Raw genomic sequence first — 57,671 nt, 5'->3', positions numbered from 1 at the left:
TCCAGGTCGGTAAACAGTGTCGGATGAAACCACTTGGCCAACTGCTGGATGGCCACGAACTGATACGGGCTGTTGTAGAACTGGTGCCAGATGGCATGGAACGCCTGGTCATCCTGGGCCTTGATCCCGGCATAGGCCGGGCGTTGGGTATACCAGGCCAGTTTGCGCCGGGCTTGGGCCATGTCGGCACCGGGACCCACCCCGACCCAGTGGCCACCGGGGGCAAAGGCTTCCCAGTTGGCACTGGTGACCACTACCTGTTCCGGGTTGGCGACGATCACTTGCTCGGGATTCAGCTGGCCAAAGGTGGTGGGAATAACGCCTCTGGCGACGTTATTGCCTCCCGCCATATCGACGAACAGACCGAAGTTTTCATTGCCGAAACTCAGGCAGCAATCGTCGGTGTAGCCACCGATACGCTCGATGAACACGTTGGGGCGCGGAGGGTGCTGCGCGTTGATCACGTCGGTGACGCGGCGGATCTGCTGATTGCGAAAGTCGATAAACGCTTCGGCACGCGCCTCTTTGCCGAACAACTGGCCGAACAGGCGCATGGTCGGTTCGGTGTTCTGCATCGGGTGGTTGCGAAAGTCGACGTACACCACTGGAATCCCCAGGGCATCGAGCTTTTCGATATAGCGGGCGTCCTCGGTCGCGTGCTGGGCCTCGATATTGAGGATGATCACGTCCGGGCGCTGGGAGATGGCCTGCTCGATATCGAAAGTGCCGTCTTCAAAACCGCCAAAGGTGGGGATTTTGGCGATAGCGGGAAATTTACGCAGGTAAGCGCCATAGGTGTCCGGGTCGGACTGGATCAGGTCCTTGCGCCAGCCGACGATTCGCTCGATGGGGTTTTGCGTATCCAGCGCGGCAACCAGGTACAACTGACGGCCTTCCCCGAGAATCACGCGCCGGACCGGCAGGTGCACCTTGACCTGGCGCCCGAGCAAATCGGTGACGGTGCTGCGTGGTGCCTGCGGCTCGGCGGCCGTTGACGGCAGCGCCCATCCCAGCAAACCCGCAAGCAGCAGCCCGGCGAAGGCGTGGCTGCGTCGAACAATGGTAACCATGGTTAAAGCCTTTGCAGTGGTCGGGCCGGGTGGCGGTGCAGCTTGCCGTGCCGGGCCGAAGGTTTCAGAAATCGACCGTGGTCGACAGTAGAAGGGTGCGTGGCGAGCCTTGAGAGAACGCACCGTAGGAGGCGACGCCCGACCAATATTCACGGTCGAACACGTTCTGTACCGTGGCGCGGAAGGTCGTCGGCCGCTGGGCGATGCGCGTGCTGTAGCGCACGCCCATGTCGAAGCGGGTCCAGGGGGCCAACTGCTGGGTGTTGGCCTGGTTCACATATTGGCTGCCGGTGTACAACGCCCCGCTGGTCAATGTCAGCCCCTCGACCCAGGGCACGTCCCACTCGGCCCAGAGGTTGGCTTGCACCTTCGGCACCCCCACCGGGGTATTGCCCCGGTTGGCCGCAACCGCGCTTTTGGTCAGTTGCGCATCCAGCAGCGTCACCCCGCCGAGCAGGCGTATGCCTTGGCCGGCCTCACCGGATACGTTGAGTTCGAGACCCCGGTTGCGCTGTTCGCCTTGTACCGCAAAGGTGGTGCCTGACAGCTCGCCACTGGGTTTGGTGATCTGGAACAGCGCGAGTGTGGACATGACCGTGCCGTAGTCGAGCTTGACCCCGACCTCATGCTGGCGTGAAACGTAGGGGGCAAAGATCTGGCCCGCGTTCGAGGCCGTGGCGGGAGCGATATCGCCTTTGCTCAAGCCTTCCAGGTAGTTGTAGTAAAACGACACATGCTCCCAGGGCCGGACAACTGCGCCGAACAGCGGCGTGGTCTTGCCGTTGTCGTAAGCCGTGGTCACCGCGCCTGCCGCGTTGTAGTTGTTGGAGCGGATGGTCTGTTTGCGCAGGCCGGCCGTCACCTGCAGGCGCTGCTCGAGCATCGAAAAGGTGTCGGCAACGGCGACGCCGGACAATTCGGTCGCCGAGACTTTCGGCGTGGCCGGCGTGGCAATGTCGGCCTGGGGTCGTGAGACAGGGTGGTAAATGTTCGACAGGATCGGCGGGCCGGAAATAATGCCGCGCGACAACTCATCGCGATAGCGCGTGACTTGCAGCGTGGTGCTGTGGCTGATCGGCCCGGTGTCGAAACGCAGTCGGGCACCGCTGTCGACCGTGTAGCGCCGTACTTTAAATTTGTAATAGCCGGGGATCGACGAGGTGTCGCCGGCGGTGTTAATGATGGTCGGGGTCTGGTCGGAAAGGCGTGCCACGTTCGACTTCCCACCGCCGGCATGGGCAAACAGGGTCAGTGCGTCGCTCACGTCATACTCGCCACCCAGCAATGCCGACTCGTCGCGGGTCTTGGACCAGCCCCACGCCTGGCTGACGTTGGTACGTCCGTTGGCGGCGTGGGGAATCGGCACGCCGGGCGCGATCAGGAAGGGCCGTGACGCCGCGTCGAATTGCTCTTGCTGGTTGATCAGGTCCAGGCTGGTGCGCAGGCGATCACCCTGGTAATCCAGGGCGATGGCACTGACCCCGACATCCCGCGATTGCTTGTCGATGACAGTGTCACCCTGCTGCACGCGGCCGTTGACGCGCATGCCGAATCGCCGGTCCTCGCCAAACCGCCGACTCAGATCGATATGGGTGCCCAGTTGTCGGTCCTGGGCATAGGTGGCCGTGACGCGGGTCAGGTCCTCGTCCAGGGCGCGCTTGGGGACCACGTTGATCACTCCACCGACGGCGCTGTTGGGGGACATGCCGTAGAGGAGGGCGCCAGGGCCTTTGACCACTTCGATGCGTTCGGCGTAGTCGGTGAATACCCGGTAATTGGAGGCCACGCCGTACACACCGTCGAACGCCAGTTCCCCGAGGTTGCCTTCGCCCACTGGAAAACCACGGATAAAGAATGAATCGACAATACCCCCCGTCTGGCCGGTGGAGCGGACCGAAGAGTCGCGCTCCAGCACGTCGCCCACGGTGGTCGCCTGCTGGTCTTTGATCAATGACGCGGTATAGGTGCTGATGCTGAACGGCGCGTCCATCACATCCGTATTGCCGAGCAGGCCGAGACGCCCGCCCTCGGCTACCTGGCCGCCCGGGTACACCGGCGGCAGGCTATCGGTGTGTTTTTGCGCCGCCTCCACCGTGGTCGCCGACAGCGTCAGCCGGCGCAGTACCAGGGTGTAGCTGCCATCGCTGCGCAACACCATCTCCAGGCCGCTGCCTTCGAGCAAACGCGTGACGGCTTCCTGCGTGGAGTAGGTGCCGTTCAGTTCGGGGCTGATCAGGCCCTCCGTGATCGAAGGCTGGAACGACAGGGCAATACCGGCGTCCACGGCAAAGCTCGAGAGCGTCGCGCCGAGCGGGCCGGGGGCGATGTGGTAGGCCTGCACAGCGACCGAATCCAATTGGGCCGGTGCCTCCGCCAATGCCACCGGGCATATGGCACCGGCCAGCAGCAGGCTGAGCACGACGCCGTGCACCATCGGTTTGAGAGGACGAGCCGGACGCAGGGGCCGTGCTACGAGCATGAAAGGATGATCCATGGACGAGAGGAAAAGGCTGTTCCTGTCTTTGCCAGTCGAGATCGAAAAAAGTATCACCCCGGCCGCCGTTTATTTTTGCGTGGGATCAGGCGGGCGACAGGGTGACCCAGTAACCGCGCAAATGACTGTTCGCCAGCACGGGATAAGTGTGCACCAGCATGCTCAAGGTGCGATCGGTATCACTGATCGGAAAGGCTCCGGAAATGCGCAAGTCGGCGATGGCCGGATCACAGCGCAGGAAACCTCGGCGGTAGCGCGTCAGTTCCGCGACGAAATCCGCCAGGCGCATCTTGTCGGCCATCAACATGCCCTGGGTCCATGAACCGATGTAGCGATCGGTCGGCGCCAGCTCACCAAAGGTCTGTGAGGAGAAGTCGGTGCGCTGTCCGGCGTTGACGATCAGCGGCGGGGTCTGGCGGTTATCGGCCAATATCACCCTCACCGCGCCGTCGATGACCGCAAGATGGGTGCGAGGGCTGACTTCACGGACGGTAAACCGTGTGCCCAGCGCCTGCATGCTTCCCTGGCGGGTGCTGATCAGGAACGGCCGGGGCAGGGGGGCGGTGTCCACGGCGGTCTGCACCAGGATTTCGCCTTCGCGCAGGTGAATAAGCCGTTGGCGGTCGTCGAATACGACGTCGATGGCGGTAGCGGTGTTCAGGGTGATGCGCGAGCCATCGGCCAGGGTCAGTTCGCGGCGCTGGCCAACGTCGGTGCGGTAGTCCGCTGACCATTGCTGCGATTGCGCCAGCTTCCAGCTCCCCCAACCCGCGGGCGCCAGCGCCAGCAGGATCGCCAGCTTGCCCAGTGCTGCACGACGTTCAGGGCTGTCTGGCCGGTCGAGCGCCGACATCGCCAGGGCGGGCGGCAGGCCGCCGAACTTGCTCTGCAGCAATTGCGCACGGGACCAGGCGCGATCTCGTTCCGGGCTGCTGACCTTCCAGCGCTCCCATTCGGCGCGCTCGTGCTCGCTCAGTTCGCGTTCGCTCAAGCGCATCAGCCACTCGGCGGCTTCTTCGAGTACCTGCGGGTCCAGCGGCGGCTCCTTGCGCAGACCGAGCATTCACTCCACCAGCATCAGGCACTGTACGAAGGCCTGTTTCATGTAGCGCTTGACGGTGATCAGCGATACACCCAGCTGCTCGGCGATGTCGTCGTACTTGAGGCCGTTGATCTGCGACAGCAGGAAGGCGCGCTTGACCAGGGGCGCAAGGGTATCGAGCATGGCGTCGATTTCGTGCAGGGTTTCCAGCACCATGAAGTGCGCCTCGGGCGACGGCGCTTCGTGGGTGGGCACGTTCGCCAGCGCATCCAGGTAGGCGCGTTCCAGTGCCTTGCGCTGGTACCAGTTGACCAGGATGCCCTTGGCCACGCAGCTCAAGTACGCCCGTGGCTGGTCAATCACCGTGACCTGTGAGGCGAGGATCCGAGTGAAGGTGTCCTGGGCCAGATCCGCCGCATCCATGGCGTTACCCAGTTTTCTCTTCAGCGTGGCATACAGCCAGCCGTGATGCCCGCTGTACAGGGCCTCGATGGCGCGCAGGTGATTGAGGTGATTCGCGGAAGAGGTTTCGCTCATGGCGGCCGATTTGTTTGTAATTGAGAAGTATTCCCAATGCTAGTTGACAAACCAGCTTGAGCGCAAGCGCCATCGTGTCCCGTGATCAGGCGTGTGACAGGCGTATCAAGGCGTCAATCAGCGAATCGATTTCAGCTTCGGTGTTGTAAGCGTGAACCGATGCACGGCTGACCTCAAGCAAGCCCCTATGCTGCATGTCGAGCAGGGTCGAGCCTGCTGTCGAAGTGCTCACGTTGATGCGTTTGGGTTGCGCTGCGAGCCACTGCTGCACCTGTGGGGCGCTGTGGTGGCGATGACTGAAGGTGACGATGCCGGACTTTACAGGGCCCAGGTCCTGCGAGGTGATACCCGCCACGTCGTTCAGTCGATGGCGTAAGTAACCCGCCAGGTGCTGGATGCGCTGCCATATCGGTTCGATACCCTGCGCCAACGCATACTCCGCTGCGGCCCCCAGGCCCAGCTTGGCCGCAACATTGCATTCCCAATTTTCAAAACGTCGCGCATCCGCACGAATTTCAAAGCTGTCTGCCGTGAGCAAGGACGCCGCATGCAGGTCCAGAAAAACCGGCTCCAGGCGTTGGCACAGGGATTGTTCTACGTACAGGAACCCCACGCCCCTCGGCCCACGCAGGTATTTTCGACTGGTGGCGGCGAGCATATGGCAGCCGATCTTTTGCACATCGATCGGCACCTGGCCCACTCCCTGGCAAGCGTCCAGCAGGAACAACACACCCGCCGCCCGGGCGAGGGCACCGATCTGCTCGACGGGTTGCACAGGCCCGCCGTTGGTGGCGATCATCGGCAGCGATACCAGGGCGACGCGCTCGTCTTCCAGCATGGCCGCCAAGGCTGCCAGGCACACCTGGCCGTGTCCATCGTTGGGGATGATCCGGATCTCGATCCCGCGCTGCTGCCTCAATTGCAGGTATGGGATGTAGTTGCCGGCGTATTCGGTCATGGAGGTCAGCACGGCGTCGCCGGGCTTGAGCGCCAGTGAATAGAAGGCCATGTCCCAGGCTCGGGTGGCGTTTTCGACCACTGCGATTTCAGTGGGGTGCGCATTGATCAGGCGCCCGATGGCGGTGTAGACATTATCCAGTTCAGGCGCGCATCGGGCGGCCGCTTCATACCCGCCGAGGCGGGCCTCCTGTTGCAGGTGCCCGGTCATGACCTGGACCACCGGCTCAGGCATCAGCGCCGCACCGGCATTATTGAAATGGATCAGATGCTCGACACCCGGTGTATCGGCACGCAGTTGTTCAATGTTCAAACCCTTACTCCTTGTTCAGTCGCTGCCTGCAACGCCATTGGAAGGCGCGGACACCGACCAGTACCGCAGCGCGACCATGGGAATCAGCGCCACTGCATAGGCCAGGCACACGAAAAGATAGGTGTATTGCAGGCCGTAGACCTGGCTCAGCAAGCCACCGATGGAGATGCCGGCAATCGAGGCGAACTGCGCAGTGCTTTGGGCAATACCCAGTACGTAGCCTTGTCGCGAGCTGTCGGCGGTTTTCGAGACCAGCGCCATCAGTACGGGGGTGGTCGCCCCCAGCAGCACCCCCCAAATGAAGTAGGCGACGATAAATACCACGGGGCTGCGCGTTACGCCCGCCACGGCGGTCAGGGCGATGCAGCCCATGACGACATATGTGATGCGTTGCAGGGTTTCTGCCTGGGAACGATGCTCGAAGTAGCGCGACCATGCCGTTGCCGACAGGATGAAGCCCAGCGCCAGCAACCCGTAGCACAAGCCGACGACGGAGTTGTTGACCTCGAACGTCGAGCTCACGTACAGCGAGAACGAGGTCTGCGGCAGCATGCGCGCGAGCAGCAGGATGCCCATGACGCACAGCAGCGACAGCAGCGGAGAGCTGCGCCATACGCTGTCGGTGCCGGCGACCGGCGTGCGGGTGGCCACCGTCGTTTTTTTGGGTACGGGAGGCACATCCGGCAAGGTCACGGCGGCGATGACGGTACAGAGTGCACAGAGCACCGAGGCGACGATGTTGATCCAGAAAAACGTCGCGTAATCGAGGATCAGGCCGCCTACGACCGCACCGAGCAGTGAGCCGACATTGGTCGATATCTGCAGGATCGCGAATAACCGCGCCCGCCGCGACGGCGCTTCGATACTGACCCCGTAAGCCTGCGCCGGGGCTATATAGCCGGCAAAGGCGCCCTGCAGAAAACGCAGGACCAGGATGACCCAGATGTCACTGAAAAAGGCCAGCCCGAGCTGGGTCAGGGACAACCCCGCGAGTGCGCGGATCATCATCAGTTTGTGGCCGTAGCGATCGCCGATACGGCCCCAGAATGCACTGGTCAGCATGATGCCCAGCATCGGCCCGACGTAAACGGCGATACTGGCGAAGCTGAATACCGACTCCGAGGACGCCAGCCCGCGCAGGTGCACGGGCCAGAACGGCCCGCTCATTTCCATCGCGCCCATGGAGACCAGCTGGATCGCGAACAGAAGATAAATGAGGATTCTTACACGCGAACCCTGGATGGCACCTGCTTGGGACATGAGACGGCCTCGGTGATTAAACGGCAGCTAGCGGGTTGGTCAGGGTGTGCTGCAAACGGTAGTTGGAATACTGCATCAAATGCATACGCAGTAACGAACGGGTAGGCCATGGGTCCTCGACAAAGGCCTGGCGCTCGACCTCCCACACCTGCGGCGAGACCCGCTCGCGTACGGCAGCAAAGGCATTTTCGGTTTCCTCGCGCAATATTGCCCACAAGCGTGTGTTGTCCATGCCGTACTCCTTGGTCAGCCACAGGGCCATTTCATGCAAGTGGGTGAGGAACGCGGCGTCCAGTACAAACATGCGCACCGGCTCGATATCGCCGCTAAATACCGTAGGCAGAATGCCAGGCTGCACATGCGGCTGTAACGTATAACCGCGTTCTTCCAGCAGGGGGGCGTAGGTTCTGCCATCGCCAAAATCGCGGATCAGCAGGCTGCGCGGCACGCCATCGGGTGAGAACAGCACCATGGTGTTCTGCTGGTGCGCTTCCAGCCCGATCCCGTACAGCAGATAGATTGCCACCACGGGGTGGGTGACGACCTTGGCATAGTGGCGAAACCACTGTTCTACGCTGGCGGCGTCGGCACGCACCCCGTCGCGTTCGATCAGGTCAGTAAACAGCGGCCGACCGCTGCCCGGTAAACGGGTGAACAACGAAGCCACCGTGATCGGCAGACGCTCATCGCTGCGTTCGAACGCTTGCCGGCTGGCACGAAACACCACGGACAGGTGTTTTCCCGGTACGTCGTCCTGGGTGATTGCGTGGCGGTAGCGCACGCCGATTTCTTCCGGGAAGATTTCCAGTTGCTGGTCGAAACCGTTTTCGGCTTCCAGGATTTGCGTGATCACCGTGCTGATGCGCGGCCCCATATGGATCGACTTGGCTTGCAGGCTGCGCAACTCGCTGGTCATCCACAACGCGATGGGCAATTTGATCAGCGGTGCAGCGTGGTCCAGGACCGGCATCATCGTGCGGTATGACATGGTCGGCAGCGTCTGAATATCCGGCCCCTCAGTGATCAGCAGGCCTTCTTCGATTTCCGCAGCAAACGTCTTGAGCACATAGGCCTGCAAGTGCCAGGCATGAATCGGCAGGGGCAGCCATTGCGTTTCATCCAGGCCTTTGGCGTTGAGCGCCGCTTTCCATTGCTCCCAGTGTGCCGGGAAATTGCTGGCGAACCAGGCGGGGTAGTTGGTCGCGTGAGGCATGCTTTCGCTTTTGGCCATGTCGGCACGCAAGGCGGCTATCCGCAGGGGCACCTGGGCGTTGAATTCCGGAGACAGTTGCTCGACCTCAGCGTCATTCAGCCCGGGGCGGGCTTTCCAGGTCGGGTAGTAGGGGTGGCCTTCCAGCGAGCCCCACTGATCCAGCAAGATCGCGGCGTCCTTGGTGCTCGCATGCCGACGCAGGTAATCGGTGAGGCTGCTGAGGCCCTGGCGTTGAGCGGCCTGCGCCAGGCGCGCGTTCCAGTGTTGGCGGAACTGACGGGCGTGGGCGTCGTTCAGCAGGCTGTTTTCCATATCCGACTTGAGACCGGCCACACCTTCGTCGCTGGGCTCGAAGTCGAAACTGTCGCGCAGTACATCCAGCAGGTCCTGATGGCGGGTGATCACCTGGCGCACGCCTTCGGCCGTCAGCAGCACCACGTCGCCGTCATTGACCAGCGTGTCGGCCGGGCCCAGCGCAATCTCGGAGAAAAACAGCTGCGCGCCTTTCTGCTTGAGCGGGTAGGTGGCCTGCTGGCCGTCATGGGTAAACGCCAGCGCCGAACGATCCAGGATATTTTCCGCAAACAAGCAACGAATCAGCCGGCGCAGGGCGTTCTTGCGGGAGTAGGCGATCAAGGTGTTGAGGTCATCCATATCAGCTCTCTGCTCGTTGAATCATTCATTAAAAGGGTTATGCCGTGCGAGGCCATTGGCTCGGGAAGTAATCCAGCGCCGAGTCGCGCAGGCCTTGCATGTAGGCAACGCTCCAGTGCAGGACTTCTTCGATATAGGGCACTTTCAGTTCAAAACGCCTGGCCATTTCCACCAGCAGCACCAGGCCATAGGCGACGTCTTCGTTAAACGCACGGCTCTCACGCTCGATCACATACCCGGCGCGGTTATCACCGGCTGGCACCATGGGCGCGAGGATGTCGTTGTAGGCCTGGTTGGTGCGCAGAATGGACAACATGCTGCTCTGGTCGCGAATCTGATCGCCGTACGCCTCGACGATTTCCTGTTTCAAGGATTTGACGGACGACAGGTCGACGCCCATGCGCGCACTGATAACCGCGCACAGTTCCTGGCTCTCCTGATCCATGCGTTCCAGGAAGTAGGCGCCCAGTTCGGGGCACTCCGTCCACCAGCACAGGCGCTGGGGAAAGATCTTGCGGTGCCATTGCCCGTAGGGGCCGATCAACCCGTAGATCACCGAGCTGTGCATGATCGGGTTGCCGGGCGTCAGGGTGATCTCCAGGTAGTGATCGAGCAGCGTGACGCAAGGGCCGTAGAGGCGTGTGAGGATGTCGTGCAACTGCTGGCGCGACGCCTGGGATTCGCGGGCATGGGTCGCGACATATAACTGGCTTTTGCCGCCGCCCATTTTTATCGACCTACCGGGGGTAAGATCGAAGGCGGTATGAGGTACGTCCTTCATGCCCCAGATCACCAGGTTCGGGTGGTTTGCCAGTGTGGCCTCGGCCAGCCAGTCGAACCCGCAGAAGCCCGGAATCGCACCGATGTACACCGGTTTGCTCGTGCTCAAATGCGGCGCGATGGCCTGCAGGGTTTTGGCGCGGGCATGGGCTGGCACCGTGATGATGACGATGTCGGCGTCTTCGACGACGGGCCTGGCCTCGGCGGTCACCCGATCCAGCCGGGCGTTCAGCGTGGAGCCGTCCGGCAGCAGGGCCTGGAGCGGCACCTGCCGCGTGTGGTGGTCGACGACTTCCAGGTTGCTGGTCAGCAGCGAAACCTGGACGTCAGGCAGTTGCTTGAACAGGATGGCGTTGAGATGACCTGTTCGGCCACCGCCGCAAATGGCGACTTTCAGCGGTTTCATTCAGAGGCGCTCCTTGGTCGAAAGAGGGTCATGCGACGCTCAGTTGCAGCGGGGCGGAGCTGGACTCCTGCCAGTGGTTCTTGCCCAGCCAGGCATCCAGTTGCGACGCGACCCCGGGGTCGAGCAAGTCGCGTTCCTCCAGCCACTTATCATCGAAGACCGTGTGCAGGTATTTTTCGCCGCCATCGGCAATCGGCACTACTACATTGCCGCTCAGTACACCTTTGTGAATCAGCTCCAGGGCCTTGAAAATTGCGCCACCGGTCGAGCCGCCTACCAGCAGGGCGAGGTGGCGGGCGATATAGCGCGAGGTCTCGAAGGCTTGTGAGTCGGTGACCTGCACGCCCAGGTCGATGCAGCTGTAATCGAGCACCAGCCCCACTGTGTCCCCGGCAGGCGTGCCGGTACCGGACTGATAGTACGGATAGCCGGGATGCCCGAAAACGATGGAACCCGCGGGCTCCACCGCCACGGTCACAATGTCGGGGTTGTGCTGTTTAAGGCCTCGGGCAATCCCGGTCATCGACCCGCCGGTACCGACGCAACCGACATACGCGCCGATCACACCTTCGGCCTGAACGATGGTTTCCCGCACAAAGTCGCTGTAGCCGCCAGCGTTGGCCGCGTTGTCGGACTGGTTCATGAACACGGCCCCCGGGATCTGCTCGGCGAGTTCGGCCGCCAGGCGCTGGCGCTCTACCACCGCGACTTCATCTTCACGATAAGTTCCCGCGACAAACCGAATATCGGCGCCCAGTGCCTTCATCACCGCGATCTTGTCCTGCGCCGCGTGATGGTCGACCACGGCGATAAATTGCAGGCCGAATTCGACGGCGGCCATGGCCAGGCCGATGCCGGTATTGCCCGACGACGACTCAACCACCACGCCTCCTGGTTTCAAGCGTCCGGACTTGAGCGCGGCGAGTACCATGTTGCGCGCCATGCGGTCTTTGATACTGCCGCCGGGATTGTTTTTCTCTATCTTTAATAACAGCCGGGCATCAGTGCCCGGGATATAAATACCCAACATAGGCGTATTGCCGATCAGCTCGGAAACTTTAGTCAGTATCATATGAAGTACTTCCTTTAGTCGTCAGGTGAAAACGCGTAGTTACCGTACGTGCAACAAGTCGCCACCATTCGCCGGGGCAGGGGGTGACGATGGAACTCGTTCTCCAATAAGTCCATTTGATAGCCGGCGGTGTTGGCATAAATTAATAAGTCGCCGGCCTTGGGGGAAGTCGTAAAGTTGATCAGGCGGTGGGTGATGACGTCATCATCCAGGCAACTATGTCCGGCAATATAGGCTTGCATCGGTGTGGCGGATGTTGGCGCTGCGCTGATTAAAATCGGGTCGACCAGATATTCCGACGCGAACCATGTTTCGCAGGCACTGAAGCTGCTGCCTTCAACAAATAACACCGTTTTGTTATTGGCCAGTTTTTTGCTGCGTGTAATGCGAAATACCGAAATTGCGGCTTGGTCCACCAGACTTCGGCCCGGCTCCAATGCCAGGGTGATGCTGTTGGCCTTCAAGTACTGGGCAATGTTTTGCCGCGGCGAGAAGGCACTTTCCAGAAACAACGTCAACCATTGGCTCGCCGTCAAGTTGCTGCCGTAAGGGTAATAAGACTTGGGCACTGACTGGTTGTAATAGTGATTGGGTGTATTGTCGTTTTGTAGAAAGCGCTCGTAGGCGTGTGGCTCGACATAGCGGATGGGCAAACCTCCGCCGATATCGATCATGGTCGGCGCCAACCCCATCGTCCGAGCCACATCGACGAAATCGGTCACTTCACGAAAGGCCTGTGCTCGAGATTCGAACCCATAGCCACCGAGGTGGAAATGGAAACCCTCGAAGTCAAAAAATGCCCTGAGTCCGGTCAGTAAGTGCAAGCACACCAGCAGGTCTGCGGCCCCCATTCCGAAGCGGCTGGTCGCACAGGCTTTAGGCCTGTAACGCAGTAAAACCCTGGCTTTTATGGCCTCGCTGCTGGCTTCGACCAGTGTTTTCAAATGGTCGAACTCTTCCAGCGAATCCACGCAGATCAGTGCACCGGCATGGACCAGCGCCCGATGAAAGTCCTCGGTTTTCGCCGGGCCGGTGGCACACAACTGAGCGGCCGGCACACCGGCGCGCAGTGCTGCTTGCATCTCGTAAATGCTGGAAACGTCGACGCCGATACCGGACGCCTTGGCTGCGCCGAGTAAACATTGTGACTTGTTGGCTTTGGCGCCATAGAAGATCGCATGTCGGACTTCATGCTGTTCCAGCACGGATTGCAATGCGCCGGTGTTCAGTGCAAAGGCGTGTGGCCATACAAGATTCAGGGGGGAGCCATGTTGTGCAACGAGTTCAAGCAGTTTGTCGGGTTGGTTATGTAACAGCTGTGCGATGCATGCGTCCAATAATGGATTAAGCATTTTCGAAAGATGAACTTCTGTACACGCTTCATTGAGGCGCGTTATTGCAATAGACATAACTATCCCCTGGCGCTTATAGCGTCGTCATTCATATTTAAATCTCTGGAAGAGATCGATGAATGTGGTCTTGTCGTTCGTCGTGTTTTTAACGCTTATGCGTTTGGCGGTGGATGCCACACGAATCCTGCAGGCGAAACTGTGGCTTTGATGGTAATAATCGGTTCATAAAACAATTGCATAAGAACCCCATTCCATAAGGTTTATACGGGTGTAGCGATCGGCCACTAACTGCCGTTTTTCTTAATCTGACTCACCGCTGAGTGATGGTTAAATGATGTCGCGAGGCCATACTTTTGGTGAGCGTTAAGACTTGCCTAGGGTCATGAAAAGTTTCTCTTGGCGGCGTGAACAATATTGCTACCGAGAACGATTATCAAGTAAGGTTTTCAAATATTTCTTATTGATCCCGGCCGAACAGCGTTGCGCGAACGTGTATTTGCACGCTCTTGCGGGCGTTCGTCCCAAGTTTGAAAGCGTTGTTAATTCATTGATCAATAAGGGGTTAAACGTTGATCGGCGAGGGCGCTGACAGAGGCGCAATTCAGCCGCACCGAGGCCCCTGAAAATTTTGCAAAAACCACGACTGATGCACGCCAAGGAGAACTGCTATGAACACTGATCGTCCGATCACGACTGCCCTGCTTCCCATCAGCTACCTGTTCGTTCCGGGGAACCGTCCGGAGCGCTTTGCCAAAGCGGCTGAGGCCGGAGCGGATGCAATCATCCTGGACCTTGAGGATGCGGTTCATCCCGATAGCAAAGCCGCTGCTCGAGCTGCCATCTGGGCGTGGCAGGAGAGTGCGCCAAGTGTCGCGTGCCAGCGGTTTATCCGGCTCAACAGCGTCGGCAGCGCGTTGTTCCGCCAGGACCTGACGTGGTTGGGCGACATGCGTTACCCCGAGCGTTGCACCGGGGTATTCCTGCCCAAGGCCGAGGCGCCGCAAGCGTTGGCGCGGGTGGTCGAGCAGTTGCTGGCGTGGCAACCCCAATTGCACATTGTCGCGATCATCGAGACGGCCAGAGGCTTGCAGCAGGTGGAGGCGATTGCTGCGGTTCCCGGCCTGGCACGCCTGGCCTTTGGCTCGCTGGATTTTTCCCTGGATATCAATTGCGGCCAGGTGCCTGAGGCGTTTGTGTACGCACGCAACCGCATCGTGCTGGCCTCTCGCACTGCGGGTTTGCCGGCACCGATCGACGGAGTCACGCCGGCGATCAACGACCTGGCGGTGGTCGCCCAGGACTCGCTTTACGCTCGCTCCCTCGGGTTCGGGGCCAAGCTGTGCATCCATCCCGCGCAGTTGGCGACGGTGCAGCGCGCATTTCTACCCGATGCGCAGCAATTGGCCTGGGCCGGTCGGGTGATGAGTGCCGTGGCCGGGGGCAGCCATGCGGTGCAAGTTGACGGCGAAATGGTCGACCTGCCGCTGATCGAACAGGCGCAACGCCTGTTGGACATGGCCCGCCGACACGCAGCGGTCGCCAAGACCGGAGCTTGCTGAGCATGCTGCCGGGACAGGAAGGGACCATTGAGCAGACCTATCAGATTGCGCTGCGACCGGTGTGCGAAGTGCTGCAATCGGAACAGGTGGACCCGGCGAATGTGCAGTGGCTATGCGACTCGATTATCCGCGCAGGGCATTGGCTGGAACCGATCATTGTCGAGCGCTCGCAAGGCATCGTGATGGACGGTAACCATCGCCTGAATGCAGCGTTGCAGTTGGGTCTGTGTCGGGTGCCGTGCATCCAGCTCGACTACGCGGACCCACGGGTGTGCGTACGGCACTGGCACACGGGGCACGCGTTCGAGGTCGCGCGGATTTTCAACACCATCGCTCGTGGCGAGATCTTTCCGTACAAGACCACACGGCATGTGTTTGATCCGGCGCTACCGGTCATCGCGATCCCGCTGGACCGCCTGTACGAATGAGTCGTGTAAAAAAATCAAGTGGGTGGGTGATACTTTTTCGCACGTCGACTGGCATTAGGAGTGATTCCCATTTTCTCTCGTTGAAAGGATCCTCTCGTCATGCCTGTTGCCAGTCGGCCTTGCGGTGAACGCGCGTTAACCCTCGCTATTCGAACCGCCCTGTTGAATTTCGTCATGGTCGCAGCGGGCGCCAATGCCTGGGCTGAGACACCAACGCCTGCCGCCACGGATGACAGCACGCCCAGCCTGACCCTCGACACCACCACGATCGACGGCCGCTACAACGGCCCGACGGCACTGCCCGAGGTGCTTGCCGGTGGGCAGGTGGCGCGCGGCGCGCGGCTGGGCATGATGGGCAACAAAGACGTGATGGACACGCCGTTCAGCGTCACCAGCTACACCGCCAAAACCCTCGCCGACCTGCAAACCGTCACCGTTGCCGATGCTCTGGAGCGCGACCCGTCGGTGCGCTCGACCGGCCAGACCGGTGGTATCGTCGATTCGTTTTTCATTCGCGGTTTTGCCATCGGCGAAGGCAACCTGGGTGAGCTGGCCTACGACGGCGTGTATGGCGTGGCCCCCAATTACCGGGCGTTTACCGAGTACGCCGAGCGTGTCGAAGTGCTCAAGGGGCCGGGTGCCTTGATGTATGGCATCTCGCCCAACAGTGGCGTGGGTGGGGTCATCAACATTGTTCCCAAACGGCCGCTGGAGGAAGACCTGACCCGGTTCACCGGCAGCTACGCGTCGGACTCCCAGGCGGGCGGGCACCTGGATATCAGTCGGCGTTTTGGTGAGGAAAACCAGTTCGGCGTGCGCTTTAACGGCAGCCTGCAGGGCGGCGACACGGCGGTGAACGACCAGCATCGCGACGTAGGCATCGGTGCGATTGCCCTGGATTATCGTGGCGAGCGACTGCGCCTGAACCTGGACTACATCAGCCAGAAAGAAAGCTTCGACGGTGCCTCACGCCCGTTCACCATCGCGCCGGGCGTTGACGTGCCATCCGCCCCCAATGGCCGCACCAGCCTGCCGCAAAAGTGGGGTTGGTCGGATACCAAGGAACAGTCCGCATTGCTCGGCGGTGAATATGATCTGAGCGACAACCTCACCGTTTTCGCCCATGCAGGGGGCGGCAGGTCGGATGTGAAACGCATGTCCGACCAGGTGCCGCGCATCCTCAATGACGCGGGCGACACCAGCAACGTCCCGGGCTATTACAAATTCAACGTCGACCGTTCTACCGCCGATGTGGGGATGCGCGGGCTCTTCGCCACCGGGCCGGTAACCCATACCACCACGCTGATGGCGACCCGTTACCAGGATGAGCTGTCGCGGGGCATCAACAACGGCACCACAATCCTCTCCAATATCTACCACCCGGTGGACACGCCCAAGCAATACATCAACACGCCCAAGGTGCTGCGAATCTCCGAGTCGGAGCTGTCCGGCGTGGCGTTGACCGACACCTTGGGGATGCTGGACGACCGTCTCCAACTGAGCCTGGGCGTACGCCGGCAGTTTATCGAGTCGCGTAACTACAATGCCGCCGGCACCGTCAGCTCGCGTTACAGCGCCAACGCCACCACGCCGTTGCTGGGTGTGGTGGTCAAGCCCTGGGAGGACGTCTCCCTCTACTACAACTACGTCGAAGGGCTGAGCAAAGGCGATGCGGCACCGGGCACGGCGAGCAATGCCGGGGAAACCTTTGCGCCGTATGAGTCCAAGCAGCACGAACTGGGGGTGAAGTATGAACACGGCACCTTCATGACCACACTGGCGCTGTTCCAGATCGAAAAACCTGCCGGCGAACTGGGCGCCAATGGCGTGTATTCGGTGCAGGCCGAACAGCGCAACCGTGGTCTGGAACTCAGCGTGTTCGGCGAAGTGGCCACCGGCACCCGTTTGATGGGGGGGGTGACCTTCCTCGATGGCGAGCTGACCCAGTCGGCGACAGCCGCTAACCAGGGCAACAAGCCGGTCGGCGTGCCCGATATCCAGGCCAACCTGTGGGCGGAATACGACACCCCCTGGCTGGAAGGTTTCACCCTCACGGGTGGTGCGATCTACACCGACAGCCAATACGTCAACCAGGCCAACACCCAGGAACTCGACGCCTGGACCCGCATTGACGCCGGTGCGCGTTACGCCACCAAGATAGAAGGGCGGCCGACGACATTCCGCGCCACGGTGCAGAACGTGTTCGACCGTGAGTACTGGTCCGGCGTGGCCTCCTATGGTGCGTTTTCCCCGGGGTATCCGCGTACCTTGCAACTATCGGCGACCGTCGATTTTTGACCATGGCCGGTATGGATCAAGCAGTCTGAGCCGCGCGTAACATCACTATTGCGGCGGCTCTTGAACCCCCAGGTTTCGATACCGTTGCTTACCCCACACGGTGGGATCCGGCGTCACCTCGATCACCGTGGTCGGCGGTGTATTGATCCGAAACCCGGGCTCCATCTTTGCCCGCATTTCGAGGTACTGGCCGAGGAAGGCGTCGTACGCCAGGCGGGGGGCGTACTGCACGTTGCCGTTCTGGTCCACCGCCTCGCCATGATAGAAAAAGTCCACACTCTGGGCGAGGGGCAGTGACAGGCTGGCGATAGGCTTGTAGTCACCTTCATAAAGCGTTAGTCGCAGCTTGGCGCTGGTCCCATAGAGCAGCGCCATCTGTTCGGCGAACCAGTTGATGTAGTTGTCGCCGTTAATCCGCGTTGGTTCGACAGGCAACGTATAGGCACTGTCGAGGTCATGGTTTTTACGCAGGCGGCCGGCCATGCCGTTGAGCTCCAGCCCTTCACCGAACTTGATGTCGACCTGTTCTCCCGCCTCGATCTTGATTGGCTTGTTCACTGAAAGTGCAGGCCACAGCAAGTTCTTGGCGCCGTATGAGCCGCCGCCCTTCGACAGGTTTTTTGCCTGCACGATCTCCCACCTGGCCGCTGTCAGGACAAGGGGCGCCGCCGTGATGTTCGTCGCGCGCACGGACAGGAAAACCTGCTCGTTGACTGACTGCCTGTCACCACTGGGGCGCCCGAACATCGGCGTCGGGCTAAACCACGCCTCTGCAACAAAGAGCCTGCGACCCTGGCTTGCGGTGGTTATGTTGGTCAGGCGTTGCAACGCTTCTTCGGTGATACCGATGCAATAGCTTGTCCCCGATGCGCCCGCACCGCTGACGATGGACGAACATGGGCCCGATGTCTGCATATTCGGGGCCTGCGCCAGGGCCAGCCCAGGCATGGCCAGCACCCAAAGCATCATCGCCGCACGGCGAAGTTCAACGCCCCTCACGGCCGGGTATCGACTGTGGACTTAACCACAGCGCCTTGCCCGGTCACGATCGGCGAAGCCGCTCCGTAGGTAGACATTCCGTCCCTTGCCGGGCGGGGCGCAGGCGCTGATCGGGTTGGCCCGGTGACGTGGACCTCGACCTTCGCGCCAGCTGCGATAACGATGGGAGCGCCGTCGTTATAGGTGGTCGTCGAGGGCGCCGGTTGCTGCGCCGGATCGAGTCTCACGCCGACTCCACCAGGCCTTGCATCGATCTGCACCCCGCGATTTTGAACCAGTGCCGCAGCGACCAATAGCGCCGTCACAACGGTCACCGTGATCGCAACAAACGTTCCAGTGCGCCCGTTTTTCCCGCGTGCACGCGTTTTCTGCGAGAAATTACCCAACTTCAAACTCCTGTAAATGAAGGCTGCGGTATCCGTACGGCCGCTGCCGGCAGCGGCGGCTTCAAACGAATGACGAAGCTTACATCAGCACACTCGTTGGTGGTCGCCCAATCTTCATTGCCCGGGTGGTGTGCCCACGGCGCGGTACACTCGGATATAGGGTTATTGGATAAAAAGATTTATTGACTAAAATAAAATATCGGATAATTATTCCTGTGCATCTGCTCCCACGCAGAGTCATTTTCAGGGTTATCCCGATGAGTGTTAAAACCCCGTCTGTACTGGCGACTCTATACGTCGAGGCCAATGAGTCGTGCTTTGCAACCCCCGTGGCACCTGCGCTGATGCAGGGCTTCCCGGCCGAGCCGAAACACCGGGTAACGTGGCACAACTGGATGCGCGCGCCCTTCAGCCAGTGGGGGTTCCGTCATCTGGCGCGGCTGCGTCCCACGATTGATGTGGCGGCGGGTTCAAGGCCTGCCGGTCAGCTCAAGGAAGCGCCCACAGCGCTGGACCCGCTGTGTTTCGACAGCGAATGCGGGCTCAGCATCAGCGTGATCGAACACCTTGTGGCCAGCCAGACCGACGCCTTTTTAGTGATGCAGGGCGACACGGTGTTGTTCGAGCGCTACTTCAACGGCCAGCGCGCGGATGATCGGCACATCATGTTCTCGGTGACCAAGTCGCTGATCGGCACCCTTGGCGAACAACTGGTTTCCAACGGCATGCTCAAGCCCGAGCTGTCCGCCGCGTACTACGTGCCTGAGCTGGTGGGCAGTGCGTTTGGCGATGCTACGGTGCGCCAGTTGTTCGATATGGCCGTGGGCATCGACTACAGCGAGGTGTATGACGATCCCGCCTCCGAGAGTTCGCAGTACGGTTATGCCTGCGGTTTCCAGCCAGCACCGGCGCAGTACGCCCAGTTTGAATCGCTGTACCAATACCTGCCGTCACTGAAAAAACGTGGCGCACACGGCGGCTTTTTCCATTACGTGACCGCCACCACCGAAGTCCTGGCATGGGTCATGGAACGGGCCTCGGGCCAGGCGTGCAGTCAGATGCTGGAACAGATCTGGAGGCGCTTGGGGTGCGAGCGCGACGGTTATTTCATGGCCGATCCCTGGGGCCGTAACGTTGCCGGGGCGGGCTTCAGTGCCACCTTGAGAGACATGGCGCGCTTCGGTCGCCTGCTCGCCAATGACGGTCGTCAGGACGGGGTCGAGCTGCTGTCGCCCGAGACCGTAGCGCGTATCGCCGCCGGTTCTGATCCGGCGATCTACGCGCAAAATGCCGAGTTCTCCAGCTGGACGCCGGGTGCGTCCTATCGCAGCCAGTGGTACGTGTTCAACGACCACAGCCAAGCCCTGATGGCCGGAGGGATCCACGGCCAATACCTGTTCATCGACAAACCGTCCGGCGTGGTGATCGTCAAGCAATCGTCACTCACCGATGCGGTCAGCCCGTTCGATACCGACAGCGTGCGCATGCTGCGCGCAATCGCCGCCCACCTGAGTCGCTGATCCACGCCAAACAATAAGAGTCTTGCGTTCTATTCACCTGGCTTGCCCAGGTGTTGGCGGCGCCCTGCGTCGCCATTGACTGCCCTGTAACAACAATAATTCCACAGGAGCTTCTTATGGTTTTCACCAAGCGTTTCTCTCGAGCGCTGTTAGCGCTCGGCTTACCCTTGACCACCCACGTTGCGTTGGCGGGCTACACCTTTGAGGACGGCGATCTCAAGGGGGAAGTCAACCTCACCGTGGGCGGGGCGACGCTGTTTACCCGTGGCGTCAACTTCGGCAGCGGCCAGGTCGATGCGCGCAACGGAAAAAACGGCGGCGCCAGGATCAACTGGCAAGAGGTCTACGTAAAACCGGGGGTCAAGCTCGAGTATGCGCTGCAACCGGATTTCAGCCTGCTGGCCGGCGGTTCCCTGGTGGGGGCGAGCACGTTCGGCGATGGCGATGCGGGAGGCTTCACCCGCAGCTCCGACGGCAAGGTCGCAGCCGAAGAACTCTACGGCGGTTTTCGCGCCGGCGAGTGGAAGTTCACCGCCGGCCGCCAGAACTACATGATCGGTACGGGGTTCATCGTCATGGACGGTAACCTCGACCAGTACAAGGACGGCGCCTACTGGCTCGGCCCGCGAACCGCCTTCAAGGATTCAGCGATCCTGGCCTGGGATCATGGCGCGCTGAAGTCCCAGGTATTCACCCTGCGCACCGATGATGACCTGGGCGATTTCCGCATGACCGGCGTCAACCTCGACTACAACCTCGATGACCAGGTGACGCTCGGTGCCATGGCCATGAAGGTCAATGCCCTCGGCCCCAGGGGCAGCACGCTGCCGCGCCGTCGGGACGGGATGCAGGTGTACAACGTCAGGGCGCTCAACGCCAAGGTGCCCGGCGTCCAGGCCCTGACCCTGAATGCCGAGTACGCGCTGGAGCGCGGCAGCGGCGAGGGTGTCGACTACGATGCCAACGCCTGGTATGCCCAGGCCGACTATGCCTTCACTACCTTGCCGCTGACGCCGATCGTTGGCTACCGCTACGCGAGCTTTTCCGGCGACGACAACCTCACCGACAACCGCCAGAAAGCCTGGGATTCACTGAGCAAAGGCTTTGTCGACTGGAGCACGTGGCTGGTCGGGGATGTGGTCGGCAACTACCTGCTGTTCAACAGCAACGAAAACGTCCAGCAGTTCTCCCTCAAGACCCACCTCAACGACACCCTGACCCTCGGCGCGATTCACTACCAGTTCTGGCTGGACGAGAAAAACTACATGGGCGCGCCGGTCAGCGATCGGCGCTTTGCTGACGAAAGTGTGGTTTTCCTCGACTGGACGCCCACGCCGTCGTTCTATACGTCGCTGTCCTACAACTGGGTCAAGCCGCTGGCCGCCGCCAAACAGGTGTTCGGTAACGACCAGATGTTCAGTGCGCTGGAACTGTATTTCACCTACCGCTATTAAGTGCTGCGAGCCATCGCGGCCGCGCTGGAGTGTTTTGATCATGAACAGATTTTTGCGTAACACCGTGCTGGGCACTGTCGCCTCGTTGCTCATCAGTGGTTTTTGCCTGGCTGAAGAACGCACCGTACGGATCTACAACTGGATCGAATACCTGCCACCCGAAGTGCTCAAGAGTTTCCAGGAAGAAACCGGCATTCGCCCGATTTACGATGTGTTCGACAGTGCCGAAACCATGGAGTCCAAGCTGCTGACGGGCAACTCCGGGTATGACGTGGTGTTCCCCGGCACCGCCAACCTGGGGCACTTGATCAAGGCGGGTGCCGTGCAGCCGCTGGACCGCCAGCAGTTGCCGAACTGGCAGCACCTGGACCCGCAGTTCATGCAATCCCTGGAAGCCGTGGGTGACACCGGCAACCGCTACGCCGTGCCTTACCTATGGGGCACCACATTGATCGGCTACAACGTCGACAAGGTGCGCAAGGTCCTGGGGCCCGACGTGCAGATGAACAGCTGGGACATCATCTTCAAGGAAGAAAACCTCGCCAAGCTCGCCAGTTGTGGCGTGGGTTTCCTCGACGCCGGCAACGAGATCCTGCCGATTGCCCTGCACTACAAGGGCCTCGACCCCAATAGCCAGAAGCGTGAGGACTATGTGCAAGCCCAGGCCGTGATGATGAAGATTCGCCCTTACGTCACTTACTTCAACTCGTCGCGCTACGGCATGGACCTGGCCAACGGTGATATCTGTGTGGGCGTGGGCTGGTCCGGCGGTGTCGCATTGGCCACGCGACTGGCGGATGCCGCCGGCAAGGGCGTCAAGGTTGAGATGGCACTGCCCAAGGAAGGCGCGCCGATGTGGGCGGACGTGATGATGATCCCGGCCAAGGCACCCGATCTGGCGGAGGCCCATGCGTTCATCAATTACATCCTGCGCCCGGACGTGATTGCGCGCATCAGCAACAAGATCGGCTACCCCAACCCGAACAAGGACGCCACTGCGCTGGTGGACGCCAGCATTCGCAACGACCCCAACATGTATGTGCCGGAGGAAGCGCGCAAGACCCTGTTCGCCCTGGAACCGATTCCGGCCGCCGTGGAGCGCATCCGTACCCGCACCTGGACGGCCATCAAGAGCAACCGCTGATCAGTATGGCCCGGTGCGTGCGCGCCGGGCCTGGAGCTTGCCATGACTGAACGGATGGACATTGCCCCCAACTTGCAGCGGGTGCTGACCCTGCGCGTCGCGATAGGGCCGGGTGTGACCCTGGGCGACAGCGTTGAAGGCCTGCGCTGCAACTACCCGATTGTGGGCGGGGACTTCGATGGGGTCGGCATCAGCGGCCAGGTCCTGGCGGGCGGAGACGATTGTTTTGTTTTGCGCCCGGATGGCATCGGTCAACTGGATGCCCGCTACAGCCTGAGGACCGACGAAGGCGAGGTGATCAACATCCGTAACCGGGGTGTGCTGAGCATGACTGAGTACGGGCGACAGCTGGAGCGCGACGGTCAATGGCCGATTCCTGAGACGGAGTACCGCTGCACCTGCACCCCGCTGTTTCAGGTGCCCAAGGGGCGGCTGGACTGGCTCACCCGTTCAAGTTTTATCGGCCTGGTGCATTACCCGGGCGCCGACCAGGTGGTGATTCGTTGCTATCGCTTTTACTGAGGCCCGGCCCTGGAAGCTGTCAGGCCTGCATGCCGTAAAACAGCAGCTCGGTGATGCGCCGTACCTGCGTCGAGTGCGCGTCGATATCCGGCTGTTCCTGGTTCACCAGCCTGAACAGTTGCAGGTGCGAATAGTCGTTCAACAGGAACGCGGCCAATTCCACATCGAGTTGCGGGCGCAGCTTGCCGGCCCGTTGCAGTTCCCGCAGCAGTTCGCTGATTTCCGCCCTGAGCGCATCGTTCATGGCGCGATAACCGGCCGGCAGTTCATTGCTGCCGCCGAACAGGATCAGCGGCAGCAGTTCACGCCAGAGGCTGGGGTGCATGACTTCCAGGGCATAGCCGGTGAGCAGGCTTTCCAGGTGGCACAACGCTTCGACCGGATCGTCCATTGTGTGGATCTCGCGGCGGGTGTCACTGATTGCGCGCTGATCGGCGTGATGCAGGATTTCCAGGATGATTTCCTGCTTGTTGCCGAAGTACTTGAACACCGTCGGCGGCGACACCCCGGCCTGGCTGGCGATCTGTTCGATGGTGGTGTTCTGGAAACCCTGGCGTTCAAACAGCTCGATCGCGGCCTGGCTGATAGCTTGCCGGCGTTCGGCTTTCTGACGTTCACGCAGTCCGCTCACAGGAGATCCTTGTCACGAGTAAAAAGAGGGGCGCTTATCGCCCCGGTATCCCTGCAAAATACTTAATTGGGTAAAGCTTTTAAAGCACTAATTGGCATTCAAGGGATTTGCCGCTGATGCTTCTTCAACCGGTAGGCAAATTGAGCGCGGCTGAGCCCCACAAGCCTGGCAGCGGCGGCCAGGTTGCCGGCGTTGCGTTGCAGGGCTTCGTTGAGCAGGCGCGATTCAAGGCCTTCGATGGAAAACCCCGGTTCCAGTTGGCCAAGGGTGTCGAACAATGCCAGGCACGGCGGCGGTGCGCTGTTGGACAGGCTGCCGTGGTCGTCCAGGCCGTAGGGATCGGCCGGCATCGGTTCGTTGCGAAACAGGTGCACCAGGTCAATGGGTTGGCCTTCGTCACTGGCGATCAGGCCGCGTTCGATCAGGTTTTGCAGTTCGCGCACATTGCCCGCGAAGTCATAGCGCAGCAACACCTTCAGGGCGCGCATGGTCAGGCCCGCCGGCGTTCGCGCGTATTCCTGGCAGAAGCGCGTGAGGAACGCATTGATCAACAGCGGGATGTCGTCCCGGCGTTCGCGCAGCGGGGGCAGGGCGATGGGGTAGACATTCAGGCGGTAGAACAGGTCTTCACGAAAGCTGCCGTCAGCCACGGCTTTACGCAGGTCGATATTGGTGGCGGCCACCACGCGCACATCCACCTTGATCCCGCGCACCCCGCCGACCCTTTCGATTTCCCGTTCCTGCAAGGCCCTCAGCAACTTGCTTTGCCCGGCCAGGCTGAGGCTGGTGATTTCATCCAGAAACAGCGTGCCGCCCTGGGCCCGTTCGAAACGTCCAGGGCGTGAGTGCGTCGCGCCGGTATACGCGCCGCGTTCGACACCGAACAGTTCGGCCTCGATCAGGTTGTCCGGAATGGCAGCGCAATTGAGTGCCACGAACGGGCTGTCCTGGCGGCGGCTGAGCTGGTGCAACTGGCGCGCAAACATCTCCTTGCCGACCCCGGACTCGCCGCTGATCAACACCGTTGCCGGGGTCAGTGCGACACGTTGCAGGGCTTGTGTCGCGGCGTTGAAGGCCGCACTCGCACCCACCAGTGTTTGCGGCGGGTTGGCCCTGGCACTGTGGCTCACCGGGTGGTCGGGCGTGGGCGCGATCGTGGCGTTGGTGACGGCCTGGGACACATTCAGGTAGCGCAGGTCCTGCTCGACGTCACCCCACTGCTCCGCGGTCTTGCCGATCACCCGGCAACAGCGGTGGCCCATGCCCCGGCATTCCACCTCGCGGAAAATCACCATTTGCCCGAACAGGCCACTGACAAAACCGATGGCATAGCCGGTTTCAGTCCAGCACACCGGGTCCTGGCCGATGCCGTAGGCACCCACGTGTTCATCGGCTTCGCACGAGTGGTGCCAGAGGAACTCGCCTTCATAGAACCCCGAGTCGGCATCGAACTTGAAGTGCAGCGGTTCAACCTTGGTCATGCCTTCCAGGGTGTGCAGGTGGGTCCCGGCGCGGAACACCGCGGCGGCATCGGCCTGTGGCCAGCGCTCGCGGATCAACCGCGCGTCCCGCGCGCCGGAGACATAACCGGTGCGGGTGAACAGGCCACGCGCCTGCTCCAGCCCCAGGCGTTCAATGACCTCCGCGCGCAGGGCACCGAACGACGAACCGTGCAGCAACACCATGCGTTGATCGTTGAGCCAGATACGCCCGTCTTCGGGCGAGAAGAACAGGCAATCGGTCAGTTCCGCCGGGGTGGGCGAACTGCTCTCACTGAGTTGACGGCTGTCGCCGCGCGGATGGTAGGGCGCGCTGGCCACCCGGTCGTCGGGCAGCGCGCTGTGGGGATTAGTCATTGTTATGCCCCTGCAAAGCGAGTGATCGATATGAGTAACTGCTCAGATAGTTATTAAACATAACCTTATCAATTGAACAAGTGGTGGTGCCGCGGTTTTTGCAGCCGATGGGGCGGTGAGGCGTGGGCGCCGCGTGGCAGGCCTCGTCCCAGAGCCCTCGGTCCTTTATGTCTGCGTCGTTGGGTGCAAGCGGCACAGCCTTTGCTCAAGGCTTGATGCGGCGTTTGCACCCTGTGCAGGCGATGACAATTACAAGAACCGGGAGTTGCCATGTCAGTACCTGAAACCACCCACTTGCTACAGCGGGCCATTGCGTCCGAATGCCTGTTCAACGGCGATTGGATACCTGCCTCGGGGTCCGTGATCGCGGTGATCGAACCCGCCACCGGCGAACCCCTGATGCGCTGCGCCATGGCCAACCCGGCCGACATCGCCGTCGCCTGCCGCAGCGCGGCCCTGGCGCAGCCGGCCTGGGCAGCACTCGGCCCACGGGAGCGCGCCGAGGTGTTTCGCAAGGCGGCGGACCTGGCCCAGCAGTCCTTTGCCGAACTGGTGCTGTACGTCGCGCGGGAAACCGGCGGCGCGTTGTTCAAGGGCGAGCACGAAGTGCGCGAGGCGATTGTGCTGCTGCATCAGGCGGCGGGGCTGTTGTCCCAACCTCACGGGCTGGTGCTGCCCAGTGCGGCCGGTCGCCTGTCCTATGCCCGGCGTCAGCCCCATGGCGTAGTCGGGGTGATTTCACCGTTCAATTTTCCGCTGGTGCTCTCGCTGCGCTCGGTGGCCCCGGCCCTGGCGGCGGGCAATGCGGTGGTGCTCAAGCCCGACCCGCAGACCCCGGTCAGCGGTGGTTTTCTGATCGCCCGGCTGTTCGAAGAGGCGGGCTTGCCCAAGGGCCTGCTGCAGGTATTGCCCGGTGCCGCGCCGGCGGGTGAGGCGCTGTGCCGCGATCCGAATGTGCAGATGATTGCGTTCACCGGGTCGACGGCGGCGGGGCGCAAAGTCGCCGAAGTGGCCGGACGACACCTGAAAAAAGTCGCGCTGGAACTGGGCGGCAAGAACCCGCTGATCATTCTCGAAGACGCCGACCTCGACCTGGCCGCGAGCAATGCCGCCTGGGGCGCCTGGCTGCACCAGGGGCAAATCTGCATGGCCACCGGCTTGATTCTCGCCCATGAATCCATCGCCGAACGCCTCACGCGCAAGTTGGTGGACAAGGCCCGGGCGTTGACCGTGGGCAATGCCGCCCGCGGTGAAGCCGCGCTCGGCCCATTGATCAACCAACGGCAATTGCAGCGCGTGCACGAGATCGTCAGCGACAGCCTGCAAGCGGGCGCGCGGTTGGAGGCGGGCGGCGAATACGACCAGTTGTTCTACCAGCCCACCGTGCTCAGCGGTGTGCGGCCTGGGATGCGCGCGTTTGAGGATGAAATCTTCGGCCCGGTGGCCACGGTGGTCAGTTTTGCCACGGACGAGGAGGCCATCGAACTGGCCAACCGCACCGAGTATGGCCTCTCGGCCGCGATCATCTCGCCTTCGGTCGGGCGTGCCATGGCCATCGGCGAGCGGCTTGACTGCGGCCTGCTGCACATCAATGACCAGACCGTCGCCGACGAATGCATCAACCCCTTTGGTGGGCGCGGCGCTTCCGGTAATGGCGGCAGCGTAGGCGGGCCGGCCGACTGGGACGAGTACAGCCAGTGGCAGTGGGTCACGGTGAAGAACACTGCGCCTGCCTATCCGTTTTGATCCACCTATGCCTATACAAAAACAAGAGGGCTTGAACATGAACCTGCACAACAAAACCCTGGTCGTCACCGGCGTCGCCTCCGGCATTGGCGCCGAGCTGGCGCGGCTCGCGCGCTTCCAGGGTGCCACGGTGATCGGCGTTGATCGCCATGCACCGCAACTGACCCTGGATGGCTTCTTCCAGGCTGACCTGGGCGATCCGGCCAGCATCGATGCCCTGGTGGCACGCCTGCCGGCGCGGGTCGACGGGCTGTGCAACATTGCCGGCGTGCCCGGTACCGCGCCCGTGCAAGCGGTGGCCACGGTCAACTACCTGGGGTTGCGGCACCTGACTCAAGCACTGCTGCCACGTATGGCGGCGGGCGGCAGCATCGTCAATGTCGCCTCGGTGCTCGGTGCGCAATGGCCGCAACGCCTGGAGCTGCACAAGGCCCTGGCTGCCACCCAAGGCTTCGAGGCCGGGCAGCAATGGCTGGCGGCCAATCCGGTGGAGCAGGCCAGCTGTTATCAGTACTTCAAGGAGGCGCTGATCGTGTGGAGCTTCCAGCAATCCCAGGCCTGGTTTCGTGATCACTCGGTGCGTATCAACTGCGTGGCGCCGGGGCCGGTGTTTACCCCGATTCTCGACGATTTTGTCAGCATGCTCGGGCCGGAGCGGGTGGCCGCGGACAGCCAGCGCATGACCCGTCCGGCCCTGGCCGATGAGGTGGCGGCGGTGATCGCCTTCCTGTGCTCCGACGCCGCGCGCTGGGTCAACGGGGTCAATCTGCCGGTGGACGGTGGGTTGGCGGCGACCTACGTGTAGGGGTTGCTACAGCGGTAAACCCCGGTGCGGATCCGCCGTGCCGGGGGTCTTGAACAACAACAAAAATACAGGACATACAAGATGCTCAAGCCTATCTTGCGGGCGGCTGCGGCCGGGACCTTTATCGCACTGTCATCGACTGCACATGCTTACGACTTGCCCGGCCTCAACCTGGGCAGCACCAGTTTCTACGACGGCTCACCGGCACCCGCCGGCCCGGGCTGGTACCTGGAGGAATACCTGACGTACTCCCGGGCCAGCCGTTTCAATGATGCCAACGGCCACAAGCTGGCACTGCCCAACCAGGACGTGGAAGTGGTGGCGCCTACCACACAGATCATCTACCTCGGCCAACCCTTGGCGAATGGCGCGATGCCCGGATTCACCCTGATCAACACCTCCCTGGCCCATGTGGATGTCGACGACGGGTTGAACAATGCGGCCCTGAGTTCTCGCGCCGGCTTTGGTGATGTGATTGTGGGGCCCTTCCTGCAACTGCCGACCCTGAGCCGCGCCGATGGCAGCCCGCTGTTGACCCAACGTATTGAAGCCGATATCTCGGTGCCGGTGGGCGCCTATGACCGCAAGCGCTCGATCAACCCAGGCAGCAACTTCTGGTCATTCAACCCGTATTACGCGGCGACGTACTGGTTCAGCCCGACGTGGTCGACGAGCGGGCGGTTCATGTACCTGTGGAATGGCAAGAACGATGATCCGCAGGCAGGCTTCGGGGATGTTTCCGATACCCAGGCCGGGCAGGCGTTGCATGCCAACCTGACCCTGCAATATGCCGTGAGCCAGCAACTGAGCGTGGGGGTTAACGGCTACTGGTTGAAGCAAATCACCGACACCCAGGTCGATGGGCACGCCGTGAGCGGGCGTCGGGAGAAGGTCTGGGCCATCGGCCCAGGCCTGGTCTACGGGTTCAGCAAGGAAGACGTGCTATCGGTAAATGCCTACTTCGAGCAGCAGGCGGAGAACCGCACGCAGGGCAACAAACTGGTGCTCAATTGGCTGCATAAGTTCTAGTGGGCGCCGTACGCACCATCACGCTGATGATGGTCAGTGCGGCAATCACCACCCCGGGGGAGGTCGCCAGCAGTACCCCGGCGGTGCCGGCGCCCGCGGCGAGCAGTTGCCCGGCCGCCAGCGGCCCGGCCACCGAACCCAGGCGGCCGACGGCCACCGCGGCACCGACACCGGTGGCGCGCACCGAGGTCGGGTAGGAGGGCGGTGCCGATGCGTACAGCACCAACTGCGCGGCCATGACGAACAGGCCGGCGGCAAAACCGGCAATGGCCATGGGCACGATGCCCACCGACAACCCGACCCCGGCCAACGCCGCCAGCAACCCGGCATACACACCCAGCACCACTTTGACCGCATTGCAGCGGTCCAGCAGCACGCCGCCGAGCAGCGAGCCGAGGGCGCCGCCGATATTGAAGAGCATCTGTACCATGCCCGCCTGGGGTTTGCTGAAACCTTGCTCCAGCAACAGCGACGGCAGCCAGTTAAGCAGCATGTACATCACGGTCAGGGTGAAGAAATAGCTGAGCCACAACGCCAACGTGGTGCGGGCGCGACCTTCGCCGAACAGCGCCTGGCCGGTGGAGGGGCGGGCGCCAGGGGTGGTGTCGCGCTGTTGGCGAAAGGCGCTGGACTCCGGCAGCAGCAGGATCATCAACGGTACGGCGAGCAACGGCGCCAGGCCACCGATGATAAAGGTGGTCTGCCAGTGCTCACTGGAAAACATCGCCACCACCGCGGCCAATGCGCCACCCAGCGGCACCCCGCAGTACATCACGCTGATGGCCGTGCCCCGGTTGCGTTCGCTCACCGCTTCGGCGCACAGCGCGATCAGGTTGGGCAACGCGGCGCCCAGGCCCAGGCCGGTGAGAAAGCGCACCAGCAACAGGCTGGCGTAGCTGTCGACAAACGCCGTGCTCAGGGAAAACAGCCCGAATAGCAGCACGGCACCCACCAGGATTTTCTTGCGCCCGATGCGGTCGGCGACCCAGCCGCCGAAGAACGCCCCCGGCAGCAGGCCGATGATGCCGACGCTGAACACCCAGCCGAGCATCTTCGGATCCAGGGCGAACGTTTGACGTAACCCAGCGGCGGCAGTGCCGGCGGCCTGCAGATCGAACCCTTCGATCAGCGCAACGATAAAGCACAACGCAATAGTCAGCGTCGAACGACGCGATGGAGTGTCCATGGGCAAACCTCATTGTTGTTTTTGTTGTGGTGACGAGCGCGAGTGGCTGCTGATGATTAAGATAACAAAGATAACTAAAAAATGAATCGTGGATTAATCCGCCCATAAAACATGGATAAATTCATGTAATTCATAGGCTTGTGATGTTGATCCATATGCAACTAAAAAATAGATAGCTTTATTAATGTTCGATTATCGCTCAGTTGCGGTTGACGGGCACCGCCGGCTGTTTCCATTCTTGGCTCGCGAAGCCGACCGGCCGAGCGTGTGCCACCCCAAAAACAACAACAAAAAATGGACATCGAACATGCCAGAACTCCCTATGGAGCACGCCGTTGCAGCGGCGCCCGTCGCCTGTGTGTCGAACAATACCCCACGCCTGCTCATGGCATGCCTGGCCTTGAGCGTGCTGCCCACTTCGCTGTGGGCCGCAGGCTTTATCGACGACAGCCACGGCACCTTGACCTTGCGCAATTACTACCTGGACCGCGACTACAAGGACGACGGAGCGAAGACCGCCGCGCGGGAATGGGCCCAGGCGTTCATCCTCAACCTGGAATCGGGCTACACCCCGGGCCCGGTGGGCTTCGGCCTGGATGTGCGCGGGCTGATAGGGGTCAAGCTCGACTCGTCGCCGGACCGCAGCGGCACCGAGTTGCTGCCGGTGTCGGCCAGCGACAAGCGCGCCGCCGATGAGTACTCGCGCCTGGCCCCGACTGCCAAGCTGCGGTTTGCGCAAACGACAGTGAAGGCCGGCGATGTGTCGATCTTCCTGCCGTTCGCCTTTGCCAGTCCGTCGCGCCTGCTGCCGCAAACCTTTCGCGGCACCACCTTGAGCTCCAAGGACATCGAGGGCCTGACCCTTAACACCGGCTACATCGACCGCATCAACAAACGCGACTCCACCGACTACCAGGCCATGACCATCGCCTCGCCCAACCGGCGTTTCAACGCCACCGCCACCACGTCGCACCTGGCGTATGTGGGCGGTGACTACCAGGTCAACAAAGACCTCAGCCTGCGCGTCTATCACTCCCAGGTCGCGGACCTCTACCAGCAGGACACCCTGGCGCTGCTGCACAACCTGCCGTTGGGTGATGGCGTGTTCACCAGCGACCTGCGCAGCTTTTTCAGTCGCGAGGATGGCAGTGCCAAGGCGGGCAAGGTGGATAACCGCAACCTCTCGGCGCTGTTCGGCTACCGCCTCGGCGGCCATCGCGTCAGCCTTGGCTATATGCACTCAAGCGGGGAGACGGCCACACCCTATATCTCCGGCACCGAGTTGATGGGCATGAGCGAACTGACCATGAGCTCGGACTTTCTTAACGCCAAGGAGCGCACCTGGCAGGCCATCTACGACTATGACTTCGCTGCGGCGGGTGTGCCGGGGTTGAAGACTCGGCTGCGCTATGTGCGCGGCGACAACATCGAACTGGCCGCTTTCAATGCCGAGGACCGCAAGGAGCGCGAGTTCCAGATGGAGTTGGGGTATGTGATCCAGGACGGCCCGCTGAAGAACGTCGGGTTCATGGCGCGCAAGTCGATCTACCGCAATGACTTCCCCGGCGGCGCGGCGTTTCGCGATGAAAACCAGACCCGTTTCCTGGTGCTCTACACCGTGGCGCTCTGGTAAGCCGCTCAGTCCTGGTAGACCTTCTTCAGCAGGCGCAGCAGCTCTTCGCGTTCCTGGGCGTCAAGGGCGGCCGTGGCGTCCAGGTCACTCTGGGCGGCGATCGCCTTGAGCTCCTTGAGCAGGGTTTCGCCGCTCTTGCTGAGGAAGATCCCGTAGGAGCGCTTGTCCGGCTTGCAGCGCACCCGCACGGCGAGGGCGCGGCTTTCCAGCTTGTTCAGCAACGGCACTACCTGGGGCGGCTCGATGGCCAGGGCGCGGGCCAGGTCGGCCTGCATCAGCCCGGGGTTCTGCTCGATGATCGCCAGGGCGGAGAACTGTGCGGGGCGCAGGTCGTGGTCCGACAGCCGGCCGATCAGGTTCTGGAACAACTTGAGCTGGGCGCGGCGCATGGCGTAGCCGATCAGATCGTCCAGGGCTGAATCCAGCGGCGGCCGTACCTCGTCGTTGTCGGGCAGGGCCTGGCTGGCGGCGGCGATGGTGGAAGGCTTGGCCATTGGCAGTGCAATCCTCAGAAGGTGGAGGTTAAGAAGTCTATCTAGTTTGCCGGGGTTGGCGCGTCATGGCTATGCCGGCTTTTCACAACGCCTGGAAAACACAGGTTTCATCGCGTAAAAATATTGGTTATCCGAATTAATAGTTAATTGACATAACTATATTTGCGGTTTAATTTCGACTCATCTTCAAACCCAGAACAAGAGCGTACCGCCATGAGCAATTACGAAGGCCGTTGGACCACCGTCAAGGTTGAGATCGAAGAAGGCATCGCCTGGGTCATTCTCAATCGTCCGGAAAAACGCAACGCCATGAGCCCGACCCTGAACCGGGAAATGATCGACGTCCTCGAAACCCTCGAGCAGGACCCTGCCGCCGGCGTGCTGGTGCTGACCGGTGCCGGCGAAGCCTGGACCGCCGGCATGGACCTCAAGGAATACTTTCGCGAGGTGGACGCCGGCCCGGAAATCCTCCAGGAAAAAATCCGCCGCGAAGCCTCGCAATGGCAATGGAAACTGCTGCGCATGTACGCCAAGCCGACCATCGCCATGGTCAATGGCTGGTGCTTCGGCGGTGGTTTCAGCCCATTGGTGGCCTGCGACCTGGCGATCTGTGCGGACGAAGCGACCTTCGGCCTTTCGGAAATCAACTGGGGCATCCCGCCGGGCAACCTGGTGAGCAAGGCCATGGCCGACACCGTGGGCCATCGCCAATCGCTGTACTACATCATGACCGGCAAGACCTTTGGCGGGCAGAAAGCCGCCGAAATGGGCCTGGTCAACGAAAGCGTGCCGCTGGCTCAACTGCGCGAAGTGACCATTGAACTGGCGCGCAACCTGCTGGAGAAAAACCCGGTGGTGCTGCGTGCCGCCAAGCATGGCTTCAAGCGCTGCCGCGAATTGACCTGGGAGCAGAACGAGGATTACCTCTACGCCAAGCTCGATCAGTCGCGCCTGCTCGACACCGAAGGCGGTCGCGAGCAGGGCATGAAGCAGTTCCTCGACGACAAGAGCATCAAGCCTGGCCTGCAGGCGTATAAACGCTGAAGGGCGCGGCCGCCTGGCCGCGCCGTTGTACCCTGCTTGAACGTATTCCCGATAAAGACAATAAAGAGGAATCACCATGCTGGACGTGCCCCTGTTGATCGGCGGCCAGTCGTGCCCCGCCCGTGACGGTCGAACCTTCGAGCGCCGCAACCCGGTGACCGGTGAAGTGGTCTCGCGGGTGGCCGCCGCCACCCTGGAAGATGCCGACGCCGCCGTCGCCGCGGCCCACGCCGCGTTCCCCGCGTGGGCGGCGCTGGCGCCCAACGAACGCCGCACCCGCTTGCTCAAGGCTGCCGAGCAATTGCAGGCGCGCAGCGCCGAATTTATCGCCGCCGCCGGCGAAACCGGCGCCATGGCCAACTGGTATGGCTTCAACGTGCGCCTGGCGGCCAATATGCTGCGCGAAGCGGCGTCGATGACCACCCAGATCACCGGTGAAGTGATCCCCTCCGATGTTCCCGGCAGTTTCGCCATGGCCTTGCGTCAGCCCTGCGGCGTGGTGCTGGGCATCGCGCCGTGGAATGCCCCGGTGATCCTCGCCACCCGCGCCATCGCCATGCCGCTGGCCTGCGGCAATACCGTGGTGCTCAAGGCCTCGGAGCTGAGCCCGGCGGTGCACCGCCTGATTGGCCAGGTGTTGCAGGATGCCGGCCTGGGCGATGGCGTGGTCAATGTCATCAGCAATGCCCCGGCGGATGCCGCTGCGATTGTCGAGCGGCTGATCGCCAACCCGGCCGTGCGCCGGGTCAACTTCACCGGCTCGACCCATGTGGGGCGGATTGTCGGCGAGCTCTCGGCGCGTCACCTCAAGCCGGCCTTGCTGGAACTGGGCGGCAAGGCGCCGTTGCTGGTGCTCGACGACGCCGACCTCGACGCGGCGGTGGCAGCGGCGGCCTTTGGCGCCTATTTCAACCAGGGCCAGATTTGCATGTCCACCGAGCGCCTGATTGTCGATGCCAAGGTCGCCGATGCCTTCACCGCCAAGCTCGCGGCCAAGGTCGCGACCCTGCGCGCGGGCGATCCCATGGCGGCGGATTCGGTCCTGGGTTCCCTGGTGGACGCCGGCGCCGGCACGCGCATCAAGGCCCTGATCGACGATGCCCTCGCCAAGGGCGCGCGGCTGGTAGTGGGTGGCCAACTGGACGGCAGCATCCTGCAGCCGACCCTGATCGATGGCGTTACCGAGCATATGCGCCTGTACCGCGAAGAATCTTTCGGCCCGGTGGCGGTGCTGCTGCGCGGTGACGGGGATGAAGCCTTGTTGCGCCTGGCCAACGACTCCGAGTTCGGCCTCTCGGCGGCGATCTTCAGCCGTGACACCGGGCGTGCACTGGCCCTGGCGCAGCGGGTCGAGTCGGGCATTTGCCATATCAACGGCCCGACCGTGCATGACGAGGCGCAGATGCCGTTTGGCGGGGTCAAGTCCAGCGGCTACGGCAGCTTCGGCGGCAAGGCCTCGATCGAGCACTTCACGCAATTGCGCTGGGTGACCTTGCAGAACGGGCCACGGCACTACCCGATCTGAGCAGGCGTCGCGACACAACAATAACAAGGCGGCGTTGATCCGCCTTGCTGGAGGACACCCTTGTGAGTTCCGAATTCAGACCGCAACCCCAGCCCGCACCGCGATACCGCGAGGTCTCCATCGGCCACGCAGCGGTGGCGGTCACTGAAGAACACGGCGTGCTGCATATGCGCTCCCTGGAGCCCCTGGCCGAGTTGCCGACGCGCCTGCTCGATCGTCTGGTGCATTGGGCCCGGGTGCGGCCCGAGCAGACGTTTATCGCCGCACGCCAGGCCGGCGGTGATTGGCGCCGGGTCAGCTACCGCGAGATGCTCGACAGCGTGCGTGCGATTGCCCAGGGCCTGTTGCGTTACGGGTTGTCGGCGGATAAGCCGCTGGCCTTGCTGTCGGGCAACGACATCGAGCATTTGCAGGTCGCCCTCGGCGCGATGTACGCCGGCATTCCCTATTGCCCGGTGTCGCCGGCGTATTCGTTGTTGTCCCAGGATTTCGCCAAGCTGCGGCATGTGTGCGACCTGCTGCAACCGGGCCTGGTGTTCGTCAGCGATGCGGCGGCTTACCAGCGTGCCATCGACGCCGTCCTGCCGGCCGAGACCCCGCTGCTCAGCGTACGCGGCCATGTGCCTGGGCGCACTCAGGCCAGCTTCGCCAGCCTGCTGCAAACGCCGGGCGGCGCCGAGGCCGACGCGGCGTTCCAGGCCACCGGCCCCGACAGCATCGCCAAGTTCCTGTTCACCTCGGGCTCGACCAAGTTGCCCAAGGCGGTGATCACTACGCAGCGCATGCTCTGTGCCAACCAGCAAATGCTGTTGCAGACGTTCCCGGTGTTCGGTGAAGAACCGCCGGTGCTGGTGGACTGGTTGCCGTGGAACCACACCTTCGGTGGCAGCCATAACGTCGGCATCGTGCTCTACAACGGCGGCACGTTTTACCTCGACGATGGCAAGCCGACCGCCCAGGGCTTTGCCGAGACCCTGCGCAACCTCAAGGACATCTCGCCCACGGCCTACCTGACGGTGCCCAAGGGCTGGGAAGAGCTGGTCAACGCCCTGGAACAGGACGCCGAGTTGCGTGAACGCTTTTTTGCGCGGATGAAACTGTTCTTCTTCGCCGCCGCCGGCCTGTCGCAAAGTATCTGGAATCGCCTCGACCGCGTGGCCGAACAGCACTGCGGTGAACGTATCCGCATGATGGCCGGGCTGGGCATGACCGAAGCCGCGCCGTCCTGCACCTTCACCACCGGGCCATTGTCCATGGCCGGCTACATCGGCTTGCCCGCGCCGGGCTGCGAGGTGCGCCTGGTGCCGTTGGACGGCAAGTTCGAAGGGCGCTTTCGCGGGCCGCACATCATGCCGGGGTACTGGCGGGCGCCGGAGCAAACCGCCGAGGTGTTCGACGACCAGGGTTTCTACTGTTCAGGTGACGCGATCAAGCTCGCCGACCCGCACCAGCCGCAATTGGGGCTGATGTTCGACGGGCGGATTGCCGAGGATTTCAAGTTGTCTTCCGGGGTGTTTGTCAGTGTCGGCCCGTTGCGCAATCGCGCCGTGCTCGACGGCGCGCCCTATGTGCAGGACCTGGTGATTGCCGCGCCGGACCGCGAATGCCTGGGCGCCCTGGTATTCCCCCGGCTCTACGAGTGCCGTCGGCTGGCCGGTTTGAGCGCCGACGCCAGCGACGCCGAGGTGCTGGCCAGCGCGCCGGTACGCCAGTGGTTCGGCGACTGGTTGCAGCGCCTCAACCGCGAGGCCACCGGCAATGCCAGTCGCCTGGAATGGATTGCCCTGCTCGACGAGCCGGCGTCCATCGACCGTGGGGAAATCACCGACAAAGGCTCGATCAACCAGCGCGCCGTGCTGCAATGGCGCGCGGCCAGGGTCGAGGCGCTGTATCGCGGTGAAGACCCTGCGATCCTGCGCGCCGGGCCCAAGCCTTGAACAGCGCCGGGCAGTACTCGGCGTTTGCCGATGCGGCGATTTTCGCGGCGGTGCGCACGCCGTGGGTCGACCTTGGCGGTGCACTGTCCCAGGTGTCGCCTATCGATTTGGGAATCAAGGTCGGCCGCGAAGTGCTGGCCCGGGCCGGCATCGACCCCCTGGCGGTGGACAGCGTGCTGGCCGGCTCCATGGCCCAGGCCAGTTTCGATGCCTACTTGCTGCCCCGGCATATCGGCCTGTACAGCGGGGTGGCGCAAGCAGTCCCGGCACTGGGGGTGCAGCGCATCTGCGCCACCGGTTTCGAGCTGCTGCGCCAGGCCGCTGAACAACTACGCGACGAGGTGCAACTGGCGCTGTGCGTGGCCAGTGAATCCATGTCGCGCAACCCGATTGCGGCCTACACCCATCGGGATGGGTTTCGCCTCGGCGGCGAGGTGCAATTCAAGGATTTTCTCTGGGAGGCCCTGTACGACCCGGCCCCCGGCCTGGACATGATCGCCACCGCCGACAATCTTGCGCGCCGTTATGGCCTGAGCCGCAAGGCCGTGGACCGCTACGCCTGCGACAGCCACCAGCGTGCCTTGCAGGCGCAACGTGACGGCGCGTGGGCGGAAGAAATCGTCACGGTCGATAACCAAGTGTTCGAGCTTGAGGGGTACCAGCCCAGGGGCATCAGCCTCGCGCGCCGGGCGAGTGCCGTCAGCGCCGACAGCCACCCACGTCCTACCGACCTTGAAGCCCTGACGCGCTTGCGCGCCGTGCATCCAGGCGGCGTGCAAACCGCCGGCAACAGTTGCGCGGTGGTCGATGGTGCGGCGGCGGCTTTGGTGGGGCGTGCCTCGGCCTGCACGCGCCCGGCCCTGGCGCGGTTGCTGGCCAGCGCGGTGGTCGGTGTGGCCCCCGAGTTCATGGGCATCGGCCCGGCACCGGCGATCCGCCTGCTGCTGCAACGCAGCGGCTTGAACCTTGGCGACATCGGCCGCTTCGAAATCAACGAAGCCCAGGCCGCCCAGGTACTGGCGGTTGCCCATGAACTGGAGCTGGACAGCAGCCGCCTCAACGTCGAGGGCGGCTCCCTTGCCCTGGGGCATCCGTTGGCCGCCACCGGCTTGCGCCTGGTGATGACCCTGGCCCGGCAACTGCGCCAGCACAACCTGCGCTACGGAATTGCCGCGGCGTGTGTGGGCGGCGGGCAGGGCATGGCGTTGCTGATCGAGAACCCTGCCTACCGGGCTTGAAGCGCACGATTCTTTTTTGTCGATGAGGTGTTCCGATGTGGAGCTATGAGGCGCCCCTGGGCGATATGCAATTTGTCCTGGAACACTGGTTGCAGGCGCCCGATACCTGGCAGCGCCACCCGGCTTTCGCGGCCCTGGACCTGCCGCTGGCGCTACAGGTGCTGGAGGAGGCGGCACGCTTCAGTCAGGGCGTGCTGGCGCCGTTGAATAGCAGCGGTGATCGCCAGGGCTGCCGCTGGCAGGCGGGCCGGGTCAGCACCCCGGACGGCTTCGTCGAGGCCTATCGCGCCTATGTCGAGGGGGGCTGGCCGGCGCTGGCGTGTGCCGAGGTACACGGCGGCCAGGGCTTGCCGCAACTGCTCGATGCGGCGCTGCAAGAGATGCTTTACGCCAGCAACCACGCCTGGGCCATGTATACCGGCATCGCCCACGGTGCCTATCTGTGTCTCAAGACCCACGCCGTCCCATGGTTGCAGGCGCGCTACCTGCCCGACATCGTCAGCGGCCAGGCCTTGCCCACCATGTGCCTGACCGAGCCCCAGGCCGGCAGCGATGTCGGCTTGCTGCGCTGTCGCGCGCAGCCCCAGGCGGATGGCAGTTATCGCCTCAGCGGCAGCAAGCTGTTTATCTCCGGCGGCGAGCACGACCTCACGGCGAATATCCTGCACCTGGTGCTGGCGCGCCTGCCCGATGCGCCGCCGGGCAGCCGTGGCATTTCACTGTTCCTGGTGCCCAAGCAGCTGGACGATGGCCGGGCCAATGGCGTGCACTGCGACGGCATCGAACACAAGATGGGCATCAAGGGCAGCGCCACCTGTTCCCTGGTGTTCGACGCCGCCCAGGGCTGGCTGATCGGCGAGCCCAATCGCGGCTTGGCGGCGATGTTCGTGATGATGAATTCGGCGCGCCTGCATGTGGGCCTGCAAGGCCTGGGGCATGTCGAGGCGGCCTGGCAGAACGCTCGCCAGTACGCCGCCGAGCGCTTGCAGATGCGTGCGCCGTCAAGGCCGGAAGAGGTGGTGGCCCAGGCGGCTGACCCGATCCGTTATCACCCGGCCATGCGCCGCGTGTTGCTGGAGCTGCGCACCACCAGCGAGGGCATGCGCGCCATCGGCTATTGGGCGGCGCACCTGCTTGATCAGGCCGAGCATGACCAGGACTCGTCGGCCGCCCGGTTGGCGCCGTTGCTGACGCCCATCATCAAGGCGTTTTTCACCGAACAGGGCTTTCGCCAGGCCAGCCATGGGCTGCAGGTGTTCGGCGGTTACGGCTACGTCACCGAGTTCGCCATCGAGCAAACACTGCGGGACAGCCGCATCGCGATGATCTACGAGGGCAGTAACGAGATCCAGGCCAATGACCTGTTGCTGCGCAAGGTGCTGGGGGATGACGGCCGAGCCTTTGGCCTGCTGCTGGCCGAGTTGCGCGCCGAGGCCGGGCAGGGCGCGCAGTATGAGGAATGCGCAGGCTTTTCCGCTGCGTTGGCCAGCCTGTGCGACGCGTTGGCCAGTGTGGTGCACGCCATTCGTGAACGCGCGCACGAAGACAGTGAATACCCCTATCGGGCGGCGCCGGATTTCCTCCAGCTCTGTGGCGTGGCGTTGCTGGCCTTTGCCTGGGCGCGGGCCGCGCGGGTCTCCAGGGCACTGCGCGAAGACGATCCGCTGCGTGCCGCCAAGCTGCAAAGCGCCGGGTTCTTTTTCGATTACCTGCCCTCGCGACTGGCGCAGCACCTGGGCGCCATAGACGGGGCACGGGCAGCGCTGGCGTTCATCTGACGCGGCCAGGTGCTTGCGGTACTACTTGCGGTACCATGGCGGCTCACGTTTTCTGGAAGTTGCCTGGATGAGTAAACCCGGTCAATTGGTGCTGGTTGCACTGCGCAAGATGATTGCCAGCGGGGAGTTGGCGGCGGGCGAGCGGCTGATGGAGATTCCCACGGCGCAGCTGTTCGGCGTGTCGCGCATGCCGGTGCGCATGGCCTTTCGTACCCTTGAGCAGGAAGGACTGCTGGTGCCGTTTGGCGGGCGTGGCTATCAGGTGCGCTCGGTCAGCCCCAGCGACATCGCCGGCGCCGTCGAAGTGCGCGGCGTCCTGGAAGGCCTGGCGGCACGGCAAGCCGCCGAGCAGGGCTTGTCCACTACGGCGCGTGCGGCGCTGGAGCGCTGCCTGGTGGAAGGCGATCAACTGTTCGAAAAGGGCTACGTGACCGAGGATGACCTTGAGGTCTATCACGACCTGAACATGCGCTTTCACCAGGTCATCGTCGAAGGCAGCCACAACCCGGCGATCGCCGACGCGCTGGCCCGCAATGATCACCTGCCGTTCGCCTCGGTGACCGCGCTGGCGGTAGATCGCGAGGACATGGCCCGCGAGTACCGACGCTTCAACTATGCCCACATGCAGCATCATTCGGTTTTCGATGCCCTGGTCAATCGCCAGGGCGCGCGGGCCGAAGCCATCATGCGCGAGCACGCCAATGCAACGTTGCGCTATGCCGAGATCTTCAGCTCAGCCACCGCCGCCGCGCGCATGAAGGTGATTTTGCCGGCGTCGTGAACCCTGTCAGATATCGAGTACCAGCAGCGGGGTTTTCGAGCGCGAGCAGCAGGGCGTGAACTGGTCATTCAGGGCCTGTTCCTGCTCGGTGAGGAACAGGTCGCGGTGCTCCGGTATGCCCTCCAGCACACGGGTCAGGCAGGTGCCGCAAATCCCTTGTTCGCAGGACACGGCAATCTCGATACCGTGGCTTTCCAGAACCTGGACCACGGTCTTGTCGGCGGGGATTTCAAAGACCTGGCCGCTGCTGCCGAGCTTCACCGAAAAGCCGCCGTCGAGGCTGCTGTCCACCGGGGCCGCGCTGAAGTATTCGCGGTGCAGGCAGTCTTCCTGCCAGCCCTGCACGCGTGCGCTGTCGAGCACATGCTGCATGAACCCGCCGGGGCCGCAGACATACAGGTGCACGTCATCGGCGGGCGCTGCCAGCACTTCGGCGATGTTCAGCGCGGTGTGGGGCTGCTCGTCGAAATGCAGGAACACCCGCGCGGCAAACGGCGACGCCTCGAGCCGCTGCACAAACGCCGCACGCTCGCTGGCACGGGCGCAGTAATGCAGCTCGAAGTCGGCACCCGCATGGGCCAGGCGCTCGGCCATGCACAGGATCGGGGTGATGCCGATGCCACCGGCAAACAGCAGGCTGCGACGCGCGTCGTGGACCAGGGGAAACAGGTTGCGTGGTTCGCTGATGGTCAGGCGGGCGCCCTCGTGAACCTGCTCGTGCAGGCTGCGCGAGCCACCCCGGGAGGCCGGGTCCTTGAGCACGCCGATCAGGTAGCGATGACGTTCTTCGGGGTGATTGCACAGGGAATATTGCCGGATCACCCCATCGGGCAGGTGCACGTCAATATGCGCGCCGGCACTGAAGGCCGGCAGCGGCTGGCCATCGACACTGGCCAGTTCATAGCTGCAAATGTCCTGGGCTTCGTTGTTACGGGATACCACCACCACATCGATCATGTTCAGTCCTCGCAAAGTTGTCGCGCTGTTCAGGCGGTGGTGGTGGCGATCAGTTGCGGTTCGAGGGCGCGTTCCTTGGCAATCAGTCGCTCCAGGATCTTGCGCGATTGCACGCCACCCGCGTCGATATTCAACTTGAGCAGGTTGCGCTGCGGATGGGCCAGCAGGTTCTGTTGCTGGCGTTCGAGCATCTCCAGGTCCTCGCTGAAAATCTTGCCCTGGCCCTCGCGAATGCTTGCGGTCAGTGCCTCATCATGGGGGTTGAAGTTGCGCGCCATGCCCCAGAAGTACCAGATCGAGGTCTCGGTTTGCGGGGTGATGAAGTCGACCACGATGCTCGCAGCCTTGTGTTCGGGGGCGGCGTTATAGCCACCTTTGCCGGCGTGGGCCACGCCGACTTCGATCAATACATGGCTGGGCGGGGTGAAGCGGCAGATCTGCCAGCGGTCCACCGGCACGTCATCGGCAAGGTTATTGCCGCGCAGGGCCATGCGCCAGAACGGCGGGGCCATGATGTTTTCCATGTGCCGGGCGGTGACCACTTCATCGCCGTCCACCGTGGTCACGGGCGGCGCTTCGTCGATTTCCTTCTGGCCGATGCTGGAGGCGTGCACGTAGGTTTCGTGGGTCAGGTCCATCAGGTTGTCGATCATCAGGCGGTAGTCGCACTGGATATCGAACAGCCCGCCGCCATAGGCCCACTGGTCACTCACGGCCCATTCCAGGTGGTGGATCAGCGCCGGGTCGGCCTGGGCCTGATCGCCGGGCCATACCCAGATGAAGCCGTAGCGTTCAACGGCGGCAAAGGTCTTGTTGCAGGGAAAACCACGTACCCGCTGGCCGGGCATTTCCACGGTCTTGCCGTCGCCGCCCATGACCAGGCCGTGGTAGCCGCAGATCAGGTTGCCGTTCTCGACATACCCCAGTGAAAGCGGCGCGCCGCGATGGGGGCAGAAGTCCTCGACCGCCACCACGGCGCCTTCCTGACCACGATAAAACACCATCTTTTCGCCGCAGATCTGTCGACCCAGGGGCTTGTGTGCGATTTCATCGGGGGTGCAGGCGACATACCAGGTGTTCTTGGGGTACATGATGACTCTCCAGGCGGCGGATTGTTTTTATTTAATGGATCCATTAAATGGCTGGCCTGATGGAGAGTCAATCTTTTGTGGTTGCTTTATTGGGCGATTATCGGACGATTGTGTTTCAATGGATCCACTGGTTGGATTCAGTAGCGAATCATCACCGACTTCAACTCGGTGTAGTCCTCGATGAAGGCGCTGCCGAACTCCCGGCCTATCCCCGAGGACTTATTGCCGCCAAACGGCACCGCCGGGTCCAGCATCGTGTGCATGTTCACCCACACCGTGCCGGCCTCGATGGCGGGCACCATGCGCAGGGCTTTGCTGAGGTCGTTGGTCCACAGGCTGGCGCTCAAGCCGTAGGGGGTGTTGTTCATCAAGGCCAGCAGTTCTTCTTCGCTGTCGTACGGTAAGAACGTGGCAATGGGGCCGAAGGTCTCTTCGTTGAGCAGGGTGTCGTTGACGCTGTTGGCGAGGATGATCGTCGGCTCGACGTAACAGCCCGGCCGGTCGATCAGGTTGCCACCGTGAATGATGCGGTTGTTTTCGGCACGGGCCTTGGCGAAGAACTCGCCGAGTTTGAGCTGGTGCTGGCGGTTGGTGACCGGGCCGAATTCGGTGCGCTCGTCCAGAGGCGAGCCGATGTTCAGCGTGCTCAGGCGCTGGGCCAGTTTGCCCATCACCGTTTCGATCTGCGAACGATGCACAAAGAAGCGTTCGGCGGCGGCACAGATTTGCCCGGAGTGCAAAAATCCTGCTTCGATGATGCCGTTGACGGCCTTGTCCAGGTCCACATCGGGCAGGAACCCGGCCGAGTTCTTGCCGCCCAGCTCAAGGGTGGCCCGGGTCAGCCCGGCGCCCATGGCACTCTGGCCCACCGCAATCCCGGTCGGCACGGAGCCGGTGAACGACACCTTGTCGGTACCGGGGTGTTCGATCAGGCCTTTGCCGACGCTGCCGGTGCCGGTCAAGACGTTCAGCGCACCGGCGGGAAGGCCGGCGGCAATCGCCAGTTCGGCGATGCGCAGGATGGTCAGCGGCGTGAACTCGCTGGGCTTGATGATGATGCTGCAACCGGTCACCAGCGCCGAGGCGAGTTTCCAGATGGCGATCATGGTCGAGAAATTCCACGGCACGATGCCGACCACCACTCCGACCGGCTCGCGCAGGGTGAACGCGGTGTAGCGCTCGCCGGCGAAGGAGGGCAACGATGGGGTGATGGTCTGGCCGCTGATCTTGGTGGCCCAGCCGGCGTAGTAACGCAGGAAGTGCGCGGCCTGGTCGACTTCGAAGGCGCGGGAAATCTGGATGATCTTGCCCGACTGGCAGGTTTCGATCTGTGCCAGTTCTTCGCGGTGTTGCTCCAGCAGGTCGGCCAGTTTGAGCAGCACGTTGCCGCGCACCGCTGGTGCGACCTGCGACCACTGCTTGAAGCCGCAGCTCGCGGACGCCACGGCCGCGTCAATGTCGGCCGGGTCGGCGTCGGCGACATCGGCGATGACCTGGCCGGTGGCCGGGTTGATCACCTCCAAGCGCTGGCTGGAGTGGCTCTCGACGTAGCCACCGTCAATGAACAACGTATGGGTTCGACGGAGGAAGGCTTCAACCTGGGGCAGCAGTGGAATATCGCTCATGGGGTTTTTCCTGGTGGCAGAGATTGAAAAGCCCGAGGTTAATCCCAGTGGCCGGAACGGGCTTGACTGTGGCTGCCCAGTGGCATGTCTGTGGCTGCCAGCGCCTGTACACGGCGGATCAGCCTGGGCCTTTGAAAAGTACAATCTTGACTCTGGAAGGTGCATGTCCTGCCAGGAAGGCACGCTCCATACTGGCCCTGCATCCGGCGCCACGCCTTGATTTCTGGCGCTGCCCGGACATCCAATAATAAGCAGGGCCATCCATGAAAAAGCCAAACCCGCTCCTTGAAGACCTCAAGTCCATCCTGCCGACCATCGCCGCCAATGCCTTCGTGGCCGAGCAGGACCGCCAGGTGCCCGCCGAGAATATTGCGCTGCTCAAGAGCATCGGCATGCACCGTGTGTTTCAGCCGAAAGTGTTCGGCGGCATGGAGTTGTCGCTGCCGCAGTTTGCCGACTGCATCGCCTTGCTCGCCGGGGCCTGCGCCAGCACGGCCTGGGCCATGAGCCTGTTGTGTACCCACAGCCATCAATTGGCACTGTTCTCGGCCCAATTGCAGCAGGAGGTCTGGGGCACAGACCCGGATGCCACGGCCAGCAGCAGCATCGCGCCGTTCGGGCGCACCGAGGAAGTCGAGGGCGGCGTGCTGTTCAGCGGGGAAATGGGCTGGAGCAGCGGCTGTGATCACGCCGAGTGGGCGATCGTGGGTTTCCGCCGCAACAACCCCCAGGGCACCCAGGATTACTGCTTCGCGGTGCTGCCGCGCAGTGACTACCAGATCCGCGATGACTGGTTTGCCGCCGGCATGAAGGGCAGCGGCACCAAGACCTTGATCATCGACAAGGCCTGGGTGCCTGAACACCGCATCCAGAAAGCCAAGGACATGATGGAAGGCAAGTCCGCCGGCTTTGGGCTGTACCCCGACAGCAGGATTTTCTACTCACCGTACCGGCCGTATTTTGCCAGTGGCTTTTCCACCGTCAGCCTGGGCGTCGCCGAGCGGATGCTCGAGGTGTTCCGCGAAAAGACCAAGACCCGCGTGCGCGCCTACACCGGCGCGGCGGTCGGTGCCGCAACCCCGGCGTTGATGCGCCTGGCCGAGTCGACGCACCAGGTGGCCGCCGCGCGCGCCTTCCTCGAGAAAACCTGGGACGAACACGCCGAACACAGTGAGCAGCAGCGCTACCCCAGCCGCCAGACCCTGGCGTTCTGGCGCACCAACCAGGCCTACGCGACCAAGATGTGCATCCAGGCGGTAGACCGTCTGTTCGAAGCCGCCGGCGGCAACGCCTGGTTCGAGCACAACGAGATGCAGCGCCTGTTCCGCGACTCGCACATGACCGGCGCCCATGCCTACACCGACTACGACGTCTGTGCACAGATCCTCGGCCGCGAGTTGATGGGCCTGGAGCCCGATCCGAGCATGATCTGAAGCTGCTTTTGAAAACAACAATCAGGGCTGCGCCTGACGCAGCCCGGGAGTCTTGCATGTCTGAATCGACCTTCGACCCACGCGCCTTTCGCCGGGCCCTGGGCAACTTTGCCACGGGCGTGACCGTGGTCACCGCCGCCGACGCCTCCGGCCGCAAGGTGGGCGTTACCGCCAACAGCTTCAACTCGGTGTCCCTGGACCCACCGCTGGTGCTGTGGAGCATCGACAAACGCTCCAGCAGCCACGGGGTGTTCGAGGAGGCCAGCCACTTCGCGGTCAACGTGCTGGCGGCTGACCAGATCGACCTGTCGAACAATTTTGCCCGGCCCAAGGACGACCGCTTCGCCGAGATCGCTTATGCACCGGGGGAGGGCGGGGCGCCGGTGTTCGCCGATTGTGCGGCACGTTTTCACTGCGAGAAATACCAGCAGGTGGATGGCGGCGATCACTGGATCATGATCGGCAAGGTGGTGGCCTTCGACGATTTCGGGCGCTCGCCGCTGCTCTACCACCAGGGCGCCTACTCCATGGTCCTGCCCCACACGCGCATGACCAGGCGCGACGAAAGCCAACCGCCGAGCAGCCACTTCCAGGGGCGCCTGAGCCATAACCTGTATTACCTGATGACCCAGGCGGTTCGCGCCTACCAGTCCAGCTACCAGCCCCGGCAACTGTCCACCGGCCTGCGTACCAACGAGGCGCGGATGCTGATGGTGCTGGAGAACGACGCTCGCCTCAGTACCAGCGACCTGCTGCGTGAAGTGGCGATGCCGGTGCGGGAAATCGACGACGCCGTGGCCAACCTCAAGCGCAAGGGGCTGGTCGATGACGACGAGCACGGCGTGCGCCTGACCGCGGCGGGTATCGAGCAGACCGAAGACCTCTGGGCCATCGCACGGGAGCAGCAGGAGAAGGTGTTCGCCGAGTTCAACCAGGACCAGATCGACACCTTCAAGACGGTGTTGCAACGACTGATCAGCCACTGCTGACTGGCCAAGATCCGATGCCGGCAACGGCATCGGATTTTTTTTGCGTCACGCTCAGCGGGCTTCGGCCAACTCATCAATCAAGCGCAACTGAAACGCCGCCAGCGCCGCGTTCGGTTGCTGCAACTGCACAAACTCCAGCATCGGGTCGCCGACCTGTGTCCTGACGCCCACCAATTCCTCAATGGTCGCCAGCCCGCAAAACGGTACATAGGCTTCGGAGTAGCCGCCTTCGTGCACCAGCACCAGGCGGCCCTGGCACAGGCGTTCGGCTGCTTGGCGTACAAGACGGGTCATGTGCCGGAACGAGTCACTGTGCAACAGCATTCGCGCCAGTGGGTCGACGGCGTTGGCGTCGTAGCCGCAGGCAACAATGATCAATTCCGGCTCGAAGCGCTCCAGCGCCGGAATCACGATACGCTCCATCGCGTGCAGATACGCCTCATGACCGCTGCCGGGGGGCAGCGGGATATTGATATTCGCGCCCAGCCCCGGGCCGCGCCCGCGATCCGCTTCACCGCTGTAACCTGCCGGGAAACAGCCGTCCTGGTGCAGGGAAATTGTCAGCACGTCGCCGCGCTCTTCGAAGATCGATTGGGTGCCGTTGCCGTGGTGCACGTCCCAGTCGATCACCGCGACGTTGCCCAGGCCACGCCGTGCTTTTGCGGCTTCGATGGCGATGGCGATGTTGGCGAGGAAGCAGAAGCCCATGGCGTTGTCGGCGAGGCAGTGGTGGCCGGGTGGACGTGACAGAGAATAGGCATTGTCGACTTCGCCGCACAGCACCGCATCCACTGCCGCCATGGCCAGCCCGACGGAGAGCCTGGCTATTTCATAACTGCCTGGCCCGATGGGCGCGTGGGGCCCCAATTCGCCGCCCCCGGCATCGCTCATCGCCTTGAAGCGTTGCAGGTAGTTGGGCGTGTGCACCCGCAGCAGGTCTTCATCGGTGGCCGCGTTGGCACTGCGCACCTGTAAGTGGCGGGTCAGGCCGGAAACGTCCAGCAGGCTCTTCAAGCGACGCTTGGTTTCCGGTGACTCGGCGTGGCCGGCGGCGGCAGGCGGCTGCACCCACCCGCCCACCGGTAAGGTCAAGGCGTGCAACCCGGCGCTGTGCCAGAGGCTGAGTTCGTCGAAGAAAAATGCACTTTTTCGGCTCATCGTCTTTCCATTTTCGTTGGGGTAAAAGGGCCCGTCAGGCATTCGGGCGGCTGCTCAGCATCAACACCAGGGACAGCACGGTGACGCACGCCCCTGCGATCAGCAGTGATTGGAAGCCGCCGCTGGCTTCGATCATCCGGCCAGCCACGGTCGGGCCGATGGCCAGGCCGCCACCGATCACCAGGTTGGAGGTGTTCATCAATTTTCCGGAGCGGTCGAGGTCGGCCAGGCAAGCCAGGACCAGCGGCAGGATGAAGGTCCAGGTGAACTTGAAAAGCAGCGCCGCCAAGGCAAAACGCAGCATGTCGGGCTGGCCCAGCAGCAACAGCACGGCGCCTGCCATCAACGCGTACCCCAGCAGTAACAGCAACAGGCGTGGCAGACGGTCGCCGATCAGCGAGGTACAACCGGCCCCGACGATGCCCATCACCGTGGCGAGCGCCAGAATCTCGCCACTGGCCTCGGCGGATAGGCCGGCGTGGCTGCTGATGGAACCGATAAAGGTCCAGACACCGCTCAGGCTGACGTAGAAATTCAGCAGGCCCAGAATGCCCAGTGCAGCTTTCCACCGGGAGGCGAGGGCGATGCGCTCGGCGGCTTTTTCAGGCGCCGGGCTGCCCTGGGGAAAGTGCCGTGCCAGGGGCAGAAAGAGCGTCATCAAGGCGGCGAGGATCAGGTAGCAGGCTGACAGCCCGTAGTGCTCGAACAGCCGGGGCAGGATGCTCAGACCGATCGCCCCGACCACCAGTTGCCCCATCACCCATAACCCGTAGACACGCCCGGGATTGGCCGTGGAGGCCGCACTGGACAGGCAGATGATCATCAACGAGCCACCGGCCAGGGCGCTGCAAAAGCGCAGTGCCAGGAGTATCGGGTAGTCGTGGACCAGCATTGAAAGCAGGTTGGCGACGATGAACAGCAACCCGGCCAGCAAGGCGGCGCGGCGCCAGTCGACACGCTTGAGCCACCACAGTGCCGGCAGGGTGGCCAGGCTCATGGCGCCGAGTTCGGTGGAGAACAGGTCCCCGATCTGTGACGGGCTCAACTGCCATTGCGTTGCCAGTTGCGCAGCCACGGCCGGTGCGGTCATGAGAATGGTCGGGGTGATGGCAGCGAACAGCACAATGGCGGCCAGCAATGCCAATGGGGATGAGGCGTGGGCGCGTTCATCGGTCAGCGGTTGGGTCTGGGTGTTCATGGGCAAGCTCCGATGAGGGGATTCAGAACACATGGACCAGGCGCAGCAGCGCGTCGGTACCGTGATAGCCGTTGTCGGTGGCGACGTTCTGCGAGAGGCCGAACATCAACTGGTTCTGTTTATCCAGCCAGTGACCAACCTCGAAGCCCACTTGGGTGTAGCGCTTGTGGGTGTTGTCGATGCGCTGGTCATTGATCCGCAATTCGCCGCCATCGGCGTGGATCAGTCGCAGTGCGCCGTAGGTGCTGGATGTGAAGTCGTAGGAGGCAAAGGCTTGCAGGCGGTACAGCGGGTCCTGTTTCAGGTCGCTGCCGAAGTAGTTGTCGTTCTTGCCGTAGAGCTGGGCTTCGAGGTTGGCTTCCAGCACCCACTTTTCGCCGATGCCCTGGGTGTAGTTGTAGACAAAGGTGGTGCCCCAGCGATTGGCACCGGGAGATACATCGGGATTGTTACCGTGGTATTCGCCCACAGGCAGGGTGATCAGGGTCAGTAGGCCGCTGTAGGTGCGCGAGGCCGGATCGTTGATGAAAAACACCGTGCCGCCGACCTGGGGATCACCGAAACCGCTTTCTGCGCTGCGTTGGCCGGCACCCGGCAGGCGGGCGTTGATGTCGGCGAAAGGCACGATGAACTGTGGGGTACAGAGGGTGCCGCAGAGGTCGGTGAAGAACACTTGGCGGTACGCCACGGCGTTGACCTTCAGGTCGGCCTTGCCGGTGCTGTCGGCCGGGCCGTGGAAATCACTGGCGCGGCTTGCCGGCAGGTACAGCACGCCCAGGCTGGTGCCCGAGGGGGCGCCGAAAAAGTCCCGGGCGTTGAGGTCGGCCGCACTGGCGTGCAGGCTCGACAGGCCGCCGAGCAGGGCCAGTGTGGTGGTGCGGGTGAAGGTGTGGATCATGGGCATGGCATCTCTTCTTTGAGGTGTTGTGTGGCGAACGGCTCGCCCGTGGGTGGCAGAGGGGACAAAAAAAGCGCAAAGGTGTCCCGTGGCCGTCAAAACGACAGCGAAAAAGTCAGCGCGGGTCAGTGGTGCCGATCAATCAGGCGGGGCGTGCAGCAGGTGGGCGATTCGGGCTTTGTCCTTGACCCCGAGTTTGCTGTAGATGGCGCGGATGTGATGGCGCACGGTATTGGGCGACATGCCCAGGTCGCGGGCGACTTCCTTGTAGGTCTTGCCTTCGCCGAAACCCTGGGCCACCGCATTCTCCCGAGGGCTCAGTTGCATCAGCACCGTACGGCTGCGGGCAGCCAGCAGGAGCAGGTCGCCGACCGTCGAGGCCTCGACCTGCAGGTGCTTGCCGTCATAGCCCCCGGCGTCCATCGCGACCGGCAGGCAAGGGCCGGTCCAGTCCGGCCATTCGCTCAGCAGCAAGTCGACGAAGCCACGTTCTGCACAGTGCAGGGTGCCGCGTTGGTCGCACACGGCAAGTGCGAGATTGCGCGGGTGGGTGAGGGCTTCGCGCATGGCCACCAGGGTACGAATCTGATTGGCTGAGACCGCCGCCACCAGATGCCGCATGAGGTTGTTCAGCAGCAGGCAGTCCTGCTCGGTAAAGCGTGGGGCGTCGGGCGCACGGTAGAGCGCGAGGTGATCGCTGAGGTGGGTTTGCGGGTCGATGTACACCACGCACAGCAATTCACCAATCGCGTAGCACGTGCCGAGCCAGTTGAGCCCGGGCCCGTTGGCGGGATTGCGCATGTCGACGATGACCGCCTGCCCCGGCACGTCGTGGACCCTGGCGATGGTCACATCGATATGGCGAATCGATTGCCAATCGGCCAGGTAGCTGCGGGGCAGGTTGTAGAGGTACGAGCTGTGTTCTTCCGGCAGGCCGTCAATCAGCGCAGCCCGGCCCCACCAGGCGCTGTCGAAGGGCAGCAACTGGCGGATGCAGCTCAGCGCCGCTTCGTGGAAGTGTTCTATGTCTTTGTCCTGCGCCAGGCGTTGGAGCTCCAGTGTCATCGCGCTGAATGCCTCCAGCAGGCTGGCGTGACCATGATCATGACGGCTCATTCGTATGTACCTCTGTGCGACATTCTTATTGTTTTCGTCACGAAGTCATTAAGGGCCGGAACGTCGTTTGGACGTGGGCAGGGCCTGGGGACAAGTATCGACGGGTTGAAAGCCGATCACCATCCTACAGATGCACGATAGCGCCCGACGCAGGGCTTTTTTGGATGGCAGCCACGCGCAAAGGCCTTGCAGGCTCGTACAAGCAATCACACTCGGTTTGCGATCAGATCCGGGGTTTCGACTCGATCAGAAAGGGCCAGGCCGATGTTCTTCAAGAAAAAACAGCCGATGCAGGACCTTGCCGCCGTCCTCAAGCAACTGCTGGCGGGGGAGGTGTTGGGAACCCAGGCACTGCACGCTTATCCGTCGGTGCAGGCCGACCTGGAGCAACTCGCCACACAACGTGCGCAGGCTGCGCGGCAGTTGCTGTTGCTCGAGGAATCAGCCCGCGATCAGGCTGCCGAAGGGGCGCGCAGCGAACAGGCACTTGCCGTGCTTCACCGGCAACTGGAGCAGGCCGGGCAGCGTGAACAGGCGCTGGAAGCCGAGTTGCGCGAGCATGCGCAGCGCGCCCTTGCGCATCAGCACGAGACGCAGATCTGGGAGCTGCTGCTCTGCACCATGACCGAAGGCTGCTGGGACATCACCGTGGTCAACGGTGACGTGCAGGACCCCGCCAGCCGCATGCGGATTTTCAATCAGTTCCGTCTGCTCCTGGGCTACGCGCCCCATGAGCTGCCCGATGGCTGGGACGCGCAGGTCAGCATCACCCACCCCGATGACCTGCCGAAGATCATGGCGATCTTCGACCGGGAAATCCTTGCGCCCCAGGGCAGCGGTGAGTACGTGTTTGAGTACCGGATGCGCCACAAGACCCGTGACTACATCTGGTGCAGGGAGCGCGGGCGGGCGCTGCGTGATGCGCAAGGTCGTTTGATGCGGGTGGTCGGCGCGGTGCGTGACATCAGCGACGAGCAGTCGGCGAAGACCACCCATCAACAGCTGCTCGCACACAATCAGGCCACCTACGGCCAGATCGCCACGGTGGTGAGTGTGATCAAGGGCATTGCCGACCAGACCAACCTGCTGGCCTTGAACGCCGCCATTGAGGCGGCCAGGGCCGGCGAGGTCGGGCGCGGGTTCTCGGTGGTGGCCGATGAGGTGCGCAAGCTGGCGGAAAACACCCGTCAGGCGACCCATCAGATCCAGACGATGCTGCACCAGCACGAACGTTAGGACGGAGCTGCGTCGCGCAGCTCCTGAAACGGGGTCAGAAGGGCACGGCCACGGTCAGCTGGCTGTAGAGGTTGGTGCCGTTGCCACCCACCTGGTTACCGCCGGTGTCGGCATCCTTCTTGGGTTGGTAGATGCCCACCAGCGGGCTGATGATCAGGTGGCTGTTGACCGCCCATTCGGCGTACAGGTCCAGCTCCCGAGCATCGAGGTTCAGCGCGTCGTGTTTGCGCAGGGTATTGAAGTCGAAGTACAGCGCGCCGACCGTCAGGTTCTCCAGGGGCGTCGCCTTGAGACCGACGTGATGGATGCCGGTATTGCTGTTGAACGGGCCGGCATAGTTGGAGGCGACTTCACCCTGGAACCAGGTGCCGTAGCCGGTGCTGAGCCCGGTGAACAGCGGGTCCCATTTTTGCGAGTAGCGGGTGTAGCGGTAGGTCACTTTTGGCGACCAACCGACATCGGCGAAGGTGTAGCCGGCCTCGGCGTACCAGGCTTTTTCCGGCCCCGCGTCCTTGTCTTGCCAGGCGTATTCGAAGGCGAAGCTGGCGTTGTCGATACCGGCGCTGCCTTCGCCGCGCACGCTGTAAGTGTCCAGGCCCTCACGCTGTTTCTGGAAGTCGCTGGCCCACTGGTCGGTGACGTTCATGCCGTGGACCCAGGTCAGCCCCAGCGTGCCGGCGGCGGCCGTGTAGTCGAGGGTGCCCGCCGCCAGTTCGGTTTCGGCCTGGGCGCGGTTGTCCGACTTGAGCCACAGCACCGAGCCGTGCAGGCCCTCTTGCCCGCCCAGGCGCAGCACCGCCGTGCGGTCGAAGGCGTGGCGTGCCGCCAGGTAATAGGCGCCGCCACGGTTCAGTGCACCGTCAGCCGGGCCCTTGCCGAGGTTGGGGCCGTCGTCGTTGATCAGGAAACCCCGGCCGATCTTGACCACCTGGCGCCCGACGGAGAAATCCACACCGTCCTTGCCCAGCGCCGGGAACAGGTCGGCCGAGCGCCATCCCAGGTAGGCGTCTTCGATTTTGGTGGTGCGTTCGCTGCCATCGGTGTTGCCCGCCGCGTCGCCATCGCCCCAGGTGCCGGAGCTGACCCAATTGAGCGCGCCATACGCGGTGCCGTGCCCGGCCAGGCCCTGGTCGCCGCTCACCCCGTACTTGATGAAACCCTCGCGCCAGGTCGAGCCGCCCGCTGTGCCGTCGTAGTTGTGACGGCTGTTGAACAGGCCGTAGACCGCCAGGAAGTCTGCATTCAAGTGGGTGTCCTCATCGGCGTACAGCTCATAGGCCTGGGCCGGTGAATGGCCGATCAACAGCGCGATACCCAGACCGACGGCCAAGGATTGCGTGCGTATTTTCAAGGTGTGCTCCATTGTTATAGTCCCCAGCTTGGTTAAGTCGAGGGCGCATTAAGATGACCCCAGGCGGAGGAAGTCTTTCACCTGCGTGCCACGCAATTGATCCTGCCCGCCAAGCCGCATGCCTTGGCAGGCAGCAACAAAAGCCACGGCAGACATGGGCAAGACGCTCGGTGCTCGGGAAGTGCACAGTGATTTTGCGCACGATGCCGTTTCGATCAGGGACTGGCTGGGGAGGGCTTTATCGCCGGTTCCTTGAACGGCTCGATGCATCCACTCAGAAATCCGCTTTCGAGGATCCGCACCATGTCGATCAATGACCGGCTCACACAGCATTTGAAACGCGGCAGCGTCGGGTTTCCGACCGCGCTGGCCAGCACCATTGGCCTGATCATGGCCAGCCCGGTGATTCTTACCGCGACCATGGGCTTCGGTATCGGCGGCAGCGCCTTCGCGGTGGCCATGCTGATTGCGGTGGTGATGATGCTGGCCCAGGCGACCACCTTCGCCGAGGCCGCCTCGATCCTGCCGACCACCGGCTCGGTCTACGACTACATCAATTGCGGCATGGGCCGTTTCTTTGCGATCACCGGCACCCTGTCGGCGTACCTGATCGTGCACGTGTTCGCCGGCACCGCCGAGACGATTCTGTCCGGGGTCATGGCCCTGGTGAACTTCGAACACCTCAACACCCTGGCGGAGTCCGCCGGCGGCTCCTGGTTGCTGGGGGTAGGGTTTGTCGTGGTGTTCGGCATTCTCAATGCCTTTGGCGTCAGCGCCTTCGGCAGGGCCGAGATCATCCTGACTTTCGGCATGTGGACCACCCTGATGGTGTTCGGCGTGCTCGGCCTGATCGCCGCACCGGCGGTGCAGCTGGAGGGCTGGTTCGGCGTATCGCTGGTGGGTACCGACCTGGTCACCATTCTGTCGCTGGTGGGCATGGCCATGTTCATGTTCGTCGGTTGCGAGTTCGTCACGCCGTTGGCCCCGGACCTGCGCAATTCGGCCAAGGTCATGCCCAAGGCCATGATTTTCGGCTTGTTGAGCGTGGCGACCTGCATGTTCATCTATGGCGCGGCGATGAAGCGCCAGGTGGAAAACGTGGTGCTGGATGCCGCCACGGGCGTGCACCTGCTCGACACGCCCATGGCAATCCCACGCTTTGCCCAGCAGGTCATGGGCGATATTGGCCCGCTGTGGCTGGGGATCGGTTTCCTGTTCGCCGGTGCCGCCACCATCAATACGCTGATGGCGGGCGTGCCGAGGATTCTCTACGGCATGGCGGTGGACGGCGCGCTGCCCAAGGTCTTCACTTATTTGCACCCGCGCTTCAAGACGCCGCTGCTGTGCATCCTGGTGGCGATGCTGATTCCGTGCCTGTATGCCCTGTGGTTGGGCGGCAACACCGACAACATCATGCACCTGGTGCTGGCGGCGGTGTGTGCGTGGAGTTTCTCTTACCTGCTGGTGACGCTGTCGGTGGTCATCCTGCGCATTCGTCGTCCGGACCTGCCACGGGCCTATCGTTCGCCGTTCTTCCCGTTGCCACAGATCCTTTCCAGCGTCGGCATCTTGCTGGGCATGTGGTTCATTACCCCGCCGGGCATGAACCCTGCGGACATTTATGTGCCGTTCGGGGTAATGCTCGGGATCACGGCTTCATACGCGCTGTTCTGGACACTGGTGGTACAGAAGGTCAATCCATTCAAGCCGGCTTCGGTAGAAGAAGTGCTGGCCAAGGAGTTTTCCCATGAGCCTGGCAACCCTCACAACCCTTATCTCGAGCAGGCTGCAAAAGCTGTCTGAGCTGCTCAGCGCCCAACGGGCCCCGTCCGGTTACCGGCCTGGGGTCACGCTTGAGTACGTGCGGCGCAACCTCGGGCTGGCGAGTTTCACCTCGACGGGGCCAGCCCAGGCAAGGTTTTGCCTGGACGACATCGGCCTTCAGGTCGACGTGGCCGAGCGCACCGAAGCGCAATTGCTGATGCACCTGGTGATGACCGAATTCAGGTTCACGGTGCCTGCCTCAGAGCAGGGCAGTGCGCGCTTTGAACTGCACCACAGCGGGTCGATCCGGCGCGCGGGGCTGGCCTGTCGGCAACGGGCGGGAGCGCCGGATTTGCTGGCCAGGCTCCAGGCGGCCTTGAACGATGACCCCGACCTGCATCAAGCGTTGATGGGGCTGGACTTCAAGCGCCTGCACCTCGATTTGAGCGGGCAGCAATGGCACGTACGGCTTGAACACATGGGCGGCAGCGAGGTGGTCAACCGCATGCCGGCGTTCCGGCGCTACATCCCCTTGAGCGGCGCGCAGCGGGCCGGGCTGCTCAGGGTACTGGCGGGTTTGCAGCGGGTATTGGGCGCGATCTGAGTTGAGGAATTGGCATCATTAGTGCTTCTACAGTCGGTATCACGGACTTGTTGCGCCTATATAGATAACATGTTAACTATTAGCCAACAAAAACAAGAAACCATTGTGGAGATGCCATGAGCACCTATCAGTCTGCGCACTATGGGTTGGAAACCTGGACTCGGGATCTGCGAGCGGCCTGCGGCCATTTCGACACGGAACTGGCCTTCAACCGCTCACTGTTCATCGGTGAGGTGTCCAAGCACTCCCGGGGCGGCCTGTCACTGGCCAACCTGCGCACCAACGCCGGCCTGATCAAACGCGAGCGGCCCAATGCCGATCACGATATGGACCAGCATTGCTTCCTGGTCAGCCAGCGCAGTGGCTATTGCCAGATCACCCAGAACGGCCAGGTCATTCAATTGGCCCCCGGCGATATGTTGCTGATGGACTCCACGGGTTCGATCGAGATCAGCCCCTTTGGCCTTATCGAACATGCCTCGCTGTCACTCTCGCGCAACGAAGTGTGCAAGCAGCTGGGCAGCGCCTCTAAGACCTTCGGCAAGATCTCTTCGAGCAAGGCCTGCGGGCGCATGCTCCACGTGTTGATGGACCAGCTGTGCCGCGAGGGCCTGGAGGGGCAGGATTCGATTGAAGAGGCCGAGGCGCTGCAAGCGGCGTTTGTTTCGCTGCTCGGTTCAGCCTTTGAACTGCATGACGCTCCAGGCGACAGCGCCACATCCTTGCACGGCAGCAACCTGCGCAGTTATGTGCAGAAAGTCATCGACGAGTCCCTGACCCAACCCGGCCTCAGTCCGGTAGGCCTGGCCAGCCGCCTGAACATCTCGGTGCGGCATTTGTACCGCTTGTTTGAAGAGCAGGACGACAGCGTCTGCCGCTACATCCAGCGTGCGCGGCTTAAGCGCAGCGCGGACGATCTGACCAACCCGTTCCTCAAGAGCGAGTCGATCACCTCGATTGCCTACAAGTGGGGCTTCACCGATTCCGCGCACTTCAGCCGCTCGTTCAAGAAGCAATTCGAGCTGTCGCCCAAGGATTTTCGTTCCACTCATCTGCAGCAAGCGGTCGGTGCGGCGTAGGGTATCGATGGATCAATGAAACCGCTCAC

General features: G+C 62.6%; 46 protein-coding genes and 3 pseudogenes (2 of these 49 cut by a window edge). 26 read left to right on the top strand and 23 right to left on the bottom strand.

What is annotated here, in order from left to right; genetic code table 11:
* The 10 genes from AC07OT_RS28900 to AC07OT_RS28855 form a co-directional block, all read right to left on the bottom strand.
* Positions 1-1,070: the 5' portion of an ABC transporter substrate-binding protein gene (locus tag AC07OT_RS28900; RefSeq protein ID WP_495109681.1), read on the bottom strand. It extends 85 nt beyond the left edge of the window; the window shows 1,070 of its 1,155 coding nt (coding positions 1-1,070); its start codon is at positions 1,068-1,070; its stop codon lies off the left edge, out of view.
* Between the two features lie 64 nt (positions 1,071-1,134).
* A complete protein-coding gene (locus AC07OT_RS28895; RefSeq protein WP_495109680.1) occupies positions 1,135-3,549 on the bottom strand; it encodes a TonB-dependent siderophore receptor in 2,415 nt (804 codons plus the stop codon).
* A 100-nt stretch (positions 3,550-3,649) separates the two neighbouring features.
* Positions 3,650-4,627, bottom strand: a complete 978-nt coding sequence (locus AC07OT_RS28890; RefSeq protein WP_495109679.1) for a FecR domain-containing protein — start codon at positions 4,625-4,627, stop codon at positions 3,650-3,652.
* Positions 4,628-5,143 carry a sigma-70 family RNA polymerase sigma factor gene (locus AC07OT_RS28885; RefSeq protein ID WP_027603406.1) on the bottom strand — a complete coding sequence of 172 codons (516 nt, stop codon included), beginning with the start codon at positions 5,141-5,143 and terminating at the stop codon, positions 4,628-4,630.
* An 85-nt stretch (positions 5,144-5,228) separates the two neighbouring features.
* Positions 5,229-6,413, bottom strand: coding sequence for an aminotransferase class V-fold PLP-dependent enzyme (locus AC07OT_RS28880; protein WP_495109678.1), 1,185 nt, complete (start codon positions 6,411-6,413; stop codon positions 5,229-5,231).
* 15 nt (positions 6,414-6,428) lie between these two features.
* Positions 6,429-7,673 (bottom strand): MFS transporter, encoded by a 1,245-nt coding sequence (locus AC07OT_RS28875; RefSeq protein ID WP_495109677.1) that lies wholly within the window; start codon positions 7,671-7,673, stop codon positions 6,429-6,431.
* Between the two features lie 16 nt (positions 7,674-7,689).
* Positions 7,690-9,540 carry an IucA/IucC family protein gene (locus AC07OT_RS28870; protein WP_495109676.1) on the bottom strand — a complete coding sequence of 617 codons (1,851 nt, stop codon included), beginning with the start codon at positions 9,538-9,540 and terminating at the stop codon, positions 7,690-7,692.
* A gap of 37 nt (positions 9,541-9,577) precedes the next feature.
* Positions 9,578-10,726, bottom strand: a complete 1,149-nt coding sequence (locus AC07OT_RS28865) for an NAD/NADP octopine/nopaline dehydrogenase family protein (RefSeq protein ID WP_495109675.1) — start codon at positions 10,724-10,726, stop codon at positions 9,578-9,580.
* Positions 10,727-10,754: 28 nt separating this feature from the next.
* Entirely contained in the window at positions 10,755-11,798 is a 1,044-nt protein-coding gene (locus AC07OT_RS28860; protein ID WP_065939576.1) for a PLP-dependent cysteine synthase family protein, read from the bottom strand.
* Between the two features lie 14 nt (positions 11,799-11,812).
* Positions 11,813-13,207: a Y4yA family PLP-dependent enzyme gene (locus AC07OT_RS28855; RefSeq protein ID WP_495109674.1), complete on the bottom strand. Its 1,395-nt coding sequence runs from the start codon at positions 13,205-13,207 to the stop codon at positions 11,813-11,815.
* A 611-nt stretch (positions 13,208-13,818) separates the two neighbouring features.
* Here AC07OT_RS28855 and AC07OT_RS28850 point away from each other — a divergent pair.
* The 3 genes from AC07OT_RS28850 to AC07OT_RS28840 all read left to right on the top strand — a co-directional run bounded on the left by AC07OT_RS28850 (position 13,819) and on the right by AC07OT_RS28840 (position 17,435).
* On the top strand, positions 13,819-14,709 hold the full coding sequence (locus AC07OT_RS28850; protein ID WP_065939578.1) for an HpcH/HpaI aldolase/citrate lyase family protein: 891 nt from the start codon (positions 13,819-13,821) through the stop codon (positions 14,707-14,709).
* Between the two features lie 2 nt (positions 14,710-14,711).
* Complete coding sequence (locus AC07OT_RS28845; protein ID WP_257228072.1) at positions 14,712-15,137, top strand: ParB N-terminal domain-containing protein; 426 nt, start codon at positions 14,712-14,714, stop codon at positions 15,135-15,137.
* Positions 15,138-15,236: 99 nt separating this feature from the next.
* Positions 15,237-17,435 (top strand): TonB-dependent receptor, encoded by a 2,199-nt coding sequence (locus tag AC07OT_RS28840; RefSeq protein ID WP_495109673.1) that lies wholly within the window; start codon positions 15,237-15,239, stop codon positions 17,433-17,435.
* A 45-nt stretch (positions 17,436-17,480) separates the two neighbouring features.
* Here AC07OT_RS28840 and AC07OT_RS28835 read toward each other — a convergent pair whose 3' ends face one another.
* Positions 17,481-18,383 (bottom strand): hypothetical protein, encoded by a 903-nt coding sequence (locus tag AC07OT_RS28835; RefSeq protein WP_495109672.1) that lies wholly within the window; start codon positions 18,381-18,383, stop codon positions 17,481-17,483.
* A 694-nt stretch (positions 18,384-19,077) separates the two neighbouring features.
* Between AC07OT_RS28835 and AC07OT_RS28830 the strand changes: the two are divergent.
* From AC07OT_RS28830 to AC07OT_RS28810, 5 genes and pseudogenes are all read left to right on the top strand, one after another.
* Positions 19,078-20,262, top strand: a pseudogene (locus tag AC07OT_RS28830) (serine hydrolase domain-containing protein); the annotation flags it as partial.
* On the top strand, positions 20,211-20,357 hold the full coding sequence (locus AC07OT_RS28825) for a DUF2845 domain-containing protein (RefSeq protein WP_495109690.1): 147 nt from the start codon (positions 20,211-20,213) through the stop codon (positions 20,355-20,357). The pseudogene AC07OT_RS28830 and the gene AC07OT_RS28825, both read left to right, overlap by 52 nt.
* Before the next feature lie 99 nt (positions 20,358-20,456).
* A complete protein-coding gene (locus AC07OT_RS28820) occupies positions 20,457-21,794 on the top strand; it encodes an alginate export family protein (RefSeq protein ID WP_495109671.1) in 1,338 nt (445 codons plus the stop codon).
* Between the two features lie 40 nt (positions 21,795-21,834).
* On the top strand, positions 21,835-22,938 hold the full coding sequence (locus AC07OT_RS28815; protein ID WP_495109670.1) for a polyamine ABC transporter substrate-binding protein: 1,104 nt from the start codon (positions 21,835-21,837) through the stop codon (positions 22,936-22,938).
* A gap of 42 nt (positions 22,939-22,980) precedes the next feature.
* Complete coding sequence (locus AC07OT_RS28810) at positions 22,981-23,460, top strand: DUF3237 domain-containing protein (RefSeq protein ID WP_495109669.1); 480 nt, start codon at positions 22,981-22,983, stop codon at positions 23,458-23,460.
* Between the two features lie 19 nt (positions 23,461-23,479).
* Here AC07OT_RS28810 and AC07OT_RS28805 read toward each other — a convergent pair whose 3' ends face one another.
* Together AC07OT_RS28805 and AC07OT_RS28800 are read right to left on the bottom strand one after the other, a co-directional pair.
* Positions 23,480-24,091 (bottom strand): TetR/AcrR family transcriptional regulator, encoded by a 612-nt coding sequence (locus AC07OT_RS28805; protein ID WP_027603454.1) that lies wholly within the window; start codon positions 24,089-24,091, stop codon positions 23,480-23,482.
* A 98-nt stretch (positions 24,092-24,189) separates the two neighbouring features.
* On the bottom strand, positions 24,190-25,947 hold the full coding sequence (locus tag AC07OT_RS28800) for a sigma 54-interacting transcriptional regulator (RefSeq protein WP_495109668.1): 1,758 nt from the start codon (positions 25,945-25,947) through the stop codon (positions 24,190-24,192).
* 270 nt (positions 25,948-26,217) lie between these two features.
* Between AC07OT_RS28800 and AC07OT_RS28795 the strand changes: the two genes are divergently transcribed.
* From AC07OT_RS28795 to AC07OT_RS28785, 3 genes are all read left to right on the top strand, one after another.
* Complete coding sequence (locus AC07OT_RS28795) at positions 26,218-27,693, top strand: benzaldehyde dehydrogenase (RefSeq protein ID WP_495109667.1); 1,476 nt, start codon at positions 26,218-26,220, stop codon at positions 27,691-27,693.
* Between the two features lie 37 nt (positions 27,694-27,730).
* Positions 27,731-28,498: a coniferyl-alcohol dehydrogenase gene (locus AC07OT_RS28790; RefSeq protein WP_495109666.1), complete on the top strand. Its 768-nt coding sequence runs from the start codon at positions 27,731-27,733 to the stop codon at positions 28,496-28,498.
* An 81-nt stretch (positions 28,499-28,579) separates the two neighbouring features.
* Positions 28,580-29,527, top strand: coding sequence for a SphA family protein (locus tag AC07OT_RS28785; protein WP_065939628.1), 948 nt, complete (start codon positions 28,580-28,582; stop codon positions 29,525-29,527).
* Here AC07OT_RS28785 and mhpT read toward each other — a convergent pair.
* On the bottom strand, positions 29,505-30,713 hold the full coding sequence (gene mhpT / locus AC07OT_RS28780; RefSeq protein WP_495109665.1) for a 3-(3-hydroxy-phenyl)propionate transporter MhpT: 1,209 nt from the start codon (positions 30,711-30,713) through the stop codon (positions 29,505-29,507). The two genes, AC07OT_RS28785 and mhpT, sit on opposite strands and share 23 nt — an antisense overlap.
* A gap of 307 nt (positions 30,714-31,020) precedes the next feature.
* Here mhpT and AC07OT_RS28775 point away from each other — a divergent pair, with 307 nt between their 5' ends.
* The gene (locus AC07OT_RS28775; RefSeq protein WP_495109664.1) at positions 31,021-32,346 is read left to right on the top strand and encodes an OprD family porin; all 1,326 of its coding nucleotides are present in this window, start codon (positions 31,021-31,023) and stop codon (positions 32,344-32,346) included.
* Between the two features lie 5 nt (positions 32,347-32,351).
* On the opposite strand, the gene AC07OT_RS28770 is transcribed toward AC07OT_RS28775, so the two are convergent.
* On the bottom strand, positions 32,352-32,840 hold the full coding sequence (locus AC07OT_RS28770; protein ID WP_065939631.1) for a MarR family winged helix-turn-helix transcriptional regulator: 489 nt from the start codon (positions 32,838-32,840) through the stop codon (positions 32,352-32,354).
* A gap of 213 nt (positions 32,841-33,053) precedes the next feature.
* Between AC07OT_RS28770 and AC07OT_RS28765 the strand changes: the two genes are divergently transcribed.
* From AC07OT_RS28765 to AC07OT_RS28740, 6 genes are all read left to right on the top strand, one after another.
* Positions 33,054-33,884, top strand: coding sequence for a p-hydroxycinnamoyl CoA hydratase/lyase (locus AC07OT_RS28765; RefSeq protein WP_010567568.1), 831 nt, complete (start codon positions 33,054-33,056; stop codon positions 33,882-33,884).
* 76 nt (positions 33,885-33,960) lie between these two features.
* Entirely contained in the window at positions 33,961-35,409 is a 1,449-nt protein-coding gene (locus AC07OT_RS28760) for an aldehyde dehydrogenase (protein ID WP_115488014.1), read from the top strand.
* 62 nt (positions 35,410-35,471) lie between these two features.
* Entirely contained in the window at positions 35,472-37,346 is a 1,875-nt protein-coding gene (locus tag AC07OT_RS28755; protein WP_495109663.1) for a feruloyl-CoA synthase, read from the top strand.
* Entirely contained in the window at positions 37,343-38,584 is a 1,242-nt protein-coding gene (locus tag AC07OT_RS28750; protein ID WP_495109662.1) for a thiolase family protein, read from the top strand. The genes AC07OT_RS28755 and AC07OT_RS28750 overlap by 4 nt, the downstream gene beginning before the upstream one ends.
* Before the next feature lie 35 nt (positions 38,585-38,619).
* Entirely contained in the window at positions 38,620-40,362 is a 1,743-nt protein-coding gene (locus AC07OT_RS28745; protein WP_495109661.1) for an acyl-CoA dehydrogenase, read from the top strand.
* Between the two features lie 67 nt (positions 40,363-40,429).
* Positions 40,430-41,143, top strand: a complete 714-nt coding sequence (locus AC07OT_RS28740; RefSeq protein WP_495109660.1) for a GntR family transcriptional regulator — start codon at positions 40,430-40,432, stop codon at positions 41,141-41,143.
* Between the two features lie 6 nt (positions 41,144-41,149).
* On the opposite strand, the gene AC07OT_RS28735 is transcribed toward AC07OT_RS28740, so the two are convergent.
* From AC07OT_RS28735 to AC07OT_RS28725, 3 genes are all read right to left on the bottom strand, one after another.
* Complete coding sequence (locus tag AC07OT_RS28735) at positions 41,150-42,100, bottom strand: PDR/VanB family oxidoreductase (RefSeq protein ID WP_495101920.1); 951 nt, start codon at positions 42,098-42,100, stop codon at positions 41,150-41,152.
* Positions 42,101-42,129: 29 nt separating this feature from the next.
* On the bottom strand, positions 42,130-43,191 hold the full coding sequence (locus tag AC07OT_RS28730) for a Rieske 2Fe-2S domain-containing protein (protein WP_495101921.1): 1,062 nt from the start codon (positions 43,189-43,191) through the stop codon (positions 42,130-42,132).
* A 137-nt stretch (positions 43,192-43,328) separates the two neighbouring features.
* Positions 43,329-44,816 carry an aldehyde dehydrogenase family protein gene (locus tag AC07OT_RS28725; RefSeq protein ID WP_495109659.1) on the bottom strand — a complete coding sequence of 496 codons (1,488 nt, stop codon included), beginning with the start codon at positions 44,814-44,816 and terminating at the stop codon, positions 43,329-43,331.
* A gap of 263 nt (positions 44,817-45,079) precedes the next feature.
* Between AC07OT_RS28725 and AC07OT_RS28720 the strand changes: the two genes are divergently transcribed.
* On the top strand, positions 45,080-46,249 hold the full coding sequence (locus AC07OT_RS28720; RefSeq protein WP_108574567.1) for a p-hydroxyphenylacetate 3-hydroxylase oxygenase component: 1,170 nt from the start codon (positions 45,080-45,082) through the stop codon (positions 46,247-46,249).
* A gap of 56 nt (positions 46,250-46,305) precedes the next feature.
* Positions 46,306-47,238 (top strand): p-hydroxyphenylacetate 3-hydroxylase reductase component, encoded by a 933-nt coding sequence (locus AC07OT_RS28715; RefSeq protein WP_495109658.1) that lies wholly within the window; start codon positions 46,306-46,308, stop codon positions 47,236-47,238.
* Positions 47,239-47,289: 51 nt separating this feature from the next.
* Here the strand turns inward: AC07OT_RS28715 and AC07OT_RS28710 are convergent, their stop codons facing one another.
* The 4 genes from AC07OT_RS28710 to AC07OT_RS28695 all read right to left on the bottom strand — a co-directional run bounded on the left by AC07OT_RS28710 (position 47,290) and on the right by AC07OT_RS28695 (position 51,608).
* A complete protein-coding gene (locus AC07OT_RS28710) occupies positions 47,290-48,396 on the bottom strand; it encodes a class II histone deacetylase (protein ID WP_495109657.1) in 1,107 nt (368 codons plus the stop codon).
* 34 nt (positions 48,397-48,430) lie between these two features.
* Positions 48,431-49,594, bottom strand: a complete 1,164-nt coding sequence (locus AC07OT_RS28705) for an MFS transporter (RefSeq protein ID WP_495109656.1) — start codon at positions 49,592-49,594, stop codon at positions 48,431-48,433.
* A gap of 22 nt (positions 49,595-49,616) precedes the next feature.
* Positions 49,617-50,498 carry a transporter gene (locus AC07OT_RS28700; protein WP_141696544.1) on the bottom strand — a complete coding sequence of 294 codons (882 nt, stop codon included), beginning with the start codon at positions 50,496-50,498 and terminating at the stop codon, positions 49,617-49,619.
* A 132-nt stretch (positions 50,499-50,630) separates the two neighbouring features.
* A complete protein-coding gene (locus AC07OT_RS28695; protein WP_141157321.1) occupies positions 50,631-51,608 on the bottom strand; it encodes a helix-turn-helix transcriptional regulator in 978 nt (325 codons plus the stop codon).
* 264 nt (positions 51,609-51,872) lie between these two features.
* On the opposite strand from AC07OT_RS28695, the pseudogene AC07OT_RS28690 reads away from it, so the two are divergent.
* Both AC07OT_RS28690 and AC07OT_RS28685 read left to right on the top strand, forming a co-directional pair.
* Positions 51,873-52,535 (top strand): annotated as a pseudogene (locus AC07OT_RS28690) (PAS domain-containing protein); the annotation flags it as partial.
* Positions 52,536-52,544: 9 nt separating this feature from the next.
* A pseudogene (locus AC07OT_RS28685) lies at positions 52,545-52,832 on the top strand (methyl-accepting chemotaxis protein); the annotation flags it as partial.
* Positions 52,833-52,878: 46 nt separating this feature from the next.
* Here the strand turns inward: AC07OT_RS28685 and AC07OT_RS28680 are convergent.
* Positions 52,879-54,207, bottom strand: coding sequence for an alginate export family protein (locus tag AC07OT_RS28680; RefSeq protein WP_141157322.1), 1,329 nt, complete (start codon positions 54,205-54,207; stop codon positions 52,879-52,881).
* Positions 54,208-54,498: 291 nt separating this feature from the next.
* Between AC07OT_RS28680 and AC07OT_RS28675 the strand changes: the two genes are divergently transcribed.
* From AC07OT_RS28675 to AC07OT_RS28660, 4 genes are all read left to right on the top strand, one after another.
* Positions 54,499-55,998 carry an APC family permease gene (locus tag AC07OT_RS28675; RefSeq protein ID WP_141157323.1) on the top strand — a complete coding sequence of 500 codons (1,500 nt, stop codon included), beginning with the start codon at positions 54,499-54,501 and terminating at the stop codon, positions 55,996-55,998.
* Entirely contained in the window at positions 55,943-56,563 is a 621-nt protein-coding gene (locus tag AC07OT_RS28670; protein WP_495109655.1) for a DUF3156 family protein, read from the top strand. The genes AC07OT_RS28675 and AC07OT_RS28670 overlap by 56 nt, the downstream gene beginning before the upstream one ends.
* A gap of 116 nt (positions 56,564-56,679) precedes the next feature.
* Positions 56,680-57,642, top strand: a complete 963-nt coding sequence (feaR, locus tag AC07OT_RS28665; protein WP_065939648.1) for a transcriptional regulator FeaR — start codon at positions 56,680-56,682, stop codon at positions 57,640-57,642.
* A 15-nt stretch (positions 57,643-57,657) separates the two neighbouring features.
* On the top strand, positions 57,658-57,671 hold the beginning of the coding sequence (locus AC07OT_RS28660) for a TetR/AcrR family transcriptional regulator (RefSeq protein WP_495101927.1). The gene runs 616 nt beyond the window's last position; only the first 14 of its 630 coding nucleotides appear in the window; its start codon is at positions 57,658-57,660; its stop codon lies off the right edge, out of view.

This window comes from Pseudomonas sp. GW821-FHT09C10, assembly GCF_059418085.1.
Note: the sequence above shows the minus strand (reverse complement) of the source record. Positions and strands in the feature narration are given on the sequence as shown.

Bases quoted from the DNA above. Each gene is read 5' to 3' on its own strand.
- AC07OT_RS28895 (WP_495109680.1), bottom strand. From the start codon at position 3,549: ATGCTCGTAGCACGGCCCCTGCGTCCGGCTCGTCCTCTCAAACCGATG.
- AC07OT_RS28890 (WP_495109679.1), bottom strand. From the start codon at position 4,627: ATGCTCGGTCTGCGCAAGGAGCCGCCGCTGGACCCGCAGGTACTCGAA.
- AC07OT_RS28885 (WP_027603406.1), bottom strand. From the start codon at position 5,143: ATGAGCGAAACCTCTTCCGCGAATCACCTCAATCACCTGCGCGCCATC.
- AC07OT_RS28875 (WP_495109677.1), bottom strand. From the start codon at position 7,673: ATGTCCCAAGCAGGTGCCATCCAGGGTTCGCGTGTAAGAATCCTCATT.
- AC07OT_RS28870 (WP_495109676.1), bottom strand. From the start codon at position 9,540: ATGGATGACCTCAACACCTTGATCGCCTACTCCCGCAAGAACGCCCTG.
- AC07OT_RS28865 (WP_495109675.1), bottom strand. From the start codon at position 10,726: ATGAAACCGCTGAAAGTCGCCATTTGCGGCGGTGGCCGAACAGGTCAT.
- AC07OT_RS28860 (WP_065939576.1), bottom strand. From the start codon at position 11,798: ATGATACTGACTAAAGTTTCCGAGCTGATCGGCAATACGCCTATGTTG.
- AC07OT_RS28855 (WP_495109674.1), bottom strand. From the start codon at position 13,207: ATGTCTATTGCAATAACGCGCCTCAATGAAGCGTGTACAGAAGTTCAT.
- AC07OT_RS28850 (WP_065939578.1), top strand. From the start codon at position 13,819: ATGAACACTGATCGTCCGATCACGACTGCCCTGCTTCCCATCAGCTAC.
- AC07OT_RS28845 (WP_257228072.1), top strand. From the start codon at position 14,712: ATGCTGCCGGGACAGGAAGGGACCATTGAGCAGACCTATCAGATTGCG.
- AC07OT_RS28840 (WP_495109673.1), top strand. From the start codon at position 15,237: ATGCCTGTTGCCAGTCGGCCTTGCGGTGAACGCGCGTTAACCCTCGCT.
- AC07OT_RS28835 (WP_495109672.1), bottom strand. From the start codon at position 18,383: ATGCCTGGGCTGGCCCTGGCGCAGGCCCCGAATATGCAGACATCGGGC.
- AC07OT_RS28820 (WP_495109671.1), top strand. From the start codon at position 20,457: ATGGTTTTCACCAAGCGTTTCTCTCGAGCGCTGTTAGCGCTCGGCTTA.
- AC07OT_RS28815 (WP_495109670.1), top strand. From the start codon at position 21,835: ATGAACAGATTTTTGCGTAACACCGTGCTGGGCACTGTCGCCTCGTTG.
- AC07OT_RS28810 (WP_495109669.1), top strand. From the start codon at position 22,981: ATGACTGAACGGATGGACATTGCCCCCAACTTGCAGCGGGTGCTGACC.
- AC07OT_RS28800 (WP_495109668.1), bottom strand. From the start codon at position 25,947: ATGACTAATCCCCACAGCGCGCTGCCCGACGACCGGGTGGCCAGCGCG.
- AC07OT_RS28795 (WP_495109667.1), top strand. From the start codon at position 26,218: ATGTCAGTACCTGAAACCACCCACTTGCTACAGCGGGCCATTGCGTCC.
- AC07OT_RS28790 (WP_495109666.1), top strand. From the start codon at position 27,731: ATGAACCTGCACAACAAAACCCTGGTCGTCACCGGCGTCGCCTCCGGC.
- AC07OT_RS28785 (WP_065939628.1), top strand. From the start codon at position 28,580: ATGCTCAAGCCTATCTTGCGGGCGGCTGCGGCCGGGACCTTTATCGCA.
- mhpT (WP_495109665.1), bottom strand. From the start codon at position 30,713: ATGGACACTCCATCGCGTCGTTCGACGCTGACTATTGCGTTGTGCTTT.
- AC07OT_RS28775 (WP_495109664.1), top strand. From the start codon at position 31,021: ATGCCAGAACTCCCTATGGAGCACGCCGTTGCAGCGGCGCCCGTCGCC.
- AC07OT_RS28770 (WP_065939631.1), bottom strand. From the start codon at position 32,840: ATGGCCAAGCCTTCCACCATCGCCGCCGCCAGCCAGGCCCTGCCCGAC.
- AC07OT_RS28765 (WP_010567568.1), top strand. From the start codon at position 33,054: ATGAGCAATTACGAAGGCCGTTGGACCACCGTCAAGGTTGAGATCGAA.
- AC07OT_RS28760 (WP_115488014.1), top strand. From the start codon at position 33,961: ATGCTGGACGTGCCCCTGTTGATCGGCGGCCAGTCGTGCCCCGCCCGT.
- AC07OT_RS28745 (WP_495109661.1), top strand. From the start codon at position 38,620: ATGTGGAGCTATGAGGCGCCCCTGGGCGATATGCAATTTGTCCTGGAA.
- AC07OT_RS28740 (WP_495109660.1), top strand. From the start codon at position 40,430: ATGAGTAAACCCGGTCAATTGGTGCTGGTTGCACTGCGCAAGATGATT.
- AC07OT_RS28735 (WP_495101920.1), bottom strand. From the start codon at position 42,100: ATGATCGATGTGGTGGTGGTATCCCGTAACAACGAAGCCCAGGACATT.
- AC07OT_RS28730 (WP_495101921.1), bottom strand. From the start codon at position 43,191: ATGTACCCCAAGAACACCTGGTATGTCGCCTGCACCCCCGATGAAATC.
- AC07OT_RS28725 (WP_495109659.1), bottom strand. From the start codon at position 44,816: ATGAGCGATATTCCACTGCTGCCCCAGGTTGAAGCCTTCCTCCGTCGA.
- AC07OT_RS28720 (WP_108574567.1), top strand. From the start codon at position 45,080: ATGAAAAAGCCAAACCCGCTCCTTGAAGACCTCAAGTCCATCCTGCCG.
- AC07OT_RS28715 (WP_495109658.1), top strand. From the start codon at position 46,306: ATGTCTGAATCGACCTTCGACCCACGCGCCTTTCGCCGGGCCCTGGGC.
- AC07OT_RS28710 (WP_495109657.1), bottom strand. From the start codon at position 48,396: ATGAGCCGAAAAAGTGCATTTTTCTTCGACGAACTCAGCCTCTGGCAC.
- AC07OT_RS28705 (WP_495109656.1), bottom strand. From the start codon at position 49,594: ATGAACACCCAGACCCAACCGCTGACCGATGAACGCGCCCACGCCTCA.
- AC07OT_RS28700 (WP_141696544.1), bottom strand. From the start codon at position 50,498: ATGCCCATGATCCACACCTTCACCCGCACCACCACACTGGCCCTGCTC.
- AC07OT_RS28695 (WP_141157321.1), bottom strand. From the start codon at position 51,608: ATGAGCCGTCATGATCATGGTCACGCCAGCCTGCTGGAGGCATTCAGC.
- AC07OT_RS28680 (WP_141157322.1), bottom strand. From the start codon at position 54,207: ATGGAGCACACCTTGAAAATACGCACGCAATCCTTGGCCGTCGGTCTG.
- AC07OT_RS28675 (WP_141157323.1), top strand. From the start codon at position 54,499: ATGTCGATCAATGACCGGCTCACACAGCATTTGAAACGCGGCAGCGTC.
- AC07OT_RS28670 (WP_495109655.1), top strand. From the start codon at position 55,943: ATGAGCCTGGCAACCCTCACAACCCTTATCTCGAGCAGGCTGCAAAAG.
- feaR (WP_065939648.1), top strand. From the start codon at position 56,680: ATGAGCACCTATCAGTCTGCGCACTATGGGTTGGAAACCTGGACTCGG.